Annotated in this window: 50 protein-coding genes and 1 tRNA gene (2 of these 51 running past the window's edge); 11 read left to right on the forward strand and 40 right to left on the reverse strand. The window is 64.3% G+C overall.

Annotated features, from left to right (window positions below; genetic code table 11):
- The 17 genes from nuoN to nirB form a co-directional block, all read right to left on the reverse strand.
- On the reverse strand, window positions 1-337 hold the start of the coding sequence (nuoN, locus tag U8L64_RS08945) for an NADH-quinone oxidoreductase subunit NuoN (RefSeq protein WP_333396269.1). It extends 1,133 nt beyond the left edge of the window; the window shows 337 of its 1,470 coding nt (coding positions 1-337); it begins with the start codon at window positions 335-337; the stop codon falls past the left edge of the window.
- 7 nt (window positions 338-344) lie between these two features.
- On the reverse strand, window positions 345-1,874 hold the full coding sequence (nuoM, locus tag U8L64_RS08950) for an NADH-quinone oxidoreductase subunit M (protein ID WP_333396272.1): 1,530 nt from the start codon (window positions 1,872-1,874) through the stop codon (window positions 345-347).
- A 21-nt stretch (window positions 1,875-1,895) separates the two neighbouring features.
- The gene (gene nuoL / locus U8L64_RS08955; protein WP_333396276.1) at window positions 1,896-3,740 is read right to left on the reverse strand and encodes an NADH-quinone oxidoreductase subunit L; all 1,845 of its coding nucleotides are present in this window, start codon (window positions 3,738-3,740) and stop codon (window positions 1,896-1,898) included.
- Window positions 3,737-4,045: an NADH-quinone oxidoreductase subunit NuoK gene (gene nuoK, locus U8L64_RS08960; protein ID WP_008570159.1), complete on the reverse strand. Its 309-nt coding sequence runs from the start codon at window positions 4,043-4,045 to the stop codon at window positions 3,737-3,739. Before nuoK ends, nuoL begins: the two co-directional genes overlap by 4 nt.
- 3 nt (window positions 4,046-4,048) lie before the next feature.
- Window positions 4,049-4,549, reverse strand: coding sequence for an NADH-quinone oxidoreductase subunit J (gene nuoJ / locus U8L64_RS08965; RefSeq protein ID WP_043297076.1), 501 nt, complete (start codon window positions 4,547-4,549; stop codon window positions 4,049-4,051).
- Window positions 4,550-4,627: 78 nt separating this feature from the next.
- The gene (nuoI, locus tag U8L64_RS08970; protein ID WP_003289595.1) at window positions 4,628-5,176 is read right to left on the reverse strand and encodes an NADH-quinone oxidoreductase subunit NuoI; all 549 of its coding nucleotides are present in this window, start codon (window positions 5,174-5,176) and stop codon (window positions 4,628-4,630) included.
- Between the two features lie 11 nt (window positions 5,177-5,187).
- On the reverse strand, window positions 5,188-6,180 hold the full coding sequence (gene nuoH / locus U8L64_RS08975; protein ID WP_008570156.1) for an NADH-quinone oxidoreductase subunit NuoH: 993 nt from the start codon (window positions 6,178-6,180) through the stop codon (window positions 5,188-5,190).
- The gene (gene nuoG, locus U8L64_RS08980) at window positions 6,177-8,906 is read right to left on the reverse strand and encodes an NADH-quinone oxidoreductase subunit NuoG (protein WP_333396290.1); all 2,730 of its coding nucleotides are present in this window, start codon (window positions 8,904-8,906) and stop codon (window positions 6,177-6,179) included. The genes nuoH and nuoG overlap by 4 nt, the downstream gene beginning before the upstream one ends.
- A gap of 128 nt (window positions 8,907-9,034) precedes the next feature.
- On the reverse strand, window positions 9,035-10,387 hold the full coding sequence (gene nuoF, locus U8L64_RS08985) for an NADH-quinone oxidoreductase subunit NuoF (protein WP_043297074.1): 1,353 nt from the start codon (window positions 10,385-10,387) through the stop codon (window positions 9,035-9,037).
- A complete protein-coding gene (gene nuoE, locus U8L64_RS08990) occupies window positions 10,384-10,878 on the reverse strand; it encodes an NADH-quinone oxidoreductase subunit NuoE (protein ID WP_043297073.1) in 495 nt (164 codons plus the stop codon). Before nuoE ends, nuoF begins: the two co-directional genes overlap by 4 nt.
- 1 nt (window position 10,879) lies before the next feature.
- Complete coding sequence (gene nuoC / locus U8L64_RS08995; RefSeq protein ID WP_054093176.1) at window positions 10,880-12,661, reverse strand: NADH-quinone oxidoreductase subunit C/D; 1,782 nt, start codon at window positions 12,659-12,661, stop codon at window positions 10,880-10,882.
- Window positions 12,662-12,731: 70 nt separating this feature from the next.
- Window positions 12,732-13,406 (reverse strand): NuoB/complex I 20 kDa subunit family protein, encoded by a 675-nt coding sequence (locus tag U8L64_RS09000; protein ID WP_043297070.1) that lies wholly within the window; start codon window positions 13,404-13,406, stop codon window positions 12,732-12,734.
- 10 nt (window positions 13,407-13,416) lie between these two features.
- Window positions 13,417-13,824, reverse strand: coding sequence for an NADH-quinone oxidoreductase subunit A (locus tag U8L64_RS09005; RefSeq protein ID WP_003289584.1), 408 nt, complete (start codon window positions 13,822-13,824; stop codon window positions 13,417-13,419).
- Between the two features lie 159 nt (window positions 13,825-13,983).
- Window positions 13,984-14,760, reverse strand: a complete 777-nt coding sequence (gene cobA, locus U8L64_RS09010; RefSeq protein WP_333396299.1) for a uroporphyrinogen-III C-methyltransferase — start codon at window positions 14,758-14,760, stop codon at window positions 13,984-13,986.
- A 25-nt stretch (window positions 14,761-14,785) separates the two neighbouring features.
- The gene (locus U8L64_RS09015; protein WP_333396302.1) at window positions 14,786-17,491 is read right to left on the reverse strand and encodes a nitrate reductase; all 2,706 of its coding nucleotides are present in this window, start codon (window positions 17,489-17,491) and stop codon (window positions 14,786-14,788) included.
- A 44-nt stretch (window positions 17,492-17,535) separates the two neighbouring features.
- Window positions 17,536-17,865: a nitrite reductase small subunit NirD gene (nirD, locus tag U8L64_RS09020; RefSeq protein ID WP_138300052.1), complete on the reverse strand. Its 330-nt coding sequence runs from the start codon at window positions 17,863-17,865 to the stop codon at window positions 17,536-17,538.
- A 23-nt stretch (window positions 17,866-17,888) separates the two neighbouring features.
- Entirely contained in the window at window positions 17,889-20,354 is a 2,466-nt protein-coding gene (nirB, locus tag U8L64_RS09025; RefSeq protein WP_333396305.1) for a nitrite reductase large subunit NirB, read from the reverse strand.
- A gap of 482 nt (window positions 20,355-20,836) precedes the next feature.
- Here nirB and U8L64_RS09030 point away from each other — a divergent pair, with 482 nt between their 5' ends.
- A complete protein-coding gene (locus U8L64_RS09030) occupies window positions 20,837-21,145 on the forward strand; it encodes a hypothetical protein (RefSeq protein ID WP_043297061.1) in 309 nt (102 codons plus the stop codon).
- Here the strand turns inward: U8L64_RS09030 and U8L64_RS09035 are convergent.
- The gene (locus U8L64_RS09035; RefSeq protein ID WP_077683061.1) at window positions 21,132-22,805 is read right to left on the reverse strand and encodes a bifunctional protein-serine/threonine kinase/phosphatase; all 1,674 of its coding nucleotides are present in this window, start codon (window positions 22,803-22,805) and stop codon (window positions 21,132-21,134) included. The genes U8L64_RS09030 and U8L64_RS09035 overlap by 14 nt on opposite strands.
- 19 nt (window positions 22,806-22,824) lie before the next feature.
- Complete coding sequence (locus U8L64_RS09040) at window positions 22,825-24,036, reverse strand: MFS transporter (protein ID WP_333396311.1); 1,212 nt, start codon at window positions 24,034-24,036, stop codon at window positions 22,825-22,827.
- Between the two features lie 361 nt (window positions 24,037-24,397).
- Here U8L64_RS09040 and U8L64_RS09045 point away from each other — a divergent pair, with 361 nt between their 5' ends.
- Window positions 24,398-25,342, forward strand: a complete 945-nt coding sequence (locus U8L64_RS09045) for a 1-phosphofructokinase family hexose kinase (RefSeq protein ID WP_333396313.1) — start codon at window positions 24,398-24,400, stop codon at window positions 25,340-25,342.
- Window positions 25,343-25,358: 16 nt separating this feature from the next.
- Here the strand turns inward: U8L64_RS09045 and U8L64_RS09050 are convergent, their stop codons facing one another.
- The 8 genes from U8L64_RS09050 to U8L64_RS09085 all read right to left on the reverse strand — a co-directional run bounded on the left by U8L64_RS09050 (window position 25,359) and on the right by U8L64_RS09085 (window position 34,038).
- Entirely contained in the window at window positions 25,359-25,949 is a 591-nt protein-coding gene (locus U8L64_RS09050) for an ANTAR domain-containing response regulator (RefSeq protein WP_333396316.1), read from the reverse strand.
- Window positions 25,949-27,169: a CmpA/NrtA family ABC transporter substrate-binding protein gene (locus tag U8L64_RS09055; RefSeq protein ID WP_043297413.1), complete on the reverse strand. Its 1,221-nt coding sequence runs from the start codon at window positions 27,167-27,169 to the stop codon at window positions 25,949-25,951. The genes U8L64_RS09050 and U8L64_RS09055 overlap by 1 nt, the downstream gene beginning before the upstream one ends.
- Before the next feature lie 108 nt (window positions 27,170-27,277).
- Complete coding sequence (locus tag U8L64_RS09060) at window positions 27,278-28,900, reverse strand: BatD family protein (RefSeq protein WP_333396343.1); 1,623 nt, start codon at window positions 28,898-28,900, stop codon at window positions 27,278-27,280.
- Window positions 28,897-30,612 (reverse strand): VWA domain-containing protein, encoded by a 1,716-nt coding sequence (locus tag U8L64_RS09065; RefSeq protein WP_333396346.1) that lies wholly within the window; start codon window positions 30,610-30,612, stop codon window positions 28,897-28,899. Before U8L64_RS09065 ends, U8L64_RS09060 begins: the two co-directional genes overlap by 4 nt.
- Complete coding sequence (locus U8L64_RS09070; RefSeq protein WP_333396348.1) at window positions 30,609-31,628, reverse strand: vWA domain-containing protein; 1,020 nt, start codon at window positions 31,626-31,628, stop codon at window positions 30,609-30,611. The genes U8L64_RS09065 and U8L64_RS09070 overlap by 4 nt, the downstream gene beginning before the upstream one ends.
- Entirely contained in the window at window positions 31,621-32,121 is a 501-nt protein-coding gene (locus U8L64_RS09075) for a DUF4381 domain-containing protein (protein ID WP_213663627.1), read from the reverse strand. The genes U8L64_RS09070 and U8L64_RS09075 overlap by 8 nt, the downstream gene beginning before the upstream one ends.
- Complete coding sequence (locus U8L64_RS09080) at window positions 32,118-33,077, reverse strand: DUF58 domain-containing protein (protein WP_008570136.1); 960 nt, start codon at window positions 33,075-33,077, stop codon at window positions 32,118-32,120. The genes U8L64_RS09075 and U8L64_RS09080 overlap by 4 nt, the downstream gene beginning before the upstream one ends.
- A 1-nt stretch (window position 33,078) precedes the next feature.
- Window positions 33,079-34,038: an AAA family ATPase gene (locus U8L64_RS09085; protein WP_003289560.1), complete on the reverse strand. Its 960-nt coding sequence runs from the start codon at window positions 34,036-34,038 to the stop codon at window positions 33,079-33,081.
- A 186-nt stretch (window positions 34,039-34,224) separates the two neighbouring features.
- Here U8L64_RS09085 and U8L64_RS09090 point away from each other — a divergent pair, with 186 nt between their 5' ends.
- Window positions 34,225-39,087, forward strand: a complete 4,863-nt coding sequence (locus U8L64_RS09090) for an NAD-glutamate dehydrogenase (protein ID WP_333396357.1) — start codon at window positions 34,225-34,227, stop codon at window positions 39,085-39,087.
- Window positions 39,088-39,131: 44 nt separating this feature from the next.
- On the opposite strand, the gene U8L64_RS09095 is transcribed toward U8L64_RS09090, so the two are convergent.
- Window positions 39,132-40,028, reverse strand: coding sequence for a DUF6685 family protein (locus U8L64_RS09095; protein WP_234302460.1), 897 nt, complete (start codon window positions 40,026-40,028; stop codon window positions 39,132-39,134).
- Between the two features lie 187 nt (window positions 40,029-40,215).
- On the opposite strand from U8L64_RS09095, the gene U8L64_RS09100 reads away from it, so the two are divergent.
- Window positions 40,216-40,437: a DUF2835 domain-containing protein gene (locus U8L64_RS09100; protein ID WP_234302459.1), complete on the forward strand. Its 222-nt coding sequence runs from the start codon at window positions 40,216-40,218 to the stop codon at window positions 40,435-40,437.
- A gap of 90 nt (window positions 40,438-40,527) precedes the next feature.
- Window positions 40,528-41,559 carry a quinone-dependent dihydroorotate dehydrogenase gene (locus U8L64_RS09105; protein WP_102829230.1) on the forward strand — a complete coding sequence of 344 codons (1,032 nt, stop codon included), beginning with the start codon at window positions 40,528-40,530 and terminating at the stop codon, window positions 41,557-41,559.
- Window positions 41,560-41,666: 107 nt separating this feature from the next.
- Here U8L64_RS09105 and rmf read toward each other — a convergent pair whose 3' ends face one another.
- Window positions 41,667-41,882 carry a ribosome modulation factor gene (gene rmf, locus U8L64_RS09110; RefSeq protein ID WP_043297034.1) on the reverse strand — a complete coding sequence of 72 codons (216 nt, stop codon included), beginning with the start codon at window positions 41,880-41,882 and terminating at the stop codon, window positions 41,667-41,669.
- 357 nt (window positions 41,883-42,239) lie between these two features.
- Here rmf and rlmKL point away from each other — a divergent pair, with 357 nt between their 5' ends.
- Window positions 42,240-44,417, forward strand: coding sequence for a bifunctional 23S rRNA (guanine(2069)-N(7))-methyltransferase RlmK/23S rRNA (guanine(2445)-N(2))-methyltransferase RlmL (rlmKL, locus tag U8L64_RS09115; protein WP_333396367.1), 2,178 nt, complete (start codon window positions 42,240-42,242; stop codon window positions 44,415-44,417).
- A 52-nt stretch (window positions 44,418-44,469) separates the two neighbouring features.
- On the opposite strand, the gene dacB is transcribed toward rlmKL, so the two are convergent.
- Complete coding sequence (gene dacB, locus U8L64_RS09120; protein ID WP_333396368.1) at window positions 44,470-45,927, reverse strand: D-alanyl-D-alanine carboxypeptidase/D-alanyl-D-alanine endopeptidase; 1,458 nt, start codon at window positions 45,925-45,927, stop codon at window positions 44,470-44,472.
- Between the two features lie 270 nt (window positions 45,928-46,197).
- Here dacB and U8L64_RS09125 point away from each other — a divergent pair, with 270 nt between their 5' ends.
- On the forward strand, window positions 46,198-46,542 hold the full coding sequence (locus U8L64_RS09125; RefSeq protein WP_054093157.1) for a YggL family protein: 345 nt from the start codon (window positions 46,198-46,200) through the stop codon (window positions 46,540-46,542).
- Here U8L64_RS09125 and U8L64_RS09130 read toward each other — a convergent pair.
- The 6 genes from U8L64_RS09130 to U8L64_RS09155 all read right to left on the reverse strand — a co-directional run bounded on the left by U8L64_RS09130 (window position 46,526) and on the right by U8L64_RS09155 (window position 51,731).
- A complete protein-coding gene (locus tag U8L64_RS09130) occupies window positions 46,526-47,623 on the reverse strand; it encodes an FUSC family protein (protein WP_156714800.1) in 1,098 nt (365 codons plus the stop codon). The two genes, U8L64_RS09125 and U8L64_RS09130, sit on opposite strands and share 17 nt — an antisense overlap.
- Window positions 47,624-47,625: 2 nt before the next feature.
- Window positions 47,626-48,957, reverse strand: a complete 1,332-nt coding sequence (locus U8L64_RS09135; RefSeq protein ID WP_043297027.1) for a deoxyguanosinetriphosphate triphosphohydrolase — start codon at window positions 48,955-48,957, stop codon at window positions 47,626-47,628.
- Between the two features lie 135 nt (window positions 48,958-49,092).
- Window positions 49,093-49,413 (reverse strand): hypothetical protein, encoded by a 321-nt coding sequence (locus tag U8L64_RS09140; RefSeq protein ID WP_156714796.1) that lies wholly within the window; start codon window positions 49,411-49,413, stop codon window positions 49,093-49,095.
- The gene (locus U8L64_RS09145; protein ID WP_043297023.1) at window positions 49,410-49,790 is read right to left on the reverse strand and encodes a phage holin family protein; all 381 of its coding nucleotides are present in this window, start codon (window positions 49,788-49,790) and stop codon (window positions 49,410-49,412) included. Before U8L64_RS09145 ends, U8L64_RS09140 begins: the two co-directional genes overlap by 4 nt.
- Window positions 49,791-49,803: 13 nt before the next feature.
- Window positions 49,804-50,208 (reverse strand): DUF883 family protein, encoded by a 405-nt coding sequence (locus U8L64_RS09150; RefSeq protein ID WP_234302454.1) that lies wholly within the window; start codon window positions 50,206-50,208, stop codon window positions 49,804-49,806.
- A 197-nt stretch (window positions 50,209-50,405) separates the two neighbouring features.
- Window positions 50,406-51,731 carry an OprD family porin gene (locus U8L64_RS09155; RefSeq protein WP_234302453.1) on the reverse strand — a complete coding sequence of 442 codons (1,326 nt, stop codon included), beginning with the start codon at window positions 51,729-51,731 and terminating at the stop codon, window positions 50,406-50,408.
- A 413-nt stretch (window positions 51,732-52,144) separates the two neighbouring features.
- Between U8L64_RS09155 and U8L64_RS09160 the strand changes: the two genes are divergently transcribed.
- On the forward strand, window positions 52,145-52,384 hold the full coding sequence (locus tag U8L64_RS09160) for a glutaredoxin family protein (RefSeq protein ID WP_333396751.1): 240 nt from the start codon (window positions 52,145-52,147) through the stop codon (window positions 52,382-52,384).
- A gap of 105 nt (window positions 52,385-52,489) precedes the next feature.
- On the opposite strand, the gene U8L64_RS09165 is transcribed toward U8L64_RS09160, so the two are convergent.
- From U8L64_RS09165 to mobA, 3 genes are all read right to left on the reverse strand, one after another.
- Window positions 52,490-52,566 (reverse strand) — tRNA-Pro (locus tag U8L64_RS09165).
- A 151-nt stretch (window positions 52,567-52,717) separates the two neighbouring features.
- A complete protein-coding gene (locus U8L64_RS09170; RefSeq protein ID WP_008569001.1) occupies window positions 52,718-52,939 on the reverse strand; it encodes a YgdI/YgdR family lipoprotein in 222 nt (73 codons plus the stop codon).
- A gap of 44 nt (window positions 52,940-52,983) precedes the next feature.
- Entirely contained in the window at window positions 52,984-53,586 is a 603-nt protein-coding gene (gene mobA / locus U8L64_RS09175; RefSeq protein ID WP_333396379.1) for a molybdenum cofactor guanylyltransferase MobA, read from the reverse strand.
- 347 nt (window positions 53,587-53,933) lie between these two features.
- Here mobA and U8L64_RS09180 point away from each other — a divergent pair, with 347 nt between their 5' ends.
- Window positions 53,934-54,965, forward strand: a complete 1,032-nt coding sequence (locus U8L64_RS09180; protein ID WP_333396754.1) for an acyltransferase family protein — start codon at window positions 53,934-53,936, stop codon at window positions 54,963-54,965.
- Window positions 54,966-55,019: 54 nt separating this feature from the next.
- Here the strand turns inward: U8L64_RS09180 and U8L64_RS09185 are convergent, their stop codons facing one another.
- Window positions 55,020-55,313, reverse strand: a complete 294-nt coding sequence (locus tag U8L64_RS09185; RefSeq protein ID WP_333396382.1) for an I78 family peptidase inhibitor — start codon at window positions 55,311-55,313, stop codon at window positions 55,020-55,022.
- A gap of 197 nt (window positions 55,314-55,510) precedes the next feature.
- Between U8L64_RS09185 and U8L64_RS09190 the strand changes: the two genes are divergently transcribed.
- Both U8L64_RS09190 and U8L64_RS09195 read left to right on the forward strand, forming a co-directional pair.
- Window positions 55,511-55,912 (forward strand): PA2779 family protein, encoded by a 402-nt coding sequence (locus U8L64_RS09190; RefSeq protein WP_043297011.1) that lies wholly within the window; start codon window positions 55,511-55,513, stop codon window positions 55,910-55,912.
- A protein-coding gene (locus U8L64_RS09195) for a PA2778 family cysteine peptidase (protein WP_234302450.1) crosses the window boundary here: on the forward strand, window positions 55,909-56,551 show its 5' portion. It continues 305 nt past the right edge of the window; 643 of the gene's 948 nt are visible here — the first part of the coding sequence; it begins with the start codon at window positions 55,909-55,911; the stop codon falls past the right edge of the window. Before U8L64_RS09190 ends, U8L64_RS09195 begins: the two co-directional genes overlap by 4 nt.

Here is a 56,551-nt window from a genome sequence, read left to right on the forward strand (position 1 = left end):
GATAGAGTTCCTCGCGATTGCCCGGGAAGCCCTGGCCGCCGGGCTTCTCGCCCAGATAGGCATGCGCCAGGGTGACGCAGGCCAGCGTGGCCAGCAGCAGCAGCGCCATGTGGAAGTAGGCGAAGCGGTCCAGCTGCAGCAGCTGGGTAACCTCCAGCGGCGCTACCTGCAACGCTGGCGCAATCGACAGCAGCGCAAGAACCAACCCGGCTGCGGTAAGCATGTAGGTCAGGCCATGGTTGCGGCGCCACGCAATCGCCAGCATCACCACCACGGCGGTGGCACTGACGATGAGCAACGGCAGCAGGGCGATGAAGTGTTGTTGAGTGAATTCCATAGCGCGACTACCGGACCGAAGCGAGTTGGGAGAAAGCGGTACTGAACCACTGCTGTACGCCACTCATTGTGGCCAGCGAGGTGTCGAATACCGGCTGCGGATAGACCCCGAGCAGCACCAGCAGCGCTGCCAGCAGCAGGATCATGCCGACCTCGCGCGCGTCCAGCCCGCGCAGGCTGCCCTCGGCCTTGACCGGACCGAAATGCGCGCGATGGATCATCGCCAGCGAATACACCGAGGAGAGCACCAGACCGAAGGTGGCGATCACCACGATCCACGGCCACTGGCCGAAGGCGCCAAACAGCACCACGAACTCGCCGACGAAGTTGCCGGTACCGGGAAGGCCCAGCGAGGCGGCGGCGAAGAACAGGCTCAGCGCCGGCAGCCACGGCAGGCGCGACCATAGACCGCCCATCTCACGCATGTCACGGGTATGCAGGCGCTCATAGAGCTGACCACAGAGGATGAACAGCGCAGCAGCCGACAGGCCGTGGGCGATCATCAACACCACCGCGCCCTGCAGCGCCAGCTCGCTGCCCGAATAGATGCCGATAAGCACGAAACCCATGTGCGAGATGCTGGAGTAGGCAACCAGACGCTTGATGTCGGTCTGGCCGAACGACAGCAGAGCGCCGTAGAAGATGCCAATCAGGCCGAGCGTCATGGCGATCGGCGCGAAGTCCGCCGAAGCCTCGGGGAACAGTGGCAGGGCGAAGCGGATCATGCCGTAGGCGGCAGTCTTCAGCAGGATGCCAGCCAGGTCCACGGAACCTGCGGTGGGTGCCTGGGCATGGGCAGCCGGCAACCAGGCGTGCAGCGGCACGATCGGGAACTTCACCGCGAAGGCGATGAAGAAACCGAGCATCAACAGGAACTCGATCTTCGGATCGAGCTCGGCGTTGAGCAGCAGGGCGTAATCGAAGGTCAGTACACCGGTGTTGTGGTAATTCACCAGCACCAGCCCGAGGATCGCCACCAGCATGATCAGGCCGCTGGCCTGGGTATAGATGAAGAACTTGGTCGCCGCGTTGATCCGCGAACGCTTGCCTTCGGAGCTGTGACCCCAGAGTGCGATGAGGAAGTACATCGGCACCAGCATCATTTCCCAGAAGAAGAAGAACAGGAACAAGTCCAGCGAGAGAAACACGCCGACCACGCCGCCGAGGATCCACATCAGGTTGAGGTGGAAGAAGCCGACGTGGCGCTGGATCTCCTTCCACGAGCAGAGCACCGACAGCACACCGAGCAGGCCGGTGAGCAGCACCATCAGCAACGACAGACCATCGAGCGCCAAGTGCAGGTTGATGCCGAAGCGCTCGATCCAGACGTGCTTGAACTCCAGCGCCCAGGTCGAGCCGGCATCAGGTGCCGGCGCCAGACTGTAATCGCCGTTGCTCCAGAGCCAGAGGCCCAGGCCGAACAGCAGCGTCATGGTGAACAGGGCGATCCAGCGTGGCAGGGTTTGGTCGAAGCGTTCGACCAGCCAGCAGAGCAAGCCGCCGATGAAGGGAATCAGGATTAGCCAGGGCAGAATCACGATTTCGAGTCCTTGGGCAATTCAGAGCAGGATGATGCCGAGCAGCAGCACGGCTCCGCCGACGATGGACAGGGCATACCAGCGCAACTGGCCGGTTTCGCTGCGGCTCAGGGCGGCGTGGCTGCCACGGGCGGTGTGCGGCACCAGACCGATGGTGGCGTCGATGGGGTCACGGGCGAGCAAGCGGCACAGCCACAGGTAGGGCTGCACGAAAAGCTTGTCGTAGACCCAGTCGAAGCCCCACGCGGCAAACCACCAGGCGCTCAGCAGGCGCCCCGGTGCGCTCTGGGCGATGGACGTGACCAGCACTCGCTTGCCGAGGAACAGCACTGCGGCGAGCAGGATGCCGGCGATTGCAATGGCGCCAGACACCAGCTCCAGGCTGTGTTTGGCTTCGCCACCGGCATGCCCGACGCTCTCAGGCAGCACGCCGGCCAGCGGCGGGGTGATCAGCGCACCGACCACCGTGGAAAGCACGATCAGCACCGCCAGCGGCAGGTTGTGGGCGAGGCCACTTCCGGCATGCGCCTCGGTCTGCGGCTTGCCGTGGAAGGCAATGAAGATCAGTCGGAAGGTATACAGCGAAGTCAGGAAAGCGCCGGCCAGACCGGCATAGAGCAGCCTGTTGTGCCCGCTGGCAAAGGCTTCCCAGAGGATTTCGTCCTTGGAGTAGAAGCCCGCGGTGATCAGCGGCAGCGCGGCCAGCGCGGCGCCGCCGACGATGAAACTGGCGTAGGCCAGCGGCAGCTTCTTCCACAGGCCACCCATGCGGAAGATGTTCTGCTCGTGGTGGCAGGCGTGGATAACCGAGCCGGACGCGAGGAACAGCAGGGCCTTGAAGAAGGCGTGCGTCATCAGGTGGAAGATCGCTGCGTCCCACGCACCGACGCCGAGGGCAAGGAACATGTAGCCGATCTGGCTCATGGTCGAGTAGGCCAGGATGCGCTTGATGTCGGTCTGCACCAGTGCGGCGAAGCCGGCCAGCACCAGCGTCACGCCGCCGACGATGCCGACCAGCTCGTGCACGTCAGGCGCCAGCAGGAACAGACCATGGGTACGGGCGATCAGGTAGACGCCGGCGGTGACCATGGTGGCGGCGTGGATCAGCGCGGACACCGGCGTCGGGCCCGCCATCGCATCGGCCAGCCAAGTCTGCAGCGGCAGTTGTGCCGACTTGCCCACTGCGCCGCCGAGCAGCGCCAGGGTGGCCAGGGTGATCCACAGATCGCCCTCGGCGAACTTCTGCGGCGCCAGCGTCAGCAGATCCTGGATGTTCAGCGTGCCGAGCTGGACGAACAGGATGAACAGGCCGAAGGCCATCAGCACGTCGCCCACGCGGGTGACGATGAAGGCCTTGAGCGCCGCGTTGCCGTTCTTGCGCTCCTTGAAGTAGAAGCCGATCAGCAGGTAGGAGCACAACCCCACGCCTTCCCAGCCGAAGTACAGCAGCAGCAGGTTGTCGCCCAACACCAGCAGCAGCATGCTGAAGATGAACAGGTTGGTGTAGGCGAAGAAGCGCGAGTAGCCCTCTTCACCCCGCATGTACCAGCTGGCGAACAGGTGGATCAGGAAGCCCACGCCAGTGACCACACCGAGCATGGTCAGCGACAGGCCGTCCAGATGCAGGCCGAAGGATGCCTGCAGGTTGGCGACGTCCAGCCACTGCCATAGCTGCAGGGTGAAGACCCCTTCGGCCGGCGGCGTGGTGTTGAACTGCCAGATGATCCAGGCGCTGGTCAGCGCGCTGAGCCCCACCGAGCCGACGCCGATGGTCGCAGCAAGGTTCTCGGAAATCCGTCCGCGGGAAAAAGCGAGCAGGAAGTAGCCGAGCAGCGGAAAAACGAAGGTCAGGAATAGAAGATTCATCCGTGCATCTCGCTTGCGGCATCGACATCGAGGGTATTGAAGCGGCGGTATAGCTGCAGCAGGATCGCCAGGCCGATGGCGGCTTCAGCCGCCGCCAGGGTGATCACCAGGATGAACATGATCTGCCCGTCCGCCTGTGCCCAGCGGCTACCGGCGACGACGAAGGCCAGGCCTGCAGCGTTCATCATGATTTCCAGGCTCATCAGCATGAACAGGATGTTGCGCCGAACCATCAGACCGACCAGCCCGAGGCAGAAGAGGATCGCGGCGACTGCCAGCCCGTGTTCGAGAGGAATGCTTTGCATGAATTACTCCTTCGCCTCATGGCGGCCCAGGTGGTAGGCCGCGATCAGCGCCGCGAGCAGCAGCAGCGAGGCCAGTTCGACCGCCAGCAGGTAGGGCCCGAACAGCGATACGCCTACTTCCTTGGGACCAACGCTGGTGAGCGCCAGCGGTGCATTGCTCGGTTCGGCGAACAGCGCCCAAAGCAGTTGCAGCAGCAGCACACCGGCCAGCAGCGACGGGCCGATCCAGATCCGTGGTGTCAGCCAGGCTCGCTCCTGCTGGGCAATGGCCGGGCCGAGGTTGAGCATCATCACCACGAAGACGAACAGCACCATGATCGCGCCGGCGTAGACGATGATTTCCAGCGCACCGGCAAACGGCGCGCCGAGACTGAAGAAGCACATGGCGACCGCCAGCAGCGAGACGACCAGGTAGAGCAGGGCGTGAACCGGATTCGTGCCGGTGACCACCCGCAGGGTGGACACCACCGCGACACCGGCGGAGAAGTAGAACGCGAATTCCATGACGTCAGGTCCTCGAAACTGTGGCGTCGCTCGCCCATGAGGCGAGCGGGCGGAAGGAGCGGGGGCGCGGCGATACGGTCACGGCAGCAACCCCTTGACGTTGATCGGTTCGGCTTCGCACTGCGCGGCGCCTTTCGGCTTGCCGGCGATGGCCAGGCCGGAAACGCGGTAGAAGTTGTAGTCCGGGTTCTTGCCGGGCCCGGAGATCAGCAGGTCTTCCTTCTCGTAGACCAGGTCCTGGCGCTTGTACTCGCCCATCTCGAAATCCGGAGTGAGCTGGATTGCGGTGGTCGGGCAGGCCTCCTCGCACAGGCCGCAGAAAATGCAGCGCGAGAAGTTGATGCGGAAGAATTCCGGATACCAGCGACCATCTTCGGTCTCGGCCTTCTGCAGCGAGATGCAGCCTACCGGGCAGGCCACCGCACAGAGGTTGCAGGCCACGCAGCGCTCTTCGCCGTCGGGGTCGCGGGTAAGTACGATGCGGCCGCGATAGCGCGGTGGCAGGTAGACCGGCTCTTCGGGGTATTGCAGTGTGTCGCGCTTGCGGAAGGCATGGCTGAACACCATCACCAGGCTGCGCAACTGGGTGTAGGTGCCGTGGAGCACCTCGCCAATGTACTTGAACATGAATTTTCTCCTTACTGCGCGGCCAGCACGAGCGCGCCGGTCACCAGCAGGTTGAGCAGCGTCAGCGGCAGGCAAAACTTCCAGCCGAAAGCCATTACCTGGTCGTAGCGTGGCCGGGGCAGGGACGCTCGCAGCAGGATGAAGAGCATGATGAAGAAGCCGGTCTTGAGCGCGAACCAGAAGAACGACAGCCACGGCAGGGTATCGAGGAACGGACCGTGCCAGCCGCCGAAGAACAGCGTGGTCAGCAGCGCCGAGATGGTCACAATGCCGATGTACTCACCGACGAAGAACATGCCCCATTTCATGCCGGCATATTCGACGTGATAGCCGTCGGCCAATTCCTGCTCGGCTTCTGGCTGGTCGAACGGGTGACGGTGGGTGACCGCGACACCGGCGATGAAGAAGGTCGCGAAGCCGAGAATCTGCGGGATGACGAACCAGAGGTTCTGCTGCTGGTACTCGACGATGTCGCGCATGTTGAACGAGCCGACCTGGGCGACGATGCCCATCAGCGACAGGCCCAAGAACACTTCGTAGGACACCGTCTGTGCCGAAGCGCGCAGGGCGCCGAGCAGGGCGAACTTGTTGTTGCTGGCCCAGCCGGCGAACAGCACCGCATAGACCGTGAGGCCCGCCATCGCGAAGAAGAACAGCAGGCCGATGTTCAGGTCGGCCACACCCCAGGTTGGTGTCACTGGCACGATGGCGAAGGCGATCAGCAGCGAGCCCATCGCCACCACTGGCGCCAGGGTGAAGATCGGCTTGTCGACGAAGGGCGGTGTCCAGTCCTCCTTGAAGAACATCTTCAGCATGTCGGCGGCGAGCTGGAACAGGCCGTAGGGGCCGACCCGGTTCGGACCGTAGCGATCCTGCCAGAGACCGAGCAGACGGCGCTCAACGAAGCTCAGCAGCGCACCGGCCACCACCACCACCAGCATGATGACGAGGGACTTGAGCACCTGGATGATCACGTCGATGATTTCGGGAGTCAGCCAGCTCATTGCGCAGCCTCCTGCAGATTGCTGACGATCGCGCCCGCGAACGCTGCCGGCACGCCGGGCAGGCCGACCGGCAGCCCGACCAGCCCGACCGCCAGGTCTTCAACGATACGCAGCGGCAGGTGCAGCTCATGTCCGTTCACCAGCAGGGCCAAGCGCACACCGTCGTTGACGCCCAGACGTGCGGCTTCGGCTTCGTTCAACGCCACATACGGTTGCGGAATACGCGTCTGGATCGGCGCGGCCAGTGACGAGGTTTCGTCGCTGCCGAACAGGTGATACAGCGGCACGGCCTGCCAATGTCCCGGTTGCGGGGCGAAGGCGGCGGTCGGCGCGAACCAGGTCAGCGTGGTACCGCGCGATTCGAGCAGACGTACGCCCGGATCGCCGGCGCGTAGATGGCCGCCGACCTCGTCCTGGAATTTGTTCCAGGCCTGCGGCGAGTTCCAGCCCGGTGACCAGGCGAAGGCAATCTGCTGACGTGCCTCGGCAGAACCGGAATAGCCCTCCATGGAGAAGGCGAAAGGCGAGTCGACGTCCTGCGGCTGGCGCGGCTCGTGCACGCTGATATCGGCGCGCATCGCCGTGCGACCGCTGTAGCGCAGCGGCTCACGGGCCATCTTCAGACCTTTGATGCGGAACTCGGCCTTCGGGGCCGCGTCACGAATCGCGGCCAGCACCGGATGGCTGGAGGCACAGGCTTCGGTTGCCTGATCGAGGCGGGTCCAGTCCACCGGGCGATGCTCGCGGGTCGACTGCAGTGCATGCAGCCAGCGCCAGCCTTCGCGGATCAGGATGCTGCTGTCGTAGTAGCTCGGCTCGAAGACCTGGAAGAAGCGCTGGGCGCGGCCTTCCTGGCTGACCAGGGTGCCGTCGCCCTCGGCGAAACTGGCGACCGGTAACAACAGATCGGCGCGCGCGGCGGTCTCGGTGTGCTGGTGGTCGGCGACGATCAGCACGTGCGCGGCATCCAGCGCAGCGTCCACGTCAGCGCGTGCGGCGCGGCGGTACAGGTCGTTTTCCAGCACCAGTACGGCATCGGCCTGGCCACTGCGCAGTGCCTGCAGCGCGGCGTCCACCGACTTGTCGGCGCGCTCGTCGGCCAGCAGCAGCGCCATGCCCAGGCTGTTGGCCTCGGCAGCCACCAGGCTGATCGAGGCGTTCTTCTCGCGGTTCTTCAGCGCCTGGGCGATGTTCGCGGCCGCCTTGAGCACGGCTTCGGAGCCGAGCGACGCGCCGGAGATGATCAGCGGGCGCTTGCCAGCGAGCAGGGCGTCGGCGATGCGCTGTGCCAGTTGTGTGGCATCGGCTTCCAGTCCGGCAACCGCCGGTGCGCTGGGGTCAATGGCATGTGCGACGGCGAAGCCCAGTCGGGCCAGGTCGTCGGGCGCAGCCTGCACGCTTTCGGCGGCGACGTCGTCCAGGCGAGTCTCGCTGACGCAGGCGATGAACAGCGGGCTCAGCGCGCGTTGGGCGACATTCTGCACGGCGGCCTGGTGCCACTCCGGAATCTTCGCCGCGGCGGCAATTTCGGTGGCCTTGCCCTTGACGGCCTGACGCAGTGACAGCGCCAGACGCGGAGCCGTCTGGGTCAGGTCCTCGCCGAGGACGAAGATGGCGTCGTGCTCTTCGATCTCGCGCATCGACGGCGTCGGCAGCGGGCCGTTCTGCAGCAGTTCCCGGATCAGCTGCAGGTTGTGCAGCTCCTGGGCGGCGATGCCGGAATAGAAGTTGTCCGCGCCGACCAATTCGCGCAACGCGTGGTTGCTTTCCAGGCTGGCGCGCGGCGAACCGATGCCGATCAGCCGACGACCGGCAAGCAGCGCAGCGGCCTTGTCCAGTGCGGCGTCCACGCCCAGCTGGACCTGTCCGGCGCGCAACAGCGGCTGGCGCGGACGGTCCTTGCGGTTCACGTAGCCGTAACCGAAGCGGCCGCGATCGCAGAGGAAGTAATGGTTGACCGCGCCGTTGAAGCGGTTTTCGATGCGGCGAATCTCGCCGTAGCGCTCACCGGGGCTGACGTTACAACCGGCCGAGCACTGCTGGCAGATGCTTGGTGCGAACTGCATGTCCCACTTGCGGTTGTAGCGCTCGGAGTGGGTCTTGTCGGTGAACACGCCGGTGGGACAGACCTCGACGAGGTTGCCGGAGAACTCGCTCTCGAGCACGCCGTCCTCGACGCGGCCGAAGTAGACGTTGTCATGCGCGCCGAACACGCCGAGGTCTTCGCCGCCGGCATAGTCCTTGTAGTAGCGCACGCAGCGATAGCAGGCGATGCAACGGTTCATCTCGTGAGCTATGAACGGACCGAGTTCCTGATTCTGGTGTGTACGCTTTGTGAAACGGTAGCGGCGCTTGTTATGGCCGGTCATCACCGTCATATCCTGCAGATGACAGTGACCGCCTTCCTCGCACACCGGGCAGTCGTGCGGGTGGTTGATCATCAGCCACTCCACGACGCTGGCACGGAAAGCTTTGGCTTCCTCGTCGTCGATGGAGATCCAGGTCTTGTCGGTGGCCGGGGTCATGCAGGACATGACCAGGCGGCCGCGGGTATCGTTTTCGTCGCTGTACTGCTTGACCGCGCATTGGCGGCAAGCACCGACGCTGCCCAGCGCCGGGTGCCAGCAGAAGTAGGGGATGTCGAGTCCGAGGGACAGACAGGCCTGCAACAGGTTGTCCGCACCGTCGACCTCGTAGGCTTTGCCGTCTACGTGGATCGTGGCCATTTCTAGGTCTTCTCATCCGCTTGCGCGGGTCAGGCTAATAGGAAATCTGCTTCTGAGGCGGAGCGCTGAGGCTGACGGGCTGAATGCGCCTCGCGTCGAGCCTTTCGCGCCCTGCGTCGTTCAATTCTCTATGCCGGCTGCGTAGGCGCCTTCGCCTCTTGCGCGACGCCTGCTTCGAACTCATGTCGGAAATACTTCACCGCGCTGCCCAACGGCTCCACCGCGCCTGGCGCGTGGGCGCAGAAGGTGCGGCCCGGGCCGAGGAAGTCGACCAGTTGCAGCAGCGTATCGATGTCCTGGCGACTCCCCTGGCCGCGCTCGAGCGCGCGCAGAATCTTCACGCTCCACGGCAGGCCGTCGCGGCATGGCGTGCACCAGCCGCAGGATTCGCGGGCGAAGAACTCTTCCATGTTGCGCAGCAGCGAGACCATGTTGACGGTGTCGTCCACCGCCAGCGCCAGGCCAGTGCCCATCCGCGTGCCGACCTTGGCGATACCGCCGGCATACATCTGCGCCTCGAGATGCTCGGGCAGCAGGAAGCCGGTGCCGGCGCCGCCGGGCTGCCAGCACTTGAGACGGTAGCCGTCGCGCATGCCGCCGGCGTAGTCCTCGAACAACTCGCGGGCGCTGACGCCGAAGGGCAGTTCCCAGATGCCGGGATGCTTGACCTTGCCCGAGAAGCCCATGAGCTTGCTGCCCATGTCTTCGCTGCCCGGCCGCGCCAGGCCTTTGTACCAGTCCACGCCGTTGCCGATGATCGCCGGCACGTTGCACAGCGTTTCGACGTTGTTCACGCAGGTCGGCTTGCCCCAGACGCCGACGGCGGCAGGGAAGGGCGGTTTGGCGCGCGGGTTGGCGCGGCGGCCTTCGAGGGAGTTGATCAATGCGGTTTCTTCACCGCAGATGTAGCGTCCGGCACCGGTGTGTACGAACAGCTCGAAATCGAAGCCGGAACCAAGAATGTTCTTGCCGAGCAGGCCGGCGGCCTTGGCTTCCTCGATGGCGCGGTTGAGGTTGTGCGCCGCATCGACGTACTCGCCGCGCAGGAAGATGTAGCCGCGGTAGGCCTTGAGCGCCCGGGCACTGATCAGCATGCCCTCGACCAGAAGGTGCGGCAGCTGCTCCATGAGCAGGCGGTCCTTCCAGGTGTTGGGTTCCATCTCGTCGGCATTGCACAGCAGGTAGCGGATGTTCTGCGCTTCGTCTGCCGGCATCAGGCCCCACTTGACACCGGTTGGGAAGCCGGCGCCGCCGCGCCCCTTGAGTCCGGAGTCCTTCACCGTTTGCACGATGTCGGCCTGGGCCATTTCGGCCAGCGCCTTGCGCGCGGCAGCGTAGCCGTTCTTCTGCTGGTACTCGTCGAGCCAGACCGGCTGACCGTCGTCGCGCAGGCGCCAGGTCAGCGGGTGGGTTTCCTCGTTGCGCGCCACGCGGTTGGCCGGGCCGAGGGAGGCGAGCGTTTTCGTCGTGCTGCGCGTCATGGATAGGCCTCCAGCAGGGCGGCGATGCCTTCGCTGCGCACATCGCCGAAGGTGTCATCGTCGATCATCAGTGCCGGCGCCTTGTCGCAATTGCCCAGGCAGCATACCGGGATAAGGGTAAAACGGCCGTCGGCGGTGGTCTGGCCCGGTGCGATGCCTAGCTGACGCTGCAGTGCCTCGAGGATCGATTCGTGGCCACCGATGAAGCAGGTCATGCTGTCGCAGACACGGATGATGTGGCGGCCCACCGGCTGACGAAAGATCTGGCTGTAGAAGGTGGCTACGCCCTCGACATCGCTGGCGGGAATGCCGAGCAACTCGCCGATGGCATCGGCAGCCCCGTCCGGCACCCAGCCGCGGGCCTTCTGCACGATCTTCAGGGCTTCGATGGACGCCGCGCGCGGGTCTTCGTAGTGGTGCATCTCATGCTCGATGGCCGAGCGCTCGGCTGCGCTGAGGGCGAAACGGTCAGTCTGGATAAGCGTGCTCATATCAGCGGTCCACGTCGGCCATGACGAAATCGATACTGCCCAGATAGGCGATGAGGTCCGCGACCATGCTGCCGCGGATCACGGCCGGAATCTGCTGCAGGTGCGGGAAGCTCGGCGTGCGAATGCGCGTGCGATAGCTCATGGTGCTGCCGTCGCTGGTCAAGTAGTAGCTGTTGATGCCCTTGGTCGCCTCGATCATCTGGAAGCTCTCGTTGGCCGGCATCACTGGCCCCCACGATACCTGCAGGAAGTGCGTGATCATGGTTTCGATGTGCTGCAGCGTGCGTTCCTTCGGCGGTGGCGTAGTCAGCGGGTGATCGGCTTTGTACGGACCTTCGGGCATGTGTTTCAGGCATTGCTCGATGATGCGCAGGCTTTCGCGCATCTCCCCCATCTTCACCAGGCAGCGGTCGTAGGCATCGCCGTTAACCGCCAGCGGCACCTCGAACTCGAAGTGCTGGTAGCCGGAATAGGGGCGCGCCTTGCGGATGTCGAAGTCGCAGCCGGTGGCGCGCAGCCCCGCACCAGTGGTGCCCCATTCCAGGGCCTCCTTGGTGTTGTAGGCGGCCACGCCTTTGGTGCGGCCGATCAGAATGCTGTTCTTCAGCGCGGCCTTTTCGTACTCCGCCAGCCGTTTGGGCATCCAGTCGAGGAACTCGCGTACCAGCTTGTCCCAACCGCGCGGCAGATCGTGCGCTACTCCGCCGATGCGATACCAGGCCGGGTGCATACGGAAACCGGTGATGGCCTCGATCACCTGGTAGGCGCGCTGACGATCGGTGAAGGTGAAGAACACCGGCGTCATGGCGCCGACGTCCTGAATATAGGTGCCCAGGTAGAGCAGATGGTTCTGGATGCGGAAGAACTCCGCCATCATCACGCGGATGAAGTCCACGCGGTCCGGCACCTTGATGCCGGCGAGCTTCTCCACCGCTAGCACGTAGGGCAGGTTGTTCATCACCCCGCCGAGGTAGTCGATACGGTCCGTATAGGGAATGAAGCTGTGCCAGCTCTGGCGCTCGGCCATCTTCTCGGCGCCGCGATGGTGGTAACCGATCTCCGGTACGCAATCGATGATTTCCTCGCCATCGAGTTGCAGGATGATGCGGAACGCGCCGTGCGCCGAGGGGTGGTTCGGGCCGAGGTTGAGGAACATGTAGTCCTCGTGCGGCCCACTGCGCTTCATGCCCCAGTCTTCGGGTTTGAAGCGCAGGGCCTCCTGTTCCAGATCCTGCTTGGCTGCGGTCAGGCTGTAGGGATCGAACTCGGTCGCGCGCGCCGGGTAGTCCTTGCGCAGCGGATGGCCTTCCCAGGTCGGCGGCATGAGCATGCGCGCAAGATGAGGATGTCCGGTGAAGTCGATGCCATACATGTCCCAGACTTCGCGCTCGTACCAGTTGGCATTCGGCCAGACGCCGGTAGCCGTCGGCAGGCAGAGGTCCTTCTCCGACAATGCGACCTTGATCATCACATCGCTGTTACGCTCCAGCGACATCAGATGATAGAAGACGCTGAAATCCGCGGCGGGCAGCCCCTGGCGCTGGGTGCGCAGGCGCTCGTCGACACCATGCAGGTCGTAGAGCATCACGTAGGGTTTGCGCACCTGGCGCAGGAAGCTCAGCACCTCGATCAGGCGCTCGCGTGGCACCCAGAGGACCGGCATGCCGGTGCGGGTGGGCTGCACGGTAAAGAGGTCGGCGCCAAAGCGCGCATTCAGTTCGACGACGATATCCTGGTCGTCAGCCTTGTAGGGCGGGATGTACAGAGCGCTGTCTGCAGTCATGATCTCGGTCGCTTTCGGTCAACGTTGGGGTGCGAGCAGACCTTCCCGTGAGGGGAAGGCGGAAGCTGGATCACACGTCGTCGGGGCTGCGCAGGTTGGTTACCTGGATACGCTGTTCGCGTCGCTGTTCTTTCTGCGAAGGCATTTCGGCACGGTAGATGCCTTGGTCGCCAACGACCCAGGACAGCGGGCGGCGCTCCTTGCCGATGGATTCCTGCAGCAATTGCAAGCCTTGCAGGAATGCCTCAGGACGGGGCGGGCAGCCGGGTATGTAGACGTCCACGGGGAGGAACTTGTCGACCCCCTGAACGACCGAGTAGATGTCGTACATACCACCGGAATTGGCGCACGAGCCCATCGAGATGACCCACTTGGGCTCGAGCATTTGTTCGTAGAGACGCTGGATGATCGGCGCCATCTTGATGAAGCAGGTGCCGGCAATGACCATGAAATCGGCCTGGCGCGGTGATGCGCGAATCACTTCGGCGCCGAACCGGGCGATGTCATGTGGAGCGGTGAAGGCAGTCGTCATCTCCACGTAGCAGCAGGATAGACCGAAGTTGTACGGCCACAGGGAGTTCTTGCGTCCCCAGTTGACCGCATTGCTCAGTACGTCTTCCAGCTTGCCCATGTAGATGTTGCGATGGACTTGTCCTTCTAGAGGGTCGGCAACAGTCTCCTGCTGACCGATCGGATAGCGGTCATTGACCGCATCCGGATCGATCCGGGTAAGTTTGTATTGCATGTGAAGAGCCTCATTGTTTTAGCTTCGCCTGTCGCTCGCGACGGCTCGCGGGTGCCCAATCGAGCGCCCCGACCCGCCAAAGGTAGACAAGACCTGCCAACAGAATTGCTATGAATACGGTAGCTTCAATGAGGCCCGCCCAGCCGCTTTCGCGCACTGAAACGGCCCAGGCAAAGAGATAGAGGGCTTCAACGTCGAAGATCACGAAGAGCATCGCGACCAGATAGAATTTTGCGGAGAGTCGCAGACGGGCGCTGCCAGTAGGGACGATGCCAGATTCGAAGGGTTCGTTCTTGGCACGGCCCCAGGCTTTGCTGCCCAGCAGGCTGGAGGCGCCGAGCATGAAGGCACAAAGCGCTATGACGCCAAGAAGAAATACCGCGAAGCCCCAGTTGTGGGACAGAGCTACATCAGGCATGCCGGGCCCCTTTAACGGAACGGCTTGAATAAGTCCAGCTTGCGACAGCGACCATGCGTCGCAACTCCTAATGGCCGGGCATTCTATGCGTCCGCTAAAATTAAGTACATGTTTCTGTATGAAACTTATTGAAGTTTTCTCTGGGTTTAATTGATTTCATCAATTTGCGCAGCGCAGTTTGGCGTCATCCGCGGCGGGCTGTCCGGGGCGCGTGTCAGCTTCGTCCACGCTTCTTGCTGCGACTTCGCCGATCACCAGAATCGCCGGGCTCTTCAGCTCGAAGGCGTGGGCGTCGCGACACATGCCGGCGAGATTGGAGCGGCACTCGCGCTGCTGGGGCAGCGAGGCGTTCTCGATCATGGCCACTGGCGTGCTGGCATTCATCCCGCCTTCCAGCAGCCCGGCCTGCACCTGTTCCAGCTTGCTCACGCCCATGTACACCACCAGCGTGGTGCCGCTTTTGGCCAGCGCCTGCCATTCGAGGCTGCTGTCATCCTGGGTGTGCGCGGTGACCAATGTTACACCACGCGCTACGCCGCGCTGGGTCAGCGAGATGCCGCATTGCGTGGCGCCGGCCAGGCCGGCGGTGATGCCGTTGACCAGCTCGACCTCGATGCCGCGCGCCGCCAGCCATTCGGTCTCCTCGCCGCCACGGCCGAAGATGCACGGATCGCCACCCTTGAGGCGCACTACACACTTGCCCTGACGGGCGTAGCGCAGCATCAGCCGGTGGATGAAGGCCTGCGGCGTCGAGCGGCAGCCGCCGCGCTTGCCCACCGGGATGATGCGAGCGTTCGGGCAGTGTTCGAGCACGGCGGGGTTGACCAGGTCATCGATCATCACCACCTGTGCCTCGCCCAGCGCGCGCACGGCCTTGAGGGTCAGCAGCTCCGGGTCGCCAGGGCCGGCGCCTACCAGCCAGACTTTTGCGCTCATGGGGTAATCCTCGTCTTGGTTGGTATCAGAGAAGTGCGCGTTCCGGCTGGTGGGCCAGCAGGCGCTTGAGTTCGGGCACGCAGGAGCCGCAGCTGGTGCCACAGCCGAGTTCCTGCTTGAGGCCGGCCAGATCGAGCCCGCGCTCGATGCCAGCGCAGATCGCGCTCTGGCTGACGTTCAGGCAGTTGCACAGCGTGCGGTCGGTTCCGACCTTGGCATTGCCCGGTGGCGCACTGAGCGGCGCCAGCAGCCAGCGGCGCAGTTCGGCGTCCGCACTGCCGCTTTCCCAGAGCCCGCGCAGCCACTGCCGGGCGGCGGTTTCGCCGGCCAGGCGCAGGGCGCCGATGCGACCGTCCTCGATGCGTACGCGCTTGCCAACTGCACGACGCGGGTCGTCATAGGCCAGCACCGGGCCGTCGTCGAGGCCGAGCAGGCGGTCGATGGCATCCAGTTCGGCAGCGGTTGGCGCCACGTCCCGGGCGGCGCGGATCAGTAATGCCGAACGCTCGCGACCACCGAGGCTGAAGCTGGCGTAGTCGAACGTTTCGAACAATGGCCGCAGCGCCTCGAAGCGTCGCTGCACATCGCCTTCAACCAGCGCGAAGAATTGCCAGGGCAGTTCGACTCGTTCGACTTCGATGCCGGCGTGCTTGAGTTCAGGCTGCTTCGACAAAGGGTCGACGCTGGCCAGGGTCAGGACGTTGCTACCCAGCCCCTTGAGAAAGCGATCGCCCCAGTGCATCGGCAGGAACGCCTGGCCGGCGCGCAGGCTGTCGTCCTTCTGCACCGGCAGGATCAGGCTGCCGCGCCGGCTCTTCACCTGTACCAGCTGGCCGTCCAGCAGGCGCCGGCGACGCATGTCCTCGGCATTCATGCAGAGCAGTGCTTCCTCGACATGGCCGAACAGCCGCGCCGCGGTGCCGGTGCGGCTCATGCCGTGCCACTGATCACGCAGCCGGCCGGTATTGAGCGTCAGCGGATAGCGCGCCTCGCGCTTTTCCTTCGGCGCCTGGTACTGCTCGGCGACAAAGCGCGCGCGGCCATTGGCAGTGGGAAACACACCGTCACCATACAGCCGCGCGGTGCCCTGTTCGCTGCCTGGCGGAAACGGCCATTGCTGCGGACCGAGGGTGTCGATCAGTGCGTAGCTCAGGCCGCTGTAGTCCAGATCGCGGGCGGCGGTGAGCGGCTTGTACTCCTCGAACAGCGCTTCGGCATTCTCGAACGCGAACAGGCTCGGCTTGCCGGGACGCAGGCGACGTTCCAGCCGTCGGGCGAAATCGCAGGTGATCGCCCAGTCCGCACGGGCTTCGCCGGGCGCCGGCACGGCGCGACGTACATGGCTGATGCGGCGCTCGGAGTTGGTCACCGTGCCTTCCTTCTCGCCCCAGCTCGCGGCCGGCAGCAGCAGGTCGGCGTGGCGGCAGGTTTCGGTGGTGAAGAAGGCTTCCTGCACCACGACGAAGGGGCAGGCGGCCAGCGCCTCATGGACATTCTGCTGGTTCGGCAGCGACTGCGCCGGGTTGGTACAGGCTATCCACAGCGCCTTGATCTTGCCTGCACGCACCGCCTCGAACAGCTCGATGGCGGGCAACCCAGGCTGTTCGGGCAGTTGCTCGACACCCCAGTAGCCCGCCACTTCAGCGCGGTGTTCGGCGTTGGCCGCGTCGCGGTGACCGGGCAGCAGGTTGGACAGACTGCCGGTTTCGCGGCCGCCCATGGCATTCGGTTGGCCGGTGAGCGAGAAGGGCCCGGCGCCCGGCTTGCCGATCTGTCCGGTGGCCAGGTGCAGGTTGATCAGCGCGCTGTTCTTCGCGCTGCCGGCGGTTGACTGATTCAGCCCCATGCACCACAGGGAGAGGAAGGCCGGAGCGCTTCCGATCAGCCGTGCGCAGGTTTGCAGATCATCTACCGAGATGCCGCAGAGGTCGGCGACCATCGCCGGGGTGTAGTCGCGCACCAGGCTTTTCAGCGCATCGAAGCCCTCGGTATGCGCATCGATGAAGCGGCGGTCGATCCAGCCTTCCCACATGAGAATATGCAGCAGGCCGTGGAACAGCGCGACATCGGTGCCGGGCAGGATCGGTAGGTGCAGATCGGCCAGTTCGCTGGTGTCGGTGCGCCGCGGGTCGATGACGATGATGGTCATCTCCGGCCGCTTCGCCTTGGCCTCTTCCAGACGGCGAAACAACACCGGATGCGCGTAGGCCATGTTGCTGCCGGCGATCAGCAGGCAGTCGGCCAGCTCGATGTCCTCGTAGGAGCAGGGTGGGGCGTCGGCGCCCAGGCTGCGCTTGTAGCCGACCACCGCCGAGGACATGCACAGCCGCGAGTTGGAATCCAGGTTGTTGGTACCGACCAGGGCGCGGGCCAGTTTGTTGAAGGCGTAGTAGTCCTCGGTCAGCAGCTGGCCGGAGACATAGAAGGCGACACTGTCCGGCCCGTGTTCGCGGATGGTCTCGGCGAATACGCTGGCCGCATGCTCCAGCGCGCTGTCCCAGTCGGTGCGACCGCGGGCCAGGCCCTTGCCCAGACGCAGCTCAGGGTAGAGCGCGCGGGCGCCCAGGTCGCCGGTCAGGTGCAGGGTCGAGCCCTTGCTGCACAGCTTGCCGAGGTTGGCCGGATGGCCGGGGTCGCCGGCTACGTCGAGGATGCGTTCGCCGTCGTGCTCGATCAGCACGCCACAGCCGACTCCGCAGTAGCAGCAGGTCGAGGCGGTTGTCATACGCATGGCGTCGTCTCCTGGGGAAAAGGTGCTGGTCAACTGCGGTGTGTTCAGGCCGCGCATTCCTTGCGCGGGTTCAGCGAAAGCTGCACGCGCCCGTTCTCGACGCGCGCTTCGTGGCGATGGGCGCAGCCGACGTCCGGGGCCAAGGCCTCGCCGCTGGCCAGATCGATCTGCCAGTTGTGCAGCGGGCAGGCGACCTGTTTGCCGTAGACGATCCCCTGCGACAGCGGCCCGCCCTTGTGCGGGCAGCGATCGTCGAGGGCGAAGACCTGATCGTCCGCGGTGCGGAATATCGCAATGTCACCCTTGGGGCCGGCGACGATGCGCGAGCCGAGCGGGTTGATCTCATCCAGTGCGCAGATATCGAGCCAGTTCATGCGGTGTCCCTCCAGGTCGGTGCTCAGGCGTTTTCCAGCTGCTTGACGGCGATGCGGTCGAATTCCTTCTTCAGCTGCGGCTTGGAAAGCTGCTCCTGCCACGGGTCCTGCTCGAAGGAAAGCGAGAACAGCAGCCGCTGGTGCAGCGCCTTGCGCCGCTCGGCATCGTTCAGCACGGCCTGTTTGATGTGATCCATGCCGACGCGCTGCAGGTAGTGCACGGTGCGTTCGAGGTAGAAGGCTTCCTCGCGGTAGAGCTGGAGGAACGCCAGGCTGTATTCCATGACCTCCTCGGCGCTCTTCACCTTGACGAAGAACTCGCCGGCCTCGGTCTTGATGCCGCCGTTGCCGCCGATGTACAGCTCCCAGCCGGAGTCCACACCGATGATGCCGACGTCCTTGATGCCGGATTCGGCGCAATTGCGCGGGCAGCCGGAGACGGCCAGCTTGACCTTGTGCGGCGACCACATGTTGAACAGCGCGTGTTCCAGGTCGATGCCCATCTGCGTCGAGTTCTGCGTGCCGAAGCGGCAGAACTCGCTGCCGACGCAGGTCTTCACGGTGCGGATGGATTTGCCGTAGGCGTGGCCGGAGGGCATGTCCAGATCTTTCCAGACGCCCGGCAGGTCTTCCTTGCGGATGCCCAGCAGGTCAATGCGCTGGCCGCCGGTGACCTTGACCATCGGCACCTGATACTTGTCCGCCACATCGGCGATGCGTCGCAGCTCGGCGGCATTGGTGACGCCACCCCACATCCGCGGCACCACGGAGTAGGTGCCGTCCTTCTGGATGTTGGCGTGGGCGCGCTCGTTGATGAAACGTGACTGCGGGTCGTCCTTGGCCTCGCCCGGCCAGGTGGAGATCAGGTAGTAGTTCAGCGCCGGGCGGCAGGTGGCGCAGCCGTTCGGCGTGCGCCATTCCATGAAGACCATGGCCGCCGGGATGCTGATCAGGTGGTGCTCGCGAATGGCCTTGCGCACCTGACCATGGTTGAGGTCGCTGCAGCCGCAGATGGCCTTCTCGCTCTTCGGCTTGACGTCGGCCGCGCCGCCCACGGTATTGATCAGAATCTGCTCGACCAGGCCGGCACAGGAGCCGCAGGAACTGGCGGCCTTGGTGTGCTTCTTCACCTCGTCCACCGAGAACAGCCCGTGCTCCTGGATCGCCTTGACGATGGTGCCCTTGCACACCCCGTTGCAGCCGCAGACCTCCATGTCGTCAGGCATCGACATGGCCTTGCTCTGGCCCTGGTGGCCGGCGTCGCCGATGGCGCCCTCGCCTAAGCCGGCCGCACCGAACATCAGGTGGTCGCGAATCTGCGCGACGTTCTGGCCCTCGCGCACCTGGCGGAAGTACCAGCCGCCATCGGCGGTGTCGCCGTAGAGGCAGGCACCGACCAGCACGTCGTCCTTGATCACCAGTTTCTTGTAGATGCCGCCGATGGGGTCGGAGAGGGTGATGGTCTCTGTGCCTTCGCCGCCGATGAAATCGCCGGCCGAGAACAGGTCGATGCCGGTAACCTTGAGCTTGGTCGAAGTCACCGAGCCGAGATAGCGGGAGAAGCCGAGCATGGCCAGGTGGTTGGCGCAGACCTTGGCCTGTTCGAACAGCGGGGCGACCAGGCCATAGGCGGTGCCGCGATGATTGGCGCATTCGCCGACGGCGTAGATGCGCGGGTCATAGGTTTGCAGGGTGTCGTTGACCAGGATGCCGCGGTTGCATGGGATGCCGGCCTGTTCGGCCAGTTCGCTGTTGGGGCGGATGCCGGCGGCCATCACCACCAGGTCGGCGGGAATCACCTCGCCATCGGCGAAGCGTACGGCCTCGACGCGGCCTTCGTCGTTGCCGATCAGCTCGGCTGTCTGCTTGGGCAGCAGGAACTTCAGGCCGCGGCTTTCCAGGGCGCTTTGCAGCAAGGTGCCGGCGGTCTTGTCCAACTGGCGCTCCATCAGCCAGTCGCCGATATGCACCACGGTGACGTCCATGCCGCGCAGCTTGAGGCCGTTGGCCGCTTCCAGGCCGAGCAGGCCGCCACCGATGACCACCGCGTGTTTGTGGGTCTTGGCGGTTTCCATCATCACCTGGGTGTCGGCGATGTCGCGGTAGCCGATCACACCCTGCAGATCCTTGCCGGGAATCGGCAGGATGAACGGATTGGAACCGGTGGCGATGAGCAGGCGGTCGTATTCGGCCTCACTGCCGTCATCGGCGATGACCCGGCGTTTGACGCGATCGATCTTCACCACCTTGCGCTTGAGCATCAGGCGGATGTCGTTCTCGGCGTACCAGTCCAGGTCGTTGAGCACGATCTCTTCGAACTGCTGTTCGCCGGCCAGCACGGGGGAGAGCAGGATGCGGTTGTAGTTGGGATGCGGCTCGGCGCCGAACACCGTGATGTCGTAGAGCTCGTTGGTGAGCTTGAGCAGTTCCTCAAGGGTTCGCACGCCGGCCATGCCGTTGCCGATCATCACCAGTTTGAGTTTCTTCATGCCCGTTCTCCGTGCCAGATGACGTCTGCCGCCCGGCCTGCTGGAATTTTTCAACAACAAAAAAGGCGTCCCACCGGTTCTCCGGTAAGGACGCCTTTGTCCGTGTCCCGCTCAGTCGGGAAGCCAGGCGCTCGTCGTTGAGGGCTGGCGCTATGTTCGTTGGTGTTGGGCATTGCAGATGTCATGCCAATACCGTTGCGACCGGTAAAACGCCGGTGACGGTGGGCGCGAGAGGGCGCTGTGCGGCCGCCGCGCGCACCATGGCGAGGCCTGGGTGCGCGCTGCTGGTGCGCCCTTGTTGCGGCGGAGCACCGATTGACAGGCGCGCAACCGCTTGCATAAAGTCGTACCCATGCGCCGATTTAGTCAGCTACTTGCGGGGCGCCGGGAACCGAGAGGTTTCGAAATACCGCTAAAGCGCTGGTTCCGGTGAAGCCTCCCACCGCTGCCCAGCGGAACTCGTGAGGCGGAATCTCCAAAGCATGAACGCAACGCACGCACAGCTACGCCTGGCCCCGATCACCAGCGGCCTGATCCGTTCCAATCCCAAGGTTCTTCTCGGCGGCGCTCACCAGCCGTCCCTGCTGCGCTACCTCGATGGCTGGCCACGGCGCAACAGCCGCTCGCGCGCGCTGCTGGTGCAGTTCGCCGGTGCCGGTGAATCCCTCGCGCGCTTCGCCGACGACAGTTTCGACCTCGCGGTTATCCAGTCGCCTTCGCCGGAAAACCTCGACGAATGCATCCGCGAACTGACCCGCGTGGCACGGCAGGGCTTGATCACCCGTCGCTGAGCAGCGCTAGCCACAACAGCAGATTCGCCAGCAGCGAGAGCAGCGCCAGGCCACGCCAGACTTTCAGTGGTTCGCGCTCCAGCCAGGGGCGCGGACGCTCCGGCGCAGCCGGACATTCCCCCTGTTCGAGGCGCAGCAGCCATTGCTCGGCGGTTTCGTAGCGCTGTTGCGGATCAACGGCAACCGCCTGCGCCAGCAGCATATCCAGCCATGCCGGCAGGTCCGGGCGATAGCGGCCGAGCGGAGTCGGCACGCCGAAGCGGCGGTGCTGAAAGGGTTCGATTTCACCGTACGGATACTGCCCGCTGAGCAGGTAGTAGAGGGTGACGCCCACGGCATAGAGATCCTGACCCACGCTCGGCGCGGCACCGGCGAACGCCTCCGGGGCGAGGAAGCTCGGTGTGCCGGGCAGGCTGCCGGGCGCCTGGCGTGACAGCCCCGGACAGAACGCCAGGCCGAAGTCGAGGATGCGCAGCTCGCCGTCGTTATCGATGTGCAGGTTCTCTGGTTTGATGTCGCGGTGCAGGATGTTGCGTCGGTGCAGCAGGCCCACCGCGCGGATCAGCTGCGTGGCCAGCGGCAGCCACTCGTCCAGGTTCAGCGGACCGGCTTGCCGCACGCGCTCGGCCAGCGTTTGACCCGTGTATTCACGCTGCACGTAGTACAGCTGCTGGCGCCGTGGCAGCGGGTGCAACTGGGCGACGCTGCGTGCGGCGGCGCGACGCATGAACCATTCTTCCTGCAGCAGGGCCGTCGCTGCCTCGGGGTCGTCCCGGCGACTGGCCGGCAGGGTTTTCAGCAGCCAGGCCTGCGCGTGTGCGTCGCGCACGCGATACAGCAGGGACTGGCGCGACGCGTGCAGCAGGCTTTCCACCCGCCAGCCTTCGAACAGCTGGCCGGCGCGTAGCGATGGCGGCAACGGCCAGTGCGGCAACTGCGCCAGCGCGTCGGCCAGCACCGCATCGGGCAGGGCGTCGATGCGCAGCAGCAGGGCACTGGCGTTGTCCTGACCGCCGTTGCGATGAGCAAGTTGAACCAGCGTGCGAGCCGCCTCGCCGAGGTCCGGCTGTTCGCCCAGCAGCCGCGCGATGGTGCGCTCGTCGACGCTCGCCCAGACGCCATCGCTGAGCAGCATGAAGCAATCGCCGACCTGCAATTCGCCGTCCAGATAGTCCATCCGCAGATGCTGATCCAGCCCCAGCGCGCGCTTCAGCACGTGCTGCATGCCGGCCTGCTCCCACACATGGTCCTCGGTCAGCCGCTGCAGCTGTCCGCCCTGCCAGCGATAGGCGCGGCAGTCGCCGATATGCGCGAGGGTAAAACGCCGGCCGCGCAGGACCAGCGCGGTCAGGGTCGTCAGCAACGGCTGGCCGCCGCCACTGGCCTGCAGCCAGCGGTTGTGCGCGACCAGCACGCGGTCCAGCGCCTGAGCCACGGCCCAGGTTTCCGGGGTGGCGTAGTAGTCCAGTGCCAGCGCCTGCAGTGTCGCCCGCGCGGCCAGCCCGCCGTCGGCGCACTGGCTGACGCCGTCGGCCAGAGCGAACAGGCAGCCCTTGCTGGCGGCCAGCCAGGGCACCGGCGTGGCCACGCGGATGGCGTCCTGGTTCTCCTCACGCGGGCCGGTGGCGCTGGCTTCGCCGAAAGACAGCTGCAAAGACACGGCGACCCCTCCGACTGCGCTAGATCCGCGCGGCGGTTACGGCCGCCGAGCCCCAGGTGGTGCGCCAGCGGCGCTTGACGCCCTGCAGGCCGAACCAGGCCACCACGCCGAGGCTGGCGAACAGCCACAGGCCGAGCTGGTAATCGCCGGTGAACTGCTTGATCGCGCCGAGCCCGGCGGTGAGCAGGAAGCCACCGATACCGCCAGCCATGCCGACCAGCCCGGTCATCACGCCGATCTCCTTGTGAAAACGCTGCGGCACCAGCTGGAACACCGCACCGTTGCCGGCCCCCAGGCTGAGCATGGCAACCACGAACAGCGCCAGCGCAGCCGAGGCGCTCGGCAGGTTGAAACCCACCGCGGCAATGCAGATCGATGCCACCGTGTACATCACCAGCAGCGCGCGGATGCCACCGATGCGGTCGGCCAGCGCGCCACCGAGTGGGCGCAGCAGGCTGCCGGCGAACACGCAGGCGGCGGTGTAGTAGCCGGCCTTGACCGGATCGAAGGCGTACTGGTCGTAGAAGTAGCCGGGCAGGGTGCTGGCCAGGCCGAGGAAGCCGCCAAAGGTCACGCTGTAGAAGAACATGAACCACCAGCTGTCGCGGTCACCCAGAGCCTTCAGGTAATCGGCGACAGATTTCGGCTTGGGTCGGTTAGGCGCATTCTTCGCCACGCTGGCGAAGATGCCGAGCGTCAGTACCAGCGGGATCAGCGCCAGGCCGAACACGTTATTCCAGCCGAACATCGAAGCCAGCACCGGCGCGAACAGCGCCGCCAGCACGGTGCCCGAGTTGCCCGCGCCGGCGATGCCCATCGCCTTGCCCTGATGCTCGGCCGGATACCACTGCGAGGCCAGCGGTAGCGCCACGGCAAACGACGCGCCAGCCATGCCGAGGAACAGGCCGAGCAGCAGCGCCTGTTCATAACTGCGGATGCCATGCAGCCAGGCCACCAGCAGCGCGCCGATCACCACGACCTGGCCCAGCAGCCCGGCGCTTTTGGGCGAGGTGCGGTCGGCCAGCATGCCGAGCATCAGGCGCAGCACCGCGCCGGAAAGAATCGGTGTGGCGACCATGAAGGCGCGTTGCTGGGTGGTCAGGCCCAAGTCCGCGGCGATCTGCACGCCGAGCGGGCCCAGCACGTACCAGACCATGAAGCTCAGGTCGAAGTAGAGGAAGGCGGCAAACAGGGTCGGCGCATGGCCGGCTTTCCAGAAACTCGTGTTCATCGTTCGGCTCCAGTTCGGAAGGCGCGGCGGCGCTGCCGTCGCGCATGAGGCGGTTGCTTCGTGGCCCCGGCAGCGGGACGGAAACGACAAAGGCGCCGCAGCACACCTGCCGGAACAGGGTGATGCGACGCCTTTGTCGGGGATCGGTAGCCGCCGTTGGTTACCGTTACAGAGCGTTGAGCAGAAAGCGTGCCAGGCGCTGGAGCGTGCTGTGGTGCGGCGTGCGGGCAACGCTGGTGGCCGGTTTATGCTGCCGATGCGCGCTTATGGCGCATGCTGGGTGCAAATCGGGGCGCTGACGCACGGCGCCGGGCTGCTGGTAGGCTTATCGTCAGGCGACTGCAATCGCAAGGAGTGAACGATGACGCGTATCGCCACGCTGACCCTCAACCCGGCGATGGACCTGGCTGTCAGCACGGCACGGGTGCTGCCCACCGAGAAGCTGCGCTGCGCGCATCCGCGTCACGACCCCGGTGGCGGCGGCATCAACGTGGCGCGGGTGGTGCGCATCCTCGGGGGCGACTCGCTGGCCGTCTATCCCGCCGGCGGCCCGTTCGGCGATCTGTTGCGCCGCGCGCTGGACGACATCGGTCTGGCGCATCTGCCGGTGGCGATCGCCGGCGACACCCGCGAGAGCTTCACCGTCGACGAGCAGGAAACCGGGCTGCAGTACCGCTTCGTGCTGCCCGGCCCAGTGCTCGGCGAGCAGGAGCGCCTGGGCTGCCTGGCCGCGTTGCGCGGGCTGCATCCGGCGCCGGGCTATCTGGTGGTCAGCGGCAGCTTCACGCCTGGCATCGAGCCGGCGTTCTTCGATGAACTGCTGGCGCTGGCGCGGCAGATCGGCGCGCGGCTGGTGATCGACCTGTCCGGCGAGCCGCTGGCCTACGCCGCGCGGCGCGGTGGCGCTTACCTGATCAAGCCGAGCCTGAACGAACTCGCCGGTCTCATGGGTCGGCCGCTGGAAAGCGAGACGGCGCAGGCGGCGGCGCTGCGTGAGCTGATCCAGCGTGGCGCTGCCGAGATCATCGTGCTGTCGCTGGGGGCGCAGGGCGCGCTGTTCACCTGTGGCGACCGGCTCGAACGCCTGCCTTCACCGGCGGTGCCGGTGGTCAGCGCGGTAGGTGCCGGCGACAGCATGCTGGGTGCTATCGTGCACGCCCTGGCGCAAGGCTATGAGCTAGGTGCGGCGGTGCGTTTCGGCGCGGCGGCCGGCGCAGCGACAGTGATGCGTCCGGGCACCCAGCTCTGCCTGCGCACGGATGTCGAGCGACTGTTCGCCGGGCAAGCGCTCGACGCCGGCGCGTGAGCCCACCGCCTGCCGCTCAGTGACCGAGCAGTTCGTTCATCGCGATGATCTGTTCGGCCACCTGGATCAGCTTCTGCTGCCGGCTCATGGCCTGGCGCCGCATCAGCGTGTAGGCCTCGTCCTCGTTGCATTCGCGCATCTTCATCAGCATGCCCTTGGCCAGCTCGATGCGCTTGCGCTCGGCAAGCTGCTGATCGCGGGCATGCAGCTGGGCGCGCAGCGCCTGGTCACTCTCGAAGCGCGCCATCGCCACGTCGAGAATTGGCTTCAGTCGCCGCGCGTGGATGCCCTCGACGATATAGGCGCTGACCCCGGCACCGATGGCCTGGCGCATGGCATTTGGGTCGTCGTCATCGGTGAACAGCACGATCGGCCGCGGGCGATCGCGGCTGACCAGCACGACCTGTTCCATCACGTCGCGGCCGGGGGAGTCGGTATCGATCAGCACCACGTCCGGGCGCACGGTCTCGACGCGTTCGGGCAGGTCGATGATCGAGCTGCAGGCGTCGATGACCTCGAAGCCGGCGTCGACCAGCGCGCTGCGCAGGCGTCCGACCTTCTTCGGCGTATCGTCGACCAGTAGGATGCGCAGCGCTTCGCTCTGCATCAGCGTTTACCTCCCGAGGCATCGTCGGCCAGCGCATGCAGGTCGAAGCTGCGGGCGTAGGCGGCCGGGTCGCTGCCGTCCCAATGGCTGTCGCCCAGCAGCAGGCTACTGCGATTCGACGCAGCAGGAACGGCAACACCCAACGCACCGGCGGCGTCCCGATACAGCGCGGTCTGCTGCACGGCTCGGGCCACGGCGTGGTAGTCCGGGTCATGCCGCAACAGGCCCCAGCGGCGCAGCTGGGTCATGAACCAGACGCCGTCGGAATGGAATGGCATATTCACTGCGCCGTCGGCGAAGAAACGCAGCGGATGAGCGTCCTGCCAGGCGTTGCCGAGGCCGTCGCAGTAATGCCCGAGAAAGCGCGGCGCGATGGCCGTCAGCGGTGCGTCGACGTAGTCGCGGGCGGCGATCAGTTGCGCGGTGCTGCGGCGGTTCTCGTCGTTGCGCTCGATGAAACGGCTGGCGGCGAGCACCGCCATGATCAGCGCACGGGCGGTATTGGGGTATTGCTCGACGAACGCACGGGTGCAGCCGAGGACCTTTTCCGGGTGATCCGGCCAGATCGACTGGCTGGTTGCGAGGGTGAAACCGGTCTGTTCCGCCACGGCCTGTGCGCCCCAGGGTTCACCCGCACAGAAACCGTCGATGCGACCGTGACGCAGGTAGCCCACCATCTGTGCCGGCGGAACCACCAGGGTGCGCACGTCGCGCAACGGATGGATGCCGTGGGCGGCGAGCCAGTAATACAGCCACAACGCGTGGGTGCCGGTGGGAAAGGTCTGGGCGAAGGTCAGGCGTGCACCGCTTTGGCGCACGCAGCGGTGCAGCGCTTCGGCATCGGTCACGCCGGCTTCCTTGAGCGGCATCGACAGGCTGATGCTCTGGCCGTTTTGCGCCAGCCCCATGAGCACGGCCATGTCCACCGGCGCGCTGCCGCCGATGCCCAGATGCACGGCGTAGATCAGCCCATAGAGCCCGTGGGCGGCATCCAGCTCGCCGTCGAGCAGTTTGTCGCGCAGGCCGGCCCAGGAATGCTGGCGGCGCAGGTTGAGCGTCAGCCCGAACGGCTGGGCGAATCCCTGAGTGGCGGCGACGATCAGCGAGGCGGCATCGGTCAGTGCCATGAAGCCGAGGTTGATGCTGCTTTTCTCCGGAGCATCGCTTCCGGCAACCCAGGCGAGGACGTCATGGCTTGGTGAGCGGGGCGTTGCGGGCATGCGGGCGACCTTGTTGGTGCGGGCCGGCACGCAGTTCGCACCGGCTTCGATCAGCTCCGTAGCAAGCGATATGCCAGGACCGCTGCGGTCGGGCACACGGCGGTGGGGTCAGCGCGGGTACAAGGGTGGCAGCACGCCGGGTTCCTGCTCGGCGGCGGGTGTCTGCGCCGGCGGCAGGGTCTGGATCGCCTGCCAGAGCGCGTCGCCTTGCCAGCGTTGGCCGGTTTCGCTGTACAAGGCGCCGTTGAGTCCGTCGAGCGCATCGGACAGCGGCACGAAGCGCGCCGCCATGTCGGCGAGGGTTTCCGGTTGCTGGCGCGCCCAGGCGTCCAGCGCCTGGCGGGTGGCCTGGGTGTCGTTGGCCTGGCAGGCCCGGCGCAGATCATCCAGCAGGCTGCGGGGGGTGGGGCCGGGCTGCAGGGTGCGCACGGCCGGTTGGCGCCGCGCACGCCACCACAACGCGAAGCCGAGTGCGGTGGTGAGCGCGAACAGCGCGGTACTCAGCTGCCACGGCCACAGCAGCGCGCGCGGACGGGTGGGCGAGCCGGCCGGCAGCGGTTCCAGCGGTGGCTGGTCGAGGTTGGCGTTGGGCGCCACCTGCAGGGTGCGCGCGGCAAGCACGGTGCGTTCGAGGCGGTCCTCGAGGGTATTCCACCAGACCACTTCGATGGCCGGCAGCTGCAGCTCGCCGCTGCCGGTCGGCACCAGCGCCTCGCGTTCCTCGCGGCTGCCGATCAGGCCGTTGCTGTCCACTTCGTCGGCTAGGTTGGGCTGGTCCGGATAGCGGCGCAGGCCGGCGATACGCGCGGTGCCGATGGATGGCAGCTGCGCGCCGGACAGGCCTTCGGCCTTGAGCAGCAGGCTGCGGGTCAGGGCTTCGCCATGCATGGCCTGATCCGGCTCCGGGCTCCAGGCTTCCACCAGGGTTACTCGGGTGGCCGGCAGCCAGGGGGCGTCAGCCGGATAGCTGGCGGGCCTGGGCTTGACGTGCAGCGGGATGCTCGGCGACTTGACCTGCGTGGCCTTGCCCGGACGCGGGCCGAGCAGCGAACTGCCGCTGGCGACGGTGGTGGCGCTGAACAGCTGGCTGGGAATCAGCAGATCGCCGCTTTGCTGCGGGAACAGCGCATAGCGGATCTCGATCACGCCGTGGCGCAGGCCGTTGATGGTCTTCTCGTAGGTGCGTGGCTCGCCGAGGCGCTCCACCCGCGCGTTCTGCATCTGCAAGGGTGACAGGTTGCTGTCGTCGTACAGCGACACGGAGTGGAAGATACGCAGGGTGAGGATCACCTGCGCCTGAACGTAGACGCTGTCGCGGTCGAGGCTGGCGTCGATGAAGATCGGTGCCAGCTGGTCGCCGTCATCCGTGTTGCCCGAATCCTTTACCAGCAGCGTGATCGGCTCGCTGCGCAGCTCGCCCAGCTGCAGCGGCGGGATGACCAGCTGGCCGCTGCGCCGGGGGCGCAGGGTGGTGAGCCAGCGGGTGGTCGAGCGGGTTTCGCCCTGGACGTTGGACAGGCTGTTGAGCTGGCGGGTATCGAAGACCTCGAACAGCTCGTCCAGCGGCTGCAAGTCGGGCTTGCCGAAGACCGTGGCGTTACGCACCTCGAGGGTCAGTTCGAGGGTTTCATCGAGGCTCAGCTGCGTGCGATCGACACTGGCATGCAGGTCCGCGGAGTGGCTCGGGACAGCCAGGAGAGCGAGCAGTACAAAGGCCATCAGGCGGATCATCGATTCAGTTCCTGGCGCTTGCGTTGTTCGTAAAGGAATTTGCGGCGCAGCAGCTCGCCCGGATCGTCCGGAATCTGCCGTAGCCACTGCTCCATCGCCTGCTGGCGCTCGCGGGCTGGCAGGTCTTCGAGCGGCGTTGCGGGGTCCTCGGTATCCGCCTCGGCTGGCGGCGGTTCGCTGGCCTGCGACGCGTTGGCGGGCGCTTCGCTGGCGCCCGGTTCGGCGTTGGGCGGCGGCGTTGCCGGCTGTGTGGTGTCCGGCGTGGTGGGGCTGGTCTGTGAGGTGGGCGGCGGCGGTGATGTGGCACCGGGTTGCTCGCCGGTTTGCGGCTGCTCGGGTGCTGACTCCTGCTGGCGCTGGCGCAACAGTTCTTCGACCAGCGCCTTGTTGCGCTGTGCTGGCGCCAGGTCGGGTTGCCGCTCCAGCGCCTGTTCGTAGGCTTCGAGGGCGGCCTCCAGTTGCTCGCTGCGTGCCAGCGCGTTGCCGCGGTTGTAGTGGTCGCTGGCGCTGTCGCCGGTGGCGAAGCGTTCGGCGGCTGCCGCGTAGTCGCCGGCACGGTAGAGCGCGATGCCCTGCCAGCGCGGGTCGTCGAAGCGTTTGGCGGCCTCGTCCGGTCGCTGCGCCTGCAGCAGGCGCTGGCCCTGCTGATCCGGGCGCAGCCAGAGGTCGGCGAACTCCAGCGCGCGGGCCGGCTGCGGTTGCAGCAGCAGGAGCGGCAGGCAGAACAGCCAGCCGCGGCGTCCGGCACAGGCGGCGAGCAGCAGCAGCGGCAGCAGCAGCCAGTAGCCCTGGTCGAGCCAGGCGTCCAGGCGGGTGGTTTCGTCCTGCTTGAGCACGCCGCCGCTGGCCTCCAGCAGGCCGAGGTTGCGCAGGTCGGCGTCGTCCAGGCGTGCCTGCTGGTAGCGGCCGCCCAGTTCGGCGGCGAAACGGCGCAGGCCGGCGTTGTCCAGGCGCGGGATGAGAATGGCGCCGTGTTCGTCCTTGAGGAAGCTGCCGTCCTCGCCGGCGATCGGCGCGCCCTGTTCGCTGCCGATGCCGAGGATCGCCAGGCGCTCGCCGCGCCCGCCCAGCAGTTCGGCGATGTGTTGCTGTGCTGCATCGTCGATCGCACTGGTCATCAGCAGCAGCCGGCCGCGGCCGTGGGCCCCCTGTTCGAGCAGCGCCAGGCCTTGCGCCACGGCAAGATCGGCGCGCCGCCCGGGCTCTGGCATCAGTGCGGGGCTCAGCACGTTGAGCAGGTTGGCGGTGGTGGCGAGGTCGTCGGACAGCGGCACCAGCGTATGCGCGCTGCCGGCATAGACGACCACGGCGGTCTGCGCATCCGGACGGCTCTCGATCAGGTCGAGCAACTTGCGCTTGGCCTGTTCCAGGCGCGACGGCGGGCTGTCGGCGGCGAGCATGGCGGGCGTCGTTTCGAGCAGCACCACCCAGGGATCGGCGCGTTTCAGGCTGGGCTGCTCCAGGCGCTGCCAGCTCGGCCCGAGCAGGGCGAGGCAGGCCAGCAGCCAGGCCAGCCCCAGGGCGACCCACGGCAGGCGGCTGTTGCGCAGGCGGCCGCGGGTCAGCAGCGCGGCGTGGAACGCCTCGGGAAGCAGGCGCTGCCAGCGGCCGATCTGCCGCTGGCGGTGCCAGAGCCGCCACAGCAGCCAGATCAGCAGCGGTACGATCAGCAGCCAGAAGGGCCGCAGCAGATGCGGCCAGAACGCGCTCATCGACGTCGCTCCAGCGCTGCGGCGAGGCGTTGCAGCGGCGCCTGCCAGAGATCGGCGGCGACCAGCAGCAGGCTGATCAGCAGCGCTGCGCTGAGCGGCCAGGCATACAGCGGCTGGGCGATGCGGGCGCGGGCCGGCTGCTGCGCGGCCGGTTCGAGACGATCGAGGGTATCGCCGATGGCTTGCAGCTCGGCGCTCGAACGCGCACGGAAATAGCGACCACCGGTGCGCTCGGCGATCGCCTGCAGGGTCGCCTCGTCCAGCTCCAGTCCGGGATTGAAACCGAAGCGACTGAGCACTCCGCCTTCCTCGGCGTCGGCTCCGATGCCGATGGTGTGGATCTTCACCTGCTCGTCGGCAGCCAGCTGTGCAGCTATCAATGGTGCGACCTCGCCGCCGTTGTTGGCGCCATCGGTGATCAGCACCAGCACCCGGCTGTGTGCGGGGCGCTCGCGCAGGCGCTTGACGGCCAGGCCGATGGCGTCGCCGATGGCGGTGTTGCTGCCGGCGATGCCGACCACCGCGTCGTCCAGCCAGGTGCGCACGGTGCGCCGGTCGAAGGTCAGCGGCGATTGCAGGTAGGCCTTGCTGCCGAACAGGATCAGCCCGACGCGATCGCCGTGGCGGTCCTCAATGAAATCGCCGAGCAGCAGCTTGACCAGCTCCAGACGGCTGATTTGCTCGTCCTGCCATTGCATGTCGGGGTAATCCATCGAGCCGGAAACGTCCACCGCCAGCAGCAGGTCGCGCCCGCTGGTGGGCAGCGGCAGCGGCTCACCAAGCCATTGCGGGCGGGCGGCGGCGAACAGCAGCAGCAGCCAGATCGTCAGGTAGGGCAGCTGCTGACGCCATGCCGGCAGCGCAACGCGCGCGCGGCGGCCGGACAGGGTTTCCAGCTCGGCGAGAAAACTCACCTTGAGCGCCGCTTCGCCGCTGTCGGCCGCGGGCAGCAGCCAGCGCAGCAGCCAGGGCAGCGGCAACAGCAGCAGCATCCACGGCCAGGCCAGCTCAAACATGCTTGCGAATCCAGATTTCGACGGCCTGCTCCAGCCCGTCGATGGCCTTGTCGTCGAGCCGGCATTCGGCGCGGTAGGAGCCTTCGACCAGCACCATCCAGCGGGTCAGGCCGGCGGCCGGGCAGCGGCTGTCGAGAAACGCCAGCCAGGCGCGGCCGCTGAGCGTATGTGGGTGGTTGTCCGGGTAGCGCGTGCGGCACAGCCGCTTGAGCAGGGCGTTTAGCTGCTGCAGCCAGTGGCTGGCGGGCTGCCCGCCGTACGGCTTGATGAGCTTGGCCAGTTCGAGCAGGGCGGCCTGGCGTTGCGGGTCCAGCGGCGCTTCGGCGGGTGCGCGGCGCGGGCGCACCCGCTGCAGCAGACGGTAGCGCTGGTGCCACAGACCGGCAAAAGTGCCGATCAACAGCAGCGCCAGCAGCCACCAGCCCGGTGCCGGCGGCCACCAGGAAATCGCGGCTGGCAGGATCGGCGGTGCGAGTTGATCGAGCGGGTTCATGCGTGTGCCCCGGCGTGCTGCACGCTGAGGTGTTCGCGCAGTTGTTCGACCGGGTCGCGCTGCGTGTCGAGCGGCATCAGCGGTACGCGCAGGCGGTCGGCCAGGCGCTGCCAGCGAGCGCTGCGCGCCTCGCCCAGCTGGCGGTAGGTCTGGCGCAGCGTGGCGTCGTGGGTGTCCAGCTCCAGCCGCGCGCCGCGCTCGGCGAAGCGCAGCAGGCCGGCCGCGGGGAGGGCGTGGTCGAGCGGATCGAAGACCGGCAGCAGCAGCAGATCGACGTGCCGCGCCAGCAGGCTGAGCTGCTGCTCGGCGGTGTCGGTCAGGGTGCGTTCGTCGCACAGGATCACCGCCAGGCTGCCCGGACGCAGCACCTCCCGCGCGCGGCGCAGGGCCAGGCCGAAGGCATCCGCTTCGATAGGCGTATCGCTGTCGAGCCGGCCGTTGGCGCGGGCCAGGCGGTCGAGCAGTTGCAGTAGGCTCTGCTTGTTGCGCCGCGGTTTGATCTCGTGGTGCTCGGCGTTACCGAACACCAGCCCGCCAACCCGGTCGTTGTGCAGCAGCGCGGCCCAGCCGATCAGGCTGGCGGCCTCGGCGGCAAGCACCGACTTGAACACCCGCGCGCTACCGAAGAACAGCCGGCGGCTCTGTTCGACCAGCAGGTAGATGGGCCGCTCGCGCTCCTCATGGAACAGCTTGGTGTGGGGCTCCTGGGTGCGCGCGGTGACGCGCCAGTCGATGGTGCGCACGTCGTCGCCGGCCTGGTAGACGCGCACCTGATCGAAGTCCACGCCGCGTCCGCGCAGCTTGGAGTGATGCAGGCCGACCAACGGGCTGCGCCGATGCGGCGTGGAAAACAGCGGCACCTCGCGCACGCGATGGCGCAGGTCGATAAGTGCTTTCAGGCTGGTGCGCACGCCGGTTTCGGCCGGCGGCGCGGAGGGCTGCGCGGCCGGGTGCATTTCAGGCGACCGCGACCACGTCGAGGATGCGTTGCAGCACGCGGTCCTGGTCGATGCCGGCGGCTTCGGCCTCGAACGAGAGGATCAGGCGGTGGCGCAACACATCGAAGAGCATGGCCTGGATGTCTTCCGGGCTGACGAAATCGCGCCCGGCCAGCCAGGCATGCGCCCGCGCGCAACGGTCGAGCGAGATCGAGCCGCGCGGGCTGGCGCCGTAGGCGATCCATTCGGCCAGCTCGGCGTCGTACTTGGCCGGGGTACGCGTGGCCATGATCAGCTGCACCAGGTACTCCTCCACCGCGTCGGCCATGTACAGCCCGAGGATTTCCTTGCGCGCGGCGAAGATCGCCTGCTGGCTGACGCGGTGCTCCGGCGCGGTTTCGCCATTGATGGCCTCGCCGCGCGCCTGCTGCAGGATGCGGCGCTCCACCGAGGCGTCGGGAAAGCCGATCTTGACGTGCAGCAGGAAGCGGTCGAGCTGCGCCTCGGGCAGCGGGTAGGTGCCTTCCTGCTCGATGGGGTTCTGCGTGGCCATGACCAGAAACAGCGGCGGCAGGTCGTAGGTGCTGCGGCCGATGCTGACCTGGCGCTCGGCCATCGCCTCGAGCAGCGCCGACTGCACCTTGGCCGGCGCGCGGTTGATTTCGTCGGCCAGCACCAGGTTGTGGAAGATCGGCCCCTGCTGAAAGACGAAACTGCCGGTTTCCGGGCGGTAGATCTCGGTGCCGGTGATGTCCGCCGGGAGCAGGTCGGGGGTGAACTGGATACGGTGGAACTCGGCTTCCAGGCCTTCGGCCAGCTCCTTGATCGCGCGGGTCTTGGCCAGGCCGGGGGCGCCCTCGACCAGCATATGGCCATCGGCGAGCAGGGCGATCAGCAGGCGCTCGATCAGGCGGTCCTGCCCGAGGATCTGGGTGGAAAGGAACTGTCGCAGCGCGATTATCGACTCACGATGATCCATCGTTTCAAGGCTTCCGGTGGGGAGGAAACGCCGGCGTGCCCGGCTGCTGGCGTGCGGCCCCGCGCCGCGCCGGCGAGCGCGTCACTTTACTGCATTTGCGGGCATCTGGACTAACGTTGAACCATGAGCCTGTGGCCTCGGTCACTACCGACGGTCCCCCTTTCTGTAAGCCAGATGGAGCATTTCATGGCGTTCTTCACCGCTGCCAGCAAGGCCGATTTCCAGCAGCAGTTGCAATCGGCCCTGGCACAACACGTAGACGGACAGCTGCTTGCCCAGCTGGCGCTGTTCGCCGAGCAGTTCTTCGGCATTGTTGCGCTGGCCGAACTTACCGAGCGACGTATGAGCGACCTGGTCGGCTCGACCCTGGCGTCCTGGCGCCTGCTGGAGCGCTTCGAGCCGGAGCATCCGCAGGTGCGGGTATTCAACCCGGACTACGAGAAGCACGGCTGGCAGTCGACGCACAGCGTGGTCGAAGTGCTGCACCCGGACATGCCATTTCTGGTCGACTCGGTGCGCATGGAACTGACGCGCCGCGGCTACAGCATCCACACCCTGCAGAATAGCGTGCTGCAGGTGCGCCGCGCGGCCGATGGCAGCCTGCTCGAGCTGTTGCCGGCGGATGTGGTCGCTGACGACAGCTCGGTCGAGTCGCTGATCTTCATCGAGATCGACCGCTGCGCCAGCCCAACTGATCTGCGTGAGCTGGAGCAGGCGCTGCTCGGCGTGCTGGCCGATGTGCGGCTGGCGGTTGGTGATTTCCATGCGATGAAGAGCAAGGTGGCGGAGGTGCGCACCCTGGTGCAGGCGGGCGATCTGGCCCAGCGCATCGATGGCGACGAGCTGGCGGAAATCGAGGATTTTCTCGATTGGCTGGCCGATGATCATTTCACCTTCCTCGGCTACGAGGAATTCACTCTCAGCGACTCACCCGAAGGCGGCTGCATTGTCTACGACGAGGGCTCTCTGCTCGGACTGTCGCGCAAGCTGCGGGTCGATCTGAGCGCTGAGGAACGCTCGCTGCTGCCGTCGTCGCTGGCTTATCTGCGCGAGCCGCTTCTGTTGTCGTTCGCCAAGTCGTCGACGCCCTGTCGCGTGCATCGTCCGGCTTATCCGGATTTCGTCTCGATACGGGAGTTCGATGCCCACGGCCAGGTCGTGCGCGAGTGCCGTTTCATGGGCCTGTTCACCTCGTCGGTGTACACGCAGAGCGTGCGGCGCATCCCCTACATCCGGCGCAAGGTCGATGCGGTGGTGCGACGTTCCGACTTCGGCGGTTCGACGCATCTGGCCAAGGAGCTGGTGCAGGTGCTGGAGATGTTGCCGCGCGACGAGCTGTTCCAGGCTTCCGAGCGGGAGCTGTACGAGAACGCCGTGGCCATCGTGCAGATTCAGGAACGGGCGCGGTTGCGCCTGTTCCTGCGCTTCGATCCGTACCGGCGCTTCTGCTATTGCCTGGTCTACGTGCCGCGCGACAGCTATTCGACCGAGTCGCGCATGCGCATGCAGCAGGTTCTGCTGGATCGCTTGCAGGCCAGTGATTGCGAGTTCTCCACCTACTTTTCCGAGTCGGTGCTGATTCGCGTGCAGTTCATCCTGCGCCTGGACCCCAGCCGGTTGCCGGAAGTCGATCCGCAACGGCTGGAGCAGGAGGTGCTGCAGGCCTGCCGCAGCTGGCAGGACGAGTACGCCGGGCTGGTGGTCGAACGCTTCGGCGAAGCGCAGGGCATTAACCTGCTCGGCGACTATCCCAAGGGCTTTCCGGCGGGCTACCGCGAGCGCTTCTCGGCGCAGTCGGCGGTGGTGGACATGCAGCACGTGCTCAGCCTGAGTGACGAGCGCCCGCTGGTGATGAGCTTCTACCAGCCGATCACCGCCGAGGAGAACCGCCTGCACTGCAAGCTCTACCACATCGATACGCCGCTGCCGCTGTCGGATGTGCTGCCGATCATGGAGAACCTCGGCCTGCGCGTGCTCGGTGAATTTCCGTTCCGCCTGCAGCACAAGAGTGGGCGCGAGTGCTGGATTCACGATTTCGCGTTTACCTATGCGGCAGGGCTGGAAATCGACCTGCTGGAAATCAACGAGCCGCTGCAGGATGCCTTCGTCAACATCAACAACGGCGCGGCGGAAAACGATGCCTTCAACCGCTTGGTGCTGACGGCCGGCCTGACCTGGCGCGAAGTGGCGCTGCTGCGCGCCTATGCACGTTACCTCAAGCAGATTCGCATGGGCTTCGACCTGGGCTACATCGCCAGCACGCTGCTCAACCACACCGATATCGCTCGCGAGCTGGTGCGCCTGTTCAAGATGCGTTTCTACCTGGCGCGCAAGCTCGGCGAGGATGACCTGGCCGACAAGCAGCAGCGGCTGGAGCAGGCCATCCTGACCGCGCTGGACGAGGTCGCGGTGCTCAATGAGGACCGCATCCTGCGGCGCTACCTGGCGCTGATCAAGGCGACCCTGCGGACCAACTTCTACCAGCCGGACGCGAATGGCCGGGCCAAGGAATACTTCAGCTTCAAGTTCGATCCGCGCGCGATCCCGGAAATGCCGCGGCCGATCCCGATGTTCGAGATATTCGTCTATTCGCCGCGCGTCGAGGGCGTGCACCTGCGGGCCGGCAAGGTGGCGCGCGGCGGTTTGCGCTGGTCCGATCGCGAGGAGGACTACCGCACCGAGGTGCTCGGCCTGGTCAAGGCGCAGCAGGTGAAGAACGCCGTGATCGTGCCGGGGGGTGCCAAGGGCGGCTTCATCCCGCGCCGCCTGCCGGCCGGCGGTTCGCGCGACGAGATCCAGGCCGAGGCGATTGCCTGCTACCGCATTTTCATCAGCGGTCTGCTGGATCTCACTGACAATCTCAAGGACGGCCAGGTGGTGGCGCCGGCCGGCGTGCTGCGCTATGACGCGGACGATCCCTACCTGGTGGTGGCTGCGGACAAGGGCACGGCGAGCTTCTCCGATATCGCCAATGGCATCGCCGCCGAGTACGACTTCTGGCTCGGCGACGCCTTCGCCTCCGGCGGCTCGGCCGGGTATGACCACAAGAAGATGGGCATCACGGCGCGCGGCGCCTGGGTCTCGGTGCAACGGCACTTTCGCGAGCGCGGGATCGATGTGCAGCGCGATGCCATCAGCGTGATCGGCATCGGCGACATGGCCGGCGACGTGTTCGGCAACGGCTTGCTGATGTCGCCTGCCGTGCAGCTGGTGGCGGCGTTCAACCACCTGCACATCTTCGTCGACCCCGATCCGGACCCGGCACGCAGCTTTGTCGAGCGCCGGCGGCTGTTCGAGTTGCCGCGTTCGGCCTGGACCGATTACGACAGCACGCTGATCTCGCCCGGCGGCGGCGTGTTCTCACGATCGGCCAAGCGCATCGTCATCACTGCGCAGGTGCGCGAACGTTTCGCCATCGACGCCGAAGAGCTGACGCCGAACGAGCTGATCAATGCCTTGCTCAAGGCGCCGGTCGATCTGCTGTGGAACGGCGGCATCGGCACCTACGTCAAGAGCAGTACAGAAACCCATGCCGACGTCGGTGACAAGGCCAACGACGCGGTGCGTGTGGACGGCAACGAGCTGCGCGCCAAGGTGGTGGGCGAGGGCGGCAACCTTGGCATGACCCAGCTGGGGCGCGTGGAGTTTGCGCTGCATGGCGGCAGCAGCAACACCGATTTCATCGACAATGCCGGTGGCGTGGACTGCTCCGACCACGAGGTGAACATCAAGATTCTGCTAAACGAGCTGCTGGCCGCCGGCGATATGACCGGTAAGCAGCGCGACCAGCTGCTGCACGAGATGACCGACGCGGTCGCCGAACTGGTGCTGTACGACAACTACAAGCAAACCCAGGCCCTGTCACAGGCTCAGTACCGCTCGCGCGAGCGCGCCGGTGAATACGTGCAGCTGATCGCGGCGCTGGAAAGCGAAGGACTGCTCGATCGCAAGCTCGAGTTCCTGCCTAGCGACGACGCGCTTGCCGAACGGGCTGCGCTGGGCAAGGGGCTGACCCGTCCGGAGCTGTCGGTACTGATTTCCTACAGCAAGATCGAGCTGAAGGAGGCGCTGCTCAAGTCACGTGTGCCGGATGACGATTACCTCGCCCGCGAAATGGAGAGTGCTTTTCCGCAGCTGCTCGGCGAGCGCTACCGCGACGTCATGCTGCGCCATCGTCTGCGGCGCGAGATCGTCAGCACGCAGATCGCCAACGATCTGGTCAATCACATGGGTATCACCTTCGTTCAGCGGCTCAGCGAGGCTACTGGCATGAGTGCCGCCAACGTCGCCGGTGCTTATGTGATCGTGCGCGACATCTTCCATCTGCCGCACTGGTTCCGGCAGATCGAGGCGCTGGACTACAAGGTGCCGGCCGAACTGCAGCTGCGGCTGATGGATGAGCTGGTCCGGCTCGGCCGACGGGCAACCCGCTGGTTCCTGCGCAACCGCCGCAGCGAGCTGGACGCCGCCCGCGACGTTGCGCATTTCGGTCCGCGTGTCGCCGCGTTGGGGCTCAAGCTCGACGGGCTGCTCGAAGGTTCGACGCGTGAACTCTGGCAGTCGCGTTACCAGCGCTACACCGCCGCGGGCGTTCCGGAACTGCTCGCGCGAATGGTGGCCGGCACCAGCCACCTCTATACCTTGCTGCCGATTCTCGAGGCGGCGGACGAAACCGGGCAGCCACCGATCAAGGTCGCATCGACCTATTTCGCCGTTGGCGGCGCGCTGGAGCTGCCCTGGTATCTGCAGCAACTCACCAGCCTCCCGGTGGAGAGTACCTGGCAGGCACTGGCGCGCGAGGGCTTTCGTGACGATCTCGACAGCCAGCAGCGCGCTATTACCGTGTCGATTCTGCAGATGGAAAGTGGCGCACAGCAGCCGGCCGCCTGCGTCATGGCATGGCTGGAGCAGCGTGGCTATCACGTCGATCGCTGGCGCGGCATGCTGGCCGAGTTGCGCGCCACCAGCACGCCCGACTACGCGATGTACGCCGTAGCCAGCCGCGAGCTGCAGGATCTGGCGCAGGCGCCCGCGGGGCATGGCGACTAAGGGGGGAGTGTGGCGGCTAGGGATAGCCGCCATTGTGGACGGTCTTACGCGTCTTGCGGCTGGCCGAGCTTGAAGCGGGTGATCTGCGGCAGGTTGCGCAGATAGCGCACCATGTCCGGCGCGCCGGCACGTTTCAGCCCTTCGCCGATGGCGCTGGCGGTGGGGTGGTGTTTCTCCAACAGCAGCAATTCCGAGTTGCTGGCGTCGCGCAGCACGGTCAGGCGCGCATAAGGCACCTGCGTGTCGAGCAGCAGCGCCATGAACTCCGCATCGCTCCAGGCCTGGGCGGGCATCGCGATGGCGTGGTACTGCTCGTCCAGCGCGCGCAGTCCGGCCCGGTCGAGGCGATAGACGACAAGCTCGGCAGGCATGAGCAGCTCCAGGCCACGCAGGCGCGCGTAGGCCACCGCACTGGCGAATGCCTCGACATGGTGCTCACCCGCCCAGTACAAGCGCTCGCCCAGCCAGCCGGCCTGGCGCAGCTCGATGGGCTCACCCTGTGCATGGCCGGGCAGGGCGATGCCGAGGGTACGCAGGAAGTCCTTGTAGCTGATGATGCGAGTGCGCCGGCAAGCCTCGGTGGCGGCGAATGCTTCGATGCTCGAATAGGCGATCCCGTCTGGGCTCTGGCCGCCGAGGCCGTCGATCTGGCGCAGGTCCATGCTGGTCAGAGACTGGCTGTCTTTTTGAATCAACCGGCTCAGCGCAGCATGCGCGCGCGCCTTGTCTTCCTGTACCGGACCCGAAAGCGCACCGCGCGGCAGCTCCAGTAGACGCTGCAGGCACGGACCGTCGTTCCAGAAAATGCTTGGCTCCGGCTCGTAAAGCGGTGCGAAAGGCAGGTTCAGCCGACTCGCACGCTCGAGCGTCTGATGGCCGGGTTGCGCGCGCAGCCCCAGGCGCTGGGCCAGGCGGGTGAGGTGAGTGGACAGTGAAGGCATGGACTCGGGCAGGCTCGTCACGATGCTTGAGCTCGGAAAGTACGCTTGGGAGTGTGGCAGACCGAGCCGCGAAGCGCACCTGCCTTGCGCGCATGATGGGCCGGGTAGCGACGAGTCGATCGGCTATGGCGGCCGGAACGGTACGCCGATGTGCGAGGATTGTTGCAATTGAACACGAGGAGCCTCCATGCCTAGCCTGGTGCTGGATATCGCACTACCTGCCGAACGCCTGCTGGCTGCCTATCAAGGGCACGCCAACCGCGTCCTGCTACGCAGCCGCGACGGCAGACGAATCAGCCTACCGGTGCATCATCTGCGGCCCTTTGTGACTCGCGAAGGGGTATTTGGTTCCTTCGAGCTGGAATTTGCCGAGCAAGGCCAGCTGCTCGGCCTGCATCGCTTGCGTTGAGGTGCCTTCTGAGCAGCCTTGCAGGCGGCTGAAACACCGCGTCGCCTGCTATACTCCGCGGCCATTACTTCCCGAGATTCTAGGCTGCGTATGTATAACCTGGCCCGCCAGATGCTGTTCAAGCTGTCCCCGGAAACGTCTCACGAGCTGTCGCTCGATCTCATAGGCGCCGGCGGCCGTCTGGGTATCAACCGGTTGCTGAGCAAGTCGCCGGCCAGCCTGCCGGTGCGCGTCATGGGCATCGATTTCCCGAACCCGGTCGGGCTCGCTGCAGGCCTGGACAAGAACGGCGAGGCCATTTGCGGATTGTCGCAGCTGGGCTTCGGTTTCATCGAAGTCGGCACCGTCACGCCGCGCCCGCAGCCGGGCAATCCGAAGCCGCGCATTTTCCGCCTGCCGGAAGCCGAGGCGATCATTAACCGCATGGGCTTCAACAATCACGGCGTCGATGCGCTGCTCGCACGGGTGGATGCCGCGCATTTCAAGGGCGTGCTGGGTATCAACATCGGCAAGAACTTCGATACGCCAGTGGAGCGCGCCGACGAGGATTACCTGCTGTGCCTGGACAAGGTTTACCACCATGCCAGCTATGTGACCGTCAACGTGAGCTCGCCCAATACGCCGGGGCTGCGCAGCCTGCAGTTCGGCGACTCGCTCAAGCGCCTGCTCGAAGCGTTGCGCCTGCGCCGCGAGGATCTGGAGATCGAGCATGGCAAGCGGGTGCCGCTGGCGATCAAGATCGCCCCGGACATGACCGACGACGAAACCGTGCTGGTAGCCGAGGCGGTTCTGCAAGCGGGAATGGATGCGATCATCGCGACCAACACCACGTTGAGCCGTGAGGGCGTTGCAGGGTTGGCGCATGCCGACGAAGCAGGCGGATTGTCGGGCGCCCCGGTGCGCGAGAAATCCACCCATACCGTGCGCGTGCTGGCGCAGACCCTCAGCGGGCGATTGCCGATCATCGCCGTGGGCGGGATCACCGAGGGGCGCCATGCCGCTGAGAAGATCGCCGCCGGGGCGAGCCTGGTTCAGTTGTATTCGGGATTCATCTACAAGGGGCCGGCGCTAATTCGCGAGGCGGTGGACGCGATTGCCGAGTTGCGCGCGAAGGTGCAGTGACTAAGAGGTCGGAATCGGCCCGATGCGGGGCTCCGGATCGGAGCCCCTGGGCTTCTAGCCCGCCGCCCGGATGGGGCGTGCGATGAAGAGTCGGTCAGGTCGGGTAATCAGCCGACCGCGTGGAGTTCGTTCAGTCGATGCAGACCGGCGGTGCCGGTCAAACCATCCCAGTTGTCGCCGCGACCCTCCCGCCAGCCGTTGATCCAGGCTTGGCGCACATTGGGATGGGTGAAAGGACACAGGTCGCGAGATTTGCCATGTATGCCGTGTTGATAACCGCGCAGGAATGCTCGTTCCATCGGATCACGCTTGAGTCTTCTCATTGGGTATTGCCCTCAGTGGTTGACTGGTGTTCCTGGTGGCCTCATGGCGAGACCGGGCAGACAGGGCTGCCGTTGGGTCCGCTGCCGGCGTGGCGGACGCCATCGACCTCATTGCGATGGTCGATTGGGAGGAGTTCTAACCCAATGGCCGAGAGTCTGGAATGATCGTTTTGTCATAAGTAGGTAACCAAACTATGGTTCAGCCCATAAGCAGTGTGTACTGCCGGGCCTAGAGCGGCCCGCCCGCAACCGCGCGATTGCGCCGTTGCGCGTCTGTGTGACGCAGGGCATTTTTTTGCTGAGCCATTCCGACGAAGGGTCGGATCGTTCCGCTTCGAACACTCACTGGAAACATCCATGACCGACCGTCACGAACTCATTCTCACCTGTCCCAAGGGACTCGAAGGCTTGTTGCTGGAGGAAGCCCGGCAACTGGGACTGGAGGACGCGCGTGAGCAGACCGCGGCGATCCGCGGTTACGGTGCTCTGGAGGTCGCGTACCGTCTGTGTCTCTGGTCGCGCCTGGCCAATCGTGTGCTGCTGGTGATCAGCCGCTTTCCGACCATGACCGCCGAAACCCTATACGAAGGCGTGCGCAGCGTGGACTGGGCCGAGCATCTGGAGCCTAGTGGCAGCTTGGCGGTCGAATTCAGCGGGCGCGGCTCAGGTATCGACAACACTCATTTCGGTGCACTCAAGGTCAAGGATGGCATCGTCGATCGTCTACGCACCGCCAGCGGTGAGCGGCCCACGATCGACAAGCTCAACCCTGATCTGCGCGTGCACCTGCGCCTGGACCGCGGCGAGGCGGTACTGTCGATCGATCTGTCCGGACACAGCCTGCACCAGCGCGGTTATCGCCTGCAGCAGGGCGCTGCGCCGCTAAAAGAAAACCTGGCGGCCGCCGTGCTGATCCGCGCCGGCTGGCCGCGCATTGCGGCGGCGGGTGGCGCGCTGACCGATCCGATGTGTGGCGTGGGTACCTTCCTCATCGAGGGCGCCATGATCGCCGCGGACATCGCGCCCAACCTCAAACGCGAGCGCTGGGGCTTCAGTGCCTGGCTCGGACATGTGCCGGCGCTATGGAACCGCCTGCATGATGAGGCCGAGTCCCGTGCTGCGGCTGGTATGGCACGTCCGCCGTTGTGGATTCGTGGCTACGAAGCCGATCCACGCTTGATTCAGCCCGGGCGCAACAACATCGAGCGCGCCGGGCTCGGCAACTGGATTCGCATCTATCAGGGTGATGTGGCGACGTTCGAGCCGCGTCCCGACCAGAACCAGAAGGGGCTGGTCATCTGCAACCCGCCCTATGGCGAGCGCCTGGGCGACGAAGCGAGCCTGCTGTATCTCTATCAGAACCTCGGCGAGCGCCTGCGCCAGGCTTGCCTCGGCTGGGAGGCGGGGATCTTCACCGCGGCGCCTGACCTGGGAAAACGCATGGGCATTCGTAGCCACAAGCAGTACGCCTTCTGGAACGGCGCGCTGCCGTGCAAGCTGCTGCTAATCAAGGTCGAGCTCGACCAGTTCGTGACCGACAATCGCACCGCGCCGCCGCAGCCAAACGCCGCGCCGGCGCCCGTCGAAGTGGCGCGGCTGAGCGAAGGCGGGCAGATGTTTGCCAATCGCCTGCAGAAGAACCTGCGCCTGTTGGGGAAATGGGCGCGCCGCGAGGGTATCGAGTGCTACCGCCTATACGACGCCGACATGCCCGAATACGCCGTGGCGGTGGACCTGTATCGCGACTGGGTGCATGTGCAGGAGTACGCGCCGCCGCGCTCGATCGACCCGGACAAGGCCCAAGCGCGTCTGCTTGATGCCTTGGCGGCCATTCCGCAGGCGCTGGGTGTGCCGCGCGAGAAGGTTGTGGTCAAGCGTCGCGAGCGGCAGAGCGGGACGCGCCAGTACGAACGGCAAGCGGCGCAAGGGCAATTTCTGGAGGTAATCGAAGGCGGCGTGAAGCTGCTGGTCAATCTCACCGATTACCTCGATACCGGGCTGTTCCTCGATCACCGGCCGCTGCGCCTGCGCATCCAGCGCGAGGCAGCGGGCAAGCGCTTTCTCAACCTGTTTTGCTACACCGCGACGGCTACGGTGCATGCGGCCAAGGGCGGCGCCCGCAGCACCACCAGCGTGGACTTGTCGCGCACCTACCTGGACTGGGCGCGGCGCAATCTTTCGCTCAACGGTTTCTCTGATCGCCAGCGGTTGGAACAGGCCGATGTCATGGAATGGCTGGCGGCTGATCGCGGCGAATACGATCTGATCTTCATCGATCCGCCGACCTTCTCCAATTCCAAGCGAATGGAGGGGGTGTTCGACGTGCAACGTGACCATGCCGCCCTGCTGGACCTGGCGATGGCGCGGCTCGCGGCTGGTGGCACGCTGTATTTCTCCAACAACTTCCGCAAGTTCGAGCTCGACCTGAGTATCGCCGAGCGCTACGCGGTGGAAGAGATCAGCGCCGCTACGCTGGATGAGGATTTCCGGCGCAACCCGAAAATCCACCGCGCCTGGCGACTACAGGCTCGCTGACGGTACTGGCCGATTGCATGAGGGCGGCCCGAAGGCCGCCCTCATGCATTAATCAGCGCTGGGCTGTGTCCGCGTGACGCTGGTTGTGCAGGCTGACCAGCACCTGATCGAGGATGGATGACGCGCCCCACGGGCGGGGATGGTTGAGAATCGCCACCACCGCCCAGGTGTTGCCGTCACCGTCGCGGCTGTAGCCGGCAATCGCGCGCACCGTGTTGAGCGTACCGGTCTTGATGTGCGCCTTGCCGGCGACTTTGGTGTTGCGCAGGCGCTTGCGCATGGTGCCGTCTACCGCAGCCAGCGGCATCGAGGAGATGAACTCGGCGGCATAGGGGCTGCGCCACGCGGCCTGCAACAGACTGGCCAGTTCGCGTGCGCTGACGCGTTCGGCGCGAGAAAGGCCGGAGCCGTTCTCGATGACCAGATGCGGGGAAATCAGCCCTTTCTTCGCCAGCCACTGCCGAATGACCCGCTGCGCGGCCTTGGAGTCGTCGCCGTCCGCATCGTTGCGAAACTCCGCGCCGAGGCTGAGGAACAACTGCCGGGCCATCGTGTTGTTACTGTACTTGTTGATGTCGCGGATGATCTCCACCAGGTCCGGCGAGAATGCCCGGGCCAGCAGGCGTGCATCGTCCGGCACCTGGGCGACGCGATCCTGGCCGAGAATGCTACCGCCCAGTTCCTGCCAGATTGCGCGCACTGCGCCGGCGGCGTAGTTGGGATGGTCAAGCAGCGACAGGTAGGTCTGGGACCGACAGCCGGCGGCCAGTTTGCCGCTGACCACCACTGTCACGCCGTCGGCGTCGCTGACCGGGTTGAACAACACGTCAGGCCAGCCCGGGCATTTAGCGGCCGGCAGCGGCTTGACGCGGTTGTCGATCTTTACGTTGGCAATCGGCGGTTCGACGGCCACGCTCACCTTGCCTGCATCGTTGCGCACGATGAAGCGCAGCGCCTTTAGGTTGACCAGTAGCGAGTCGGGGCCGACCAGAAAGGGTTTGTTCTGGTCGCCGCCATCGTCATTAAAGATTGGCAGTTCGGGCTGGATGAAATGGCTGCGATCGAGCACCAGATCACCGGTGACCTTGCGCACGCCGTTAGCCCTTAGATCACGTAGCAGCAGCCAGAGCTTCTCCATATTCAGCTTCGGATCGCCGCCACCCTTGAGATAGAGGTTGCCATTGAGCGTGCCGTCGACCAGCGGGCCGTCCGCATAGAATTCGGTCTTCCACTGGTGACTGGGGCCGAGCAGTTCCAGCGCGGCATAGGTCGTCACCAGTTTCATCGTGGAGGCGGGGTTGACCGAGACGTCGGCATTGACGAAGGTCGGTGCGCCCTTGGCGTTGAGCGGCAGCATCACCACCGACAGGGCGTTGGTCTCGATCTTGTTGGCCTTGAGCGCCTTGACCACCTGCGGCGGCAGGTTCTGGTTGGTCGGCGCAGCGTGCGCCTGCCAGGCCAGCGGCGCGGTCAATGCGGCGATGGCCGCGCAGCGGAGGAATTTATTCATCTGATGGCGCCTCTGAAAAACGGGCACGAACTACTGGTCGCGGCATACGGATTCCCACTGCTTCAAGGGAAAAGGTGCGGGCATTATGCCTGTGCACCGGAGGCACGGTGCCCCACTCCGATAAGCGTAGCCGGGCAGGCCATCATCCTGCAAAAGAGCAGTGCGCTGACTATTGGCGGCAAGTGCCGCAGGCAGGCTGGTTTCGTCGCCTAAGTGCGGCGTAGCTGGTACAGTGCGCGCCGTTATCAAACTAGAAAAGGATCACTCCAGATGGCTACCAACCGTTCGCGTCGCCTGCGCAAGAAGCTCTGTGTCGATGAATTCCAGGAACTCGGCTTCGAGATCAACCTGACCTATCGCGAAGGCGTGGACGCCAAGGCCGTGGACGACTTCCTCGAGGCGTTCGTTACCGAAGCGATGGAAGCCAAGGGGCTCGGCTATATCGGTGGCGAGGATTATGGCTTCGTTTGCCTCGCTCGTCGCGGTTCGGTCAGCGAAGAGCAGCGTGCGCAAGTGGAAGCCTGGCTGAAGGGGCGTGCCGAATTGGCCGAGTACACCGTCAGCCCGCTGATGGATGTCTGGTACCCGGAAAACCCGATCAGGACCGAGGCGTAGTCGCGTCTCGCGCCTGCTCCTCTTGAGCCATCGCCTGCGGTCGTCTCGACGACCGTCTGGTGATGAGCCGGCGCAGCAGGTACATGGCCAGCGTTGCGCCGAGGGCGATCCCGACGCCGATGGTTGCATTGATCAGCCGCATTTGCGGCAGGTTCCAGTCCTGCGCCAGTGTTTCGGCCAGCAGCAGGAAGCCGAGCGTCGCCTGCAGAACGAACAGCCCGTAATGATGCGCCTGGAACGCCCGTCCGAAAAAGATCAGCGGCAGCAGGATCATTACCATCAACGGCGGATCCGCCAGACTGTGGCCCATATAGATCAGAATGGCCGCCGCACCGAGAACCCCCAGGCAAGCCTGGAGCGCCCGCATCAGGCTGCGCTCCATGTCCAGTTGCAGCGTGGTGAACACCGCCAACGTCAGCCAGTAGCCGCGCGGTAGGTCTGCCAGTTCGACGATTGCGCCGCCGAGCGCGCAGGCCAGCACATAGGTCAACGCATGGTGCCTCCACTGACGGATCGGCGTGCGCCGCGCATGGCGCCGCAGCACGCGCAGCAGGCTCATCAGACGCGGCATGTAAGGCCACATGCGCAAGCCATGCACACCGCGCATGCCGAACGCGAGCAGCGTCACCCACAGCCCACCGAGCGCGAATAATATTGCAATCGCATAAGGGTTGTTGAAATCAGCGATGCCGTACTGGCCCTGACCCAGGCACAGGCAGATCGCCAGGCCGATGCCCAGTTTTCCGGCCTCGTTGCCGTAACGCTGCAGCCAAGCCAGCAGTAGGCCGTAGAGTGCGAATAGACCGAGGCTGATCAGCGGATGAGTGGCGGACCAGAAGCCCAGCCCGGCGCTGCAGGCGCCGAGTGCAATTAGCAGCAGCATGCGTAGCATGCCGAAGCGGTGCAGCGGGTTGGCCTTAGCGGCCTGAAATGCCCCCACTGTCGCCCATAAAAACCCCGGGTGCCCGCTGAACAGGCCGAGCAGCAAGGGCAGGGCGCAGCCCAGCGTGGCAACCGCGGCCGCGCCCCAGGCGGGGCGCCCGGGATGCCAGCGCAGGCTTTCGGTCAGCAGATGCCTCATGGTCACACCGGGCTGGAGCGGCCAGTCATCTCGCTCGCCATTTCCGTTGCGTAGCTGTCAGTCATGCCGGCGATGAAATCGATCACTCGCAGGAAGGAGTGATACAGCGGCGCGTTTGGGGTAGGCGCGTTACGGCCCAGCAGATCGAGAATGCGCTGATTTTTGAACGAGAGGCTGCGGCCGCGATGCTGTTCCAGTGCAGCACCGCAGAAAGCGTTAAGAAGAATTTCGAGCGTGGTGTAGGCGCCGATCTCGTGAAGCGTCTTGCGCTTGTCCTGGAAAATCTTCTCGCGCGCCAGCGCCTTGGCCTGCAGCACGCACTGCTTGGCGGGGCCGTGCATGTGCTCGACCAGATCGCCCGGCAATTGGCCGCGCAGCAGGTTGTGCTGCTGCGCGACGAAAGCCCGAGCAGCGGCGTTGGTGAGGTGCTCGATCGCCTTGCCCCGCAGGATTGCCAGCTTGCGCCGCCGAGAGTCCTTCGGGCCGAGCTGACGATAGGTTTCCGGTAGATCGTCGCCGACCAGGCCGAGCAGCAGGGCTTCGACCTCCGGGTAGTCGAGCAACTCCATCTCCAGGCCGTCTTCAAGGTCGATCAGCCCGTAGCAGATGTCATCGGCCGCTTCCATCAGGTAGACCAGCGGATGTCGCCCCCATCGCTGATCCTCCACCAATGGCAGGCCGAGCTTCAGCGCGATCTGTTCGAGTAACGGTCGCTCGTTCTGATAGCAGCCGAACTTGTGCTTCTTGTAGCCCAGTGCCTCGGCATGCCGCGAGGTCCATGGATATTTGAGATATGTCCCCAGTGTGGCGTAGGTAAGTCGTGTGCCGCCGTCGAACTGGTGGTACTCCAATTGCGTAAGCACCCGGAAGCCCTGAGCGTTGCCTTCGAAGTTGAGGAAGTCCGAACGCTGGAAATCGCTCATGTCATCCAGCCAGCCGCGATCCGCAGCCTGCTGGAACCAGTGACGAATCGCGTCTTCGCCGGAATGGCCGAAGGGCGGGTTGCCGATGTCGTGGGCGAGGCAAGCGGACTGCACGATCATTCCCAGATCGGCCGGAGAGCACCATTCAGGCAACTCGTCACGTAACACCTCGCCGACCCGCATGCCGAGCGAGCGACCCACGCAGCTGACTTCTAACGAATGGGTCAGGCGTGTGTGGATGTGATCGTTGCTGGAAACGGGGTGCACCTGCGTTTTGCGGCCCAGACGGCGAAACGCGCCGGAGAAGATGATGCGGTCATGATCTTTATGAAACGGACTCCGGCCCAGCTCCTCGCTGCTGTGTGTGGATTTGCCGAGTCGTTCACGGGTAAGCAGGGTATGCCAGTCCAAGGACTATCTCCATATGGCCTCCAGCGGGCGCGATTAAGCTAGCACAGTCGTTGCCGTCCACCGATGCGGCTAAGGTCCTGTCGCATCGGTGCAGGTTTGCGGTGCTTTGCCGTGTGCCCGAGTGACGCACAACTCCTAGCGCAATTTGCTGCGCAACTTCTGCTGCCCTTTGATCAGGGGATAAAGGGTGATCGCGACGCGAGCAAGCGTACCGAGTCTGCCCAGTCGGCGACCGAACAGCGCCAGGACCACGGTCGCAGCCATCATCAGCGGCCTCTTCCCTGTACCAGCGCCTCCGCCTTCATGACGTCTCGCCAGCATGCTTCGCGCCTGTTCGAATGGATGGCTCAACGGCTGCGCATGGTAGAGCAACTGCTGCCGGTGCATCTCCATTCGCAGGCGAACCAGCTCCTTGCGCATATCCAGATCGCTGGCGGTACTCAATTGCTGACTCATGGCAATAAGCGCTCCCGGTCGCGGGTGAGTTCCTCAATCGTGGCTTGAAAGGGTGAGGCGCAGGCTCTGGCAAGCTTCAGCGCACGACCGATACAGATCGCCATGCCGACAGCGTAAATGGCGCAAAGTACCAGGATCGCCGTGATTCGGTGGCTATCCCAGAAGACGATCACCAATGCTGCGGAAAGGCCGATCAGCACCAAGAGCCCCAGGATCAGGCTGACCCCGGCGAGAAGAAAAAGCCGCACAGTCCTGGCTTTTTCCTCCTGAAATTCGATGCCGAGCAGTTCCAGATGCCCTTGCAGCAGGCCGACAAACGCCCCGCCCAATTTCTTCAGCGAGGGCTTTGGTGCTTCTTCGCCGGGTTCGACCTCCATTGACTACCTCGACTTAGCGACGTGAAGAAAGCAGGCCCAGCAGGAAGCCGACACCAGCAGCAATGCCTACCGATTGCCAGGGGTGATTCTGGACATAGTCTTCGGTGCATTGAATTGCGGCTTGGCTCTGCTCGCGCATGGAGGCTTCGCGTTCTTTGAGTAGCGCTTTTGCTCGAGCCAGATTCTCATTGATCTTGCCGCGCAGCTCTTCGCTCTGTACGCCGGCAGTTTCCTGAGTGTGCTTGAGCAGGCGCTCGGTATCCCCGATCAGCGTATGGAATTCGTCGATCAGGGCGTTTTGCGCATTGTGCAGATTGCGCCGATGAGCCGACTTGTCGAACAGCGGTGTGTGATGCTCATGAGATGAATCGGGAATCGGGGTTTCGTCGGTAGTGCCGAAGGTAGACTCGGTAGACATGGGGCGGCTCCTCGAGATTGTGCCGGAACGATGTGTTCCGGTGCTGCAAGTTTCGAGCATAGCCCGCAGGTAAGGTTCCCGCTTCGTTTAACCCGGGCGGGCATAAGTGGAACTGTGGGTTCTACAGTTCTATTGGAGATAAAAAGAACCCGCCGAAGCGGGTTCTTTTCTGCTGCAGCGTATACAGAAATGCGCTATTACAGTAGCGGGATGGTGTAGCTGACGATCAGACGGTTTTCGTCGATGTTTGTGCCGCGGCTGTAGTTGTTGCGCGCCGTGGCATTGCGCCACTTGACGTTCAGGTTTTTCAGTGCACCGGTTTGGAAGGTGTAGGCGATATCGGTGTTGCGTTCCCATTCCTTGCCTTCGGTGCCTGCATCTGCTCCAGCGGTGCGCTCAAAGTTATCGCCGGAAACATAACGCGTCATGAAGGTCAGACCGGGAATACCCATCGCTGCGAAGTTATAGTCGTAGCGCGCCTGCCAGGATTTCTCGTCGGCGTTGGCAAAGTCGTTTACCTGAATAAAGTTGACGAGATAGGGGTCAACGTTGCCGCCCAGATAAGCGAAGCCGGTGTCTCCGGACATCTTTTGATAACCCAGGCCGAAGCTATGGCCACTGATGGAATAGGTAACCATCGCGCCAAACGCCTTGTTATCGACATTGGTGCTGCCATCATCCTTCGAGCGCTGATAGCGCAGATCAGTCTTCAGCGACTGGCCTTCGGCAATCGGCAGGACATGGATCAGGTTAAACGCGTTCTGCTTGTAGAGATCTTCGAGCTTGCTGTAGTAGTAGCTACCGGTCAGGTTCTTGCTGAATTGATAGGTTGCACCGGCGAAACGGAAATCGTCGGATTCATTTGCAGCGCCGCTTTTTCGAACAATATTACGCGTGCCCGCACCTTTAGTCGGATCAGCAGCATCTGCTGCACTCACCGCACCATTCAGCGTCAAAATCTCATTATCGCTCGATGCACGCAGGTTGTTACGATTGGCGTAGCCGATATCGAGAGTCAAGCCGTCGATTTCTTTCGAAACCAAGTTGGCACCCTGCATCAGTGCAGGTAGCAGGCGGCTGTCGCTGTTGGCAACGGCCGGGTTCTTGAATTGCATCGTGCCGATTTTCAGAACGGTTTCGGACATCTTCGCCTTAGCGGTCATGCCCACTTCGGAGAAGTCGTCCGCTGCGGTGTCGCCGTCGCCCGGAAGAAGCTGGGCGCCATTGCTATAGCGACCGCCGCCGGAATCCAGTTTCACGCCCAGCAGGCCAATTGCATCGACACCGAAACCTACAGTGCCTTCGGTATAACCAGATTCAACTCGCAGCAGAAAACCCTGAGCCCACTCTTCTTGCTTGCTCTGGCCAGTGCCTTCACGGAAATCACGGCTGAAATAGAAATTACGCAGTTCAAGGCCGGCCTTGGTGTCTTCGATAAAGGCAGCTTGAGCCATGGACGGGATAGCCAGTGTTGCTCCCAGAGTGGCTAGGGCCACGCCCCGGGCGATGGGGGTCTTGAGCATTTCTTATTTCTCCTCGTTGGATGATGCTCTGAAAGTCGCTCTTTACGGCGTCCTGCAATAAAACATTACAGGACAATTTCAACCTTTAGACTTTAGTCTTCAGGAACTCACAGTCAACGTGTTTAGACAGCGCCGTCTGTATGTTCCCCGCATCGACTGCTCCGGTGATATCGCACCTGACTGTCGAAGCGGCATCTGTCGGATGTGAATTACCCTGCAATCTGTCCGTTGCTTCGGGTTGCGGCATCCTAGCGTTTCGGTGCGCGAGAGTCGAATTTTGCGGTTAATCAAGCCGAGCGATGCGTGGAGCTTCACAAAATCATGCGGAGGGGAAGCGGCTACCGAGGGCATCGAATCGCGAAGCGACTGCTAGAATGCGCTCTAACTGGAATTGGGATATGAATGAGTCGCTTATGCTGCCTGAATGTCAGCTTTTCGGAACCCTTGGTTGTCACCTGTGTGAGCAGGCCGAGGAGATACTGATGCCTCTGGTTGAGCATGGCCTGCTCGTGGAGTTGCTGGATATCGCTGAAAGGCCGGAGTGGGTTGACTACTACGGCCTGCGCATTCCGGTGTTGCGTCGGGTGGATACCGGGGCGGAATTGGATTGGCCGTTCGAGGCTGAGCAGGTAGTGGGTTTTCTGCAGATCTGAGCGCCGTGCCGACTAGACTGTATGTTGTCAGCTCGCGAAACGAAAAAAGCCGACTTCAAGGTCGGCTTTTTTAATCTTGCACTTGATCGTGCAGAGATCGGGAGTTGGTCGGAGCGACTGGATTCGAACCAGCGACCTTCTCGTCCCGAACGAGACGCGCTACCAAGCTGCGCTACGCTCCGAAGATGGCGCGCATTCTACAGAAAAAGTTTTGTTGCACAAGGGTTTAGTAAAGATTTTTTTGACGGCTATTTGGCTGTGGCCGATCAGGCGCGGGGCGTGGCGAAGAGCCGAGGGTTGGCGGAAGGGGGCGCCAACCCATCGGGCGGATACTCAGAGTTCGCGGACGGTCCGAACCTGATCCTTGTTGACCTTGCCAGGATTGCCGTCGAGCTGTTCGTACTCGTAGAAGCCGGATTCATCGTCGTACTCGGGGTGGTCGAGCGTCTGGATTTCTCGGCCATCGTTAAGGGTGATAACGCTCGGATTGGCGCATCCGGTGAGTGCCCCCAGTCCGACGATGACAAGCAATGCAGGAATAATGCGTGAGGTCATGGTCCTTGCCTCCTTGGTTATGATGCAAGTGGGACGGGCGTCCGCTAGGCTAAGTTCCCGAGATCCCAGCGTTCGAGTAGTTCCGGGGTGTTGAGGTTGGCCAGGCGTGGATCGTCCTCGGCTATATCCAATGCTCGTGATCCTAACGCCAGCAGTACCTGGCGAGGGCTGCGAGCGCCGGCCTGCCAAGCTGCTTCGAGACGCGCAGCCAGGCGTGTCGGGATCATGCTGAACAACGGTTCCCACTGCGCCGAGCGGCGCACCATCAAGGGATGCAGAGGATCCTGCGTGGCAATTGCGTGGAGGCTCCGCAGCAGCAGCGCATCAATCTTCGGCGCGTCGCAAGGCAAGATCATCAGCCAATCATGATGTGCAGCGGCAAGCCCTGCCCGGATTCCGGCCAATGGTCCTGGAAAATCGGGTTCTTCATCTGAGAGCAGGCGATCCGCGTAAGGTGCATAGGCGGTCTGGTTGCGGTTGCATGACAGCAACAGATCGTCGGTTAGTGCGCGAACGGTCTCATGCACCCAGGCAATCAGCGGTTGTCCATGCCACTCGATCAATCCCTTGTCCCTGCCGCCCATGCGCTGGCCTCGACCGCCGGCAAGCAACAGGATGGAGCACGCGGGAAGAAGGCGGTCGCTCATGGCAGGCTCCGAGAAAAAAGCAGTGATATACACCCGGTCTGTTTGCATCACAACTGGGCGCACCAGGTCGCGATCGATCGTTTCGATGACGCTTTCGCGTCGCCCATTTACGTGGCTTCTCCGCGGTAACGCGCTGTAGTGCTTGGTGGATCAGACGTTTCGCATGCCTCTGACGCCTATTCATTTGGTGAGCGGGGCTGAGTGTTATGGCTGCTTGACGCTGGAGGCTGTCCTTTTGCCGAGGCGCAAACAAATCCTCGAAAGCATTGTCTATCTGCAGCATCCGCTCTCAAGCGCAGGCTGAGCGCCGGCTTTCCGATGCCTTCACAACAAGGAGAACGATGATGATGCAGGAGAGAAATGTCTGGGTCGATTATGCCAAGGCGATAGGGATTATCCTGGTCGTTTATGGACACGTCGCGCGTGGGGTTTTCAACGCGGGCCTGCCTATGGATGAAGCTAATTACGTACTGGTGGACAGCATCATCTATAGCTTCCACATGCCGTTGTTCTTCTTTCTGTCGGGGCTTTTTTTCTTCGACTCGCTGCAAAAGCGCGGCAAAAGCGGGTTGATCATCAACAAGGTCGATACCATCGTTTACCCATTCATCGTCTGGTCGCTATTGCAAGGACTGATCGAGGTCGTGCTTTCCAATTACACCAATGGTGAGGTAACGCTGGCCGAGGTGTTCTCCCTGTTGTGGATGCCGCGTGCCCAGTTTTGGTTCCTGTATGCGCTGTTCCTGGTATTCGTGCTCTGTTCCTTTCTATACGCGCGAGCTGACCGTCGTTACTTCTTGCCGATGGTGGTGCTGTTTGGCGTGCTGTTCGTATTCAAGGATGCGCTCACGGTCAATACGGCGACCAGGTTCATTCTCGGCAATACCGTTTTCTTCGCGCTGGGCATCTGGTTCAACGAGGTTAAGCAGTTCTTTCTAGCGCGCTGCGTACAGCTGACGCTGTTCTTCGGAGTGCTTTTCGTGGTCGGGCAATACCTGTTCCACATAATGTTCGGGATGAACTACGTGGATGGTGGCTTGCCTGTGCTGGCGCTGGCAACCATTTCGATCTTCTTTATGGTCGCGCTCTCCATGTGGCTGGGGCAGTTCCGGGTGGGCTGGTTGCTCTTCCTCGGTGCGTCGTCAATGACGATCTATCTGATGCACATCCTGGCAGGCAGTGGTGTGCGCGTAATTCTTGCTAGTTTCCTGGACATTGATTCGATACCGGTGCATCTGGTCCTGGGAACTCTGGTTGGTATAGCGGCGCCGCTGCTCGCTCAGGTCGTGATCAATCGCTATCGGCTGGGTTTTCTTCTCACGCCGCCCAAGCCCGTATCGGCATCGAATCTCCGCGTGCGCAGAGCGATGGCGCAGTAGCTCTGCCGCGTCATCATGGTTGAGGGGCGCGGTCATCTGCAGGTGGTCGTGTTCTTAACCGCATGTTAGCCGCTGGATCTTCAGATTCTTGTCGGTGTGGATGTTCAGTCGCCGTGAGTCGTATTCCAGAGTGACGACTTGATCCGGGCGCAACAGGCGTGCGGATTGCGCTCCGGCCAGCTCGCGTGCCTGCTCGAGTAATTGTGGGGTAGCGATTTGGCCCAGCAGGTGCTGCACGTGCTGCGAGTTGCACGTGTTGCTGCTGGCTTCGATGGGCGCGGAATGCCATTGACAGCCTGCAAGAAGTGAGGTGACGAATAGCAGCAGTACGCAACGCGGTCTAGACATGTCCTTTTCCATTGAGGCCGATTGAATTTGATCAACTACGATCAACGTTAGTGGCGGATAAGTGAAAGGTAAATGCCGGCCAATCAGAGTCCGTCACGAAATACCTGACAAGCGGGAACCGAAGCAGCTGTCGTTCGTCTTATTGGCTGATGGCCTTTTGCAGTCGCACAGGCCGATCTCGAAAAAGGAGTAGCACCATGTTCAGCTCATCCCTGCTCAAGCGTGTCGCTGCTGTTGTGGCGGCTTTGCACTTCATGCTGGTTGCGCAGATTCCGATGGCGCAGGCGGCGATGATTGGTACGCCCGAAGTTATTGCCGAGCAGCAACAGCAGGTCGATCGCCAACAGCTGCTTACGATGTTGGAAGATCAGGACGTGCAGAAGAAGCTCGAGTCGATGGGAGTCGATCGGACGCAGGTAGAAAAGCGCATTAACAGCCTGACCCCCGCAGAGCTGGCGCAGTTCAATCAGCAGCTCGATCAGGCTCCGGCCGGCGCCGGTGTGGTTGGGATAATCGTGCTGTTTCTGGTGATCTTCATCATCACTGACATGCTCTGTGCAACCAACATTTTCAATTTCGTCAATTGCATCAACCGTTGACCCGGCGCCTTGCTTGGCTGGTGTCGCTGGTCGTTCTGCTCGTTGGCTGCGCACAGCAACCGCTTAACATTGGGAGTGCGCAGCTGCCGGAGCGGATCGAGCTGGTCGATACGCCATTCTTCGCGCAGGAGGATTATCAGTGCGGACCGGCAGCGCTGGCGACAATGCTGGTGCATGGTGGACGGCGGATCACTCCTGAACAGTTGGTCGATCAGGTCTATATCCCGCAGCGCCGTGGAAGTCTGCAGGTAGAGATGGTAGCCGCTGCGCGTGCGAACGGGATGCTGGTGTATCCGTTGCGACCACGGCTGGAAGCACTACTGAAGGAAGTGGCGGCGGGAAATCCAGTATTGGTATTGCAGAACTTGGCCTTCGACCGTTGGCCGCAGTGGCATTTCGCTGTGGTGATCGGCTACGACCTGGGCGAGCAGGAGATCATTCTGCGCTCTGGCACCACTCGGCGTTGGGTCGGCAGTTTTCGCCAGTTCGAGCGCAGCTGGGCGAAGGGTGATCGCTGGGCAGTCGTGACTGTTAGGCCGGATCGAATGCCGGCGACGGCCGAGGAGGCGGTCTGGCTGCGGGCAGCAAATGACCTAGAGCAGGTTGGGCTGGCGGATTCGGCGCAAGCGGCCTATCGCG

It is taken from the genome of Pseudomonas sp. FIP_A4, from assembly GCF_036701605.1.
GTDB lineage: Bacteria > Pseudomonadota > Gammaproteobacteria > Pseudomonadales > Pseudomonadaceae > Stutzerimonas > Stutzerimonas phenolilytica.

Coding starts and splice junctions, on each gene's coding strand:
- rmf (WP_043297034.1), bottom strand. CDS start 41,882: ATGAGAAGACTCAAGCGTGATCCGATGGAACGAGCATTCCTGCGCGGT.
- U8L64_RS09105 (WP_102829230.1), top strand. CDS start 40,528: ATGTATAACCTGGCCCGCCAGATGCTGTTCAAGCTGTCCCCGGAAACG.
- U8L64_RS09145 (WP_043297023.1), bottom strand. CDS start 49,790: ATGGAGGTCGAACCCGGCGAAGAAGCACCAAAGCCCTCGCTGAAGAAA.
- nirD (WP_138300052.1), bottom strand. CDS start 17,865: ATGAACTGGCTCGATATCTGCGCACTGGATGAGATCAACCCGCTCGGC.
- U8L64_RS09070 (WP_333396348.1), bottom strand. CDS start 31,628: ATGTTTGAGCTGGCCTGGCCGTGGATGCTGCTGCTGTTGCCGCTGCCC.
- U8L64_RS09080 (WP_008570136.1), bottom strand. CDS start 33,077: ATGCACCCGGCCGCGCAGCCCTCCGCGCCGCCGGCCGAAACCGGCGTG.
- dacB (WP_333396368.1), bottom strand. CDS start 45,927: ATGAATAAATTCCTCCGCTGCGCGGCCATCGCCGCATTGACCGCGCCG.
- nuoG (WP_333396290.1), bottom strand. CDS start 8,906: ATGGCCACGATCCACGTAGACGGCAAAGCCTACGAGGTCGACGGTGCG.
- U8L64_RS09065 (WP_333396346.1), bottom strand. CDS start 30,612: ATGAGCGCGTTCTGGCCGCATCTGCTGCGGCCCTTCTGGCTGCTGATC.
- U8L64_RS09180 (WP_333396754.1), top strand. CDS start 53,934: ATGCAGGAGAGAAATGTCTGGGTCGATTATGCCAAGGCGATAGGGATT.
- rlmKL (WP_333396367.1), top strand. CDS start 42,240: ATGACCGACCGTCACGAACTCATTCTCACCTGTCCCAAGGGACTCGAA.
- U8L64_RS09005 (WP_003289584.1), bottom strand. CDS start 13,824: ATGCCTGATGTAGCTCTGTCCCACAACTGGGGCTTCGCGGTATTTCTT.
- U8L64_RS09100 (WP_234302459.1), top strand. CDS start 40,216: ATGCCTAGCCTGGTGCTGGATATCGCACTACCTGCCGAACGCCTGCTG.
- U8L64_RS09075 (WP_213663627.1), bottom strand. CDS start 32,121: ATGAACCCGCTCGATCAACTCGCACCGCCGATCCTGCCAGCCGCGATT.
- U8L64_RS09055 (WP_043297413.1), bottom strand. CDS start 27,169: ATGCCCGCAACGCCCCGCTCACCAAGCCATGACGTCCTCGCCTGGGTT.
- U8L64_RS09090 (WP_333396357.1), top strand. CDS start 34,225: ATGGCGTTCTTCACCGCTGCCAGCAAGGCCGATTTCCAGCAGCAGTTG.
- nuoJ (WP_043297076.1), bottom strand. CDS start 4,549: ATGGAATTCGCGTTCTACTTCTCCGCCGGTGTCGCGGTGGTGTCCACC.
- U8L64_RS09060 (WP_333396343.1), bottom strand. CDS start 28,900: ATGATCCGCCTGATGGCCTTTGTACTGCTCGCTCTCCTGGCTGTCCCG.
- cobA (WP_333396299.1), bottom strand. CDS start 14,760: ATGAGCGCAAAAGTCTGGCTGGTAGGCGCCGGCCCTGGCGACCCGGAG.
- U8L64_RS09130 (WP_156714800.1), bottom strand. CDS start 47,623: ATGAGGCATCTGCTGACCGAAAGCCTGCGCTGGCATCCCGGGCGCCCC.
- U8L64_RS09150 (WP_234302454.1), bottom strand. CDS start 50,208: ATGTCTACCGAGTCTACCTTCGGCACTACCGACGAAACCCCGATTCCC.
- U8L64_RS09095 (WP_234302460.1), bottom strand. CDS start 40,028: ATGCCTTCACTGTCCACTCACCTCACCCGCCTGGCCCAGCGCCTGGGG.
- U8L64_RS09015 (WP_333396302.1), bottom strand. CDS start 17,491: ATGCGTATGACAACCGCCTCGACCTGCTGCTACTGCGGAGTCGGCTGT.
- U8L64_RS09085 (WP_003289560.1), bottom strand. CDS start 34,038: ATGGATCATCGTGAGTCGATAATCGCGCTGCGACAGTTCCTTTCCACC.
- U8L64_RS09125 (WP_054093157.1), top strand. CDS start 46,198: ATGGCTACCAACCGTTCGCGTCGCCTGCGCAAGAAGCTCTGTGTCGAT.
- U8L64_RS09190 (WP_043297011.1), top strand. CDS start 55,511: ATGTTCAGCTCATCCCTGCTCAAGCGTGTCGCTGCTGTTGTGGCGGCT.
- nuoK (WP_008570159.1), bottom strand. CDS start 4,045: ATGCAAAGCATTCCTCTCGAACACGGGCTGGCAGTCGCCGCGATCCTC.
- nuoF (WP_043297074.1), bottom strand. CDS start 10,387: ATGACGCGCAGCACGACGAAAACGCTCGCCTCCCTCGGCCCGGCCAAC.
- U8L64_RS09185 (WP_333396382.1), bottom strand. CDS start 55,313: ATGTCTAGACCGCGTTGCGTACTGCTGCTATTCGTCACCTCACTTCTT.
- U8L64_RS09040 (WP_333396311.1), bottom strand. CDS start 24,036: ATGAACACGAGTTTCTGGAAAGCCGGCCATGCGCCGACCCTGTTTGCC.
- nuoC (WP_054093176.1), bottom strand. CDS start 12,661: ATGACTGCAGACAGCGCTCTGTACATCCCGCCCTACAAGGCTGACGAC.
- U8L64_RS09140 (WP_156714796.1), bottom strand. CDS start 49,413: ATGAGTCAGCAATTGAGTACCGCCAGCGATCTGGATATGCGCAAGGAG.
- mobA (WP_333396379.1), bottom strand. CDS start 53,586: ATGAGCGACCGCCTTCTTCCCGCGTGCTCCATCCTGTTGCTTGCCGGC.
- U8L64_RS09170 (WP_008569001.1), bottom strand. CDS start 52,939: ATGACCTCACGCATTATTCCTGCATTGCTTGTCATCGTCGGACTGGGG.
- U8L64_RS09155 (WP_234302453.1), bottom strand. CDS start 51,731: ATGCTCAAGACCCCCATCGCCCGGGGCGTGGCCCTAGCCACTCTGGGA.
- U8L64_RS09045 (WP_333396313.1), top strand. CDS start 24,398: ATGACGCGTATCGCCACGCTGACCCTCAACCCGGCGATGGACCTGGCT.
- nuoL (WP_333396276.1), bottom strand. CDS start 3,740: ATGAATCTTCTATTCCTGACCTTCGTTTTTCCGCTGCTCGGCTACTTC.
- nuoE (WP_043297073.1), bottom strand. CDS start 10,878: ATGAGCACGCTTATCCAGACTGACCGTTTCGCCCTCAGCGCAGCCGAG.
- U8L64_RS09030 (WP_043297061.1), top strand. CDS start 20,837: ATGAACGCAACGCACGCACAGCTACGCCTGGCCCCGATCACCAGCGGC.
- U8L64_RS09160 (WP_333396751.1), top strand. CDS start 52,145: ATGCTGCCTGAATGTCAGCTTTTCGGAACCCTTGGTTGTCACCTGTGT.
- U8L64_RS09000 (WP_043297070.1), bottom strand. CDS start 13,406: ATGCAATACAAACTTACCCGGATCGATCCGGATGCGGTCAATGACCGC.
- U8L64_RS09050 (WP_333396316.1), bottom strand. CDS start 25,949: ATGCAGAGCGAAGCGCTGCGCATCCTACTGGTCGACGATACGCCGAAG.
- nuoH (WP_008570156.1), bottom strand. CDS start 6,180: ATGAGCTGGCTGACTCCCGAAATCATCGACGTGATCATCCAGGTGCTC.
- nuoI (WP_003289595.1), bottom strand. CDS start 5,176: ATGTTCAAGTACATTGGCGAGGTGCTCCACGGCACCTACACCCAGTTG.
- nirB (WP_333396305.1), bottom strand. CDS start 20,354: ATGAAGAAACTCAAACTGGTGATGATCGGCAACGGCATGGCCGGCGTG.